This is a genomic window from Clostridium sp. (assembly GCF_050717545.1).
In the GTDB taxonomy this organism is placed as follows: Bacteria; Bacillota; Clostridia; order Clostridiales; family Clostridiaceae; genus Clostridium_AD.
Map to the genome: position 1 here is coordinate 57672 of NZ_JBOITN010000031.1, position 57671 is coordinate 115342.

54 protein-coding genes, 5 tRNA genes and 2 other annotated features (2 of these 61 cut by a window edge) are annotated in these 57671 nt (G+C 30.6%); of the genes, 40 read left to right on the plus strand and 19 right to left on the minus strand.

Annotation, left to right across the window (positions count from 1 at the left end; genetic code table 11):
• From ACREVX_RS08905 to ACREVX_RS08925, 5 genes are all read right to left on the minus strand, one after another.
• Positions 1-1650, minus strand: partial view of a M3 family oligoendopeptidase gene (locus tag ACREVX_RS08905; protein ID WP_431543831.1) — the 5' portion only. The gene continues 120 nt to the left of window position 1, outside the view; 1650 of the gene's 1770 nt are visible here — the first part of the coding sequence; it begins with the start codon at positions 1648-1650; the stop codon falls past the left edge of the window.
• A gap of 129 nt (positions 1651-1779) precedes the next feature.
• Positions 1780-2115, minus strand: coding sequence for a hypothetical protein (locus ACREVX_RS08910; protein WP_431543832.1), 336 nt, complete (start codon positions 2113-2115; stop codon positions 1780-1782).
• Between the two features lie 37 nt (positions 2116-2152).
• Complete coding sequence (locus tag ACREVX_RS08915) at positions 2153-2563, minus strand: YtxH domain-containing protein (protein ID WP_431543833.1); 411 nt, start codon at positions 2561-2563, stop codon at positions 2153-2155.
• A gap of 100 nt (positions 2564-2663) precedes the next feature.
• Positions 2664-4271, minus strand: a complete 1608-nt coding sequence (locus ACREVX_RS08920; RefSeq protein WP_431543834.1) for a Na/Pi cotransporter family protein — start codon at positions 4269-4271, stop codon at positions 2664-2666.
• A 127-nt stretch (positions 4272-4398) separates the two neighbouring features.
• Positions 4399-6012 carry a Na/Pi cotransporter family protein gene (locus tag ACREVX_RS08925; protein WP_431543835.1) on the minus strand — a complete coding sequence of 538 codons (1614 nt, stop codon included), beginning with the start codon at positions 6010-6012 and terminating at the stop codon, positions 4399-4401.
• A gap of 457 nt (positions 6013-6469) precedes the next feature.
• Here ACREVX_RS08925 and hcp point away from each other — a divergent pair, with 457 nt between their 5' ends.
• From hcp to ACREVX_RS08965, 8 genes are all read left to right on the plus strand, one after another.
• Entirely contained in the window at positions 6470-8113 is a 1644-nt protein-coding gene (hcp, locus tag ACREVX_RS08930; RefSeq protein ID WP_431543836.1) for a hydroxylamine reductase, read from the plus strand.
• 276 nt (positions 8114-8389) lie between these two features.
• On the plus strand, positions 8390-9226 hold the full coding sequence (locus tag ACREVX_RS08935; RefSeq protein WP_431543837.1) for a PRD domain-containing protein: 837 nt from the start codon (positions 8390-8392) through the stop codon (positions 9224-9226).
• Between the two features lie 207 nt (positions 9227-9433).
• Positions 9434-9922 carry a PTS sugar transporter subunit IIA gene (locus ACREVX_RS08940; RefSeq protein WP_431543838.1) on the plus strand — a complete coding sequence of 163 codons (489 nt, stop codon included), beginning with the start codon at positions 9434-9436 and terminating at the stop codon, positions 9920-9922.
• A gap of 13 nt (positions 9923-9935) precedes the next feature.
• Positions 9936-10199 (plus strand): HPr family phosphocarrier protein, encoded by a 264-nt coding sequence (locus ACREVX_RS08945; RefSeq protein WP_431543839.1) that lies wholly within the window; start codon positions 9936-9938, stop codon positions 10197-10199.
• Between the two features lie 12 nt (positions 10200-10211).
• Positions 10212-11918 carry a phosphoenolpyruvate--protein phosphotransferase gene (ptsP, locus tag ACREVX_RS08950; protein ID WP_431543840.1) on the plus strand — a complete coding sequence of 569 codons (1707 nt, stop codon included), beginning with the start codon at positions 10212-10214 and terminating at the stop codon, positions 11916-11918.
• Positions 11919-12075: 157 nt separating this feature from the next.
• On the plus strand, positions 12076-13278 hold the full coding sequence (locus tag ACREVX_RS08955) for a DNA polymerase Y family protein (RefSeq protein WP_431543841.1): 1203 nt from the start codon (positions 12076-12078) through the stop codon (positions 13276-13278).
• A 146-nt stretch (positions 13279-13424) separates the two neighbouring features.
• The gene (locus tag ACREVX_RS08960; RefSeq protein WP_431543842.1) at positions 13425-14288 is read left to right on the plus strand and encodes a DUF6414 family protein; all 864 of its coding nucleotides are present in this window, start codon (positions 13425-13427) and stop codon (positions 14286-14288) included.
• Positions 14289-14312: 24 nt separating this feature from the next.
• The gene (locus ACREVX_RS08965) at positions 14313-15680 is read left to right on the plus strand and encodes a CCA tRNA nucleotidyltransferase (protein ID WP_431543843.1); all 1368 of its coding nucleotides are present in this window, start codon (positions 14313-14315) and stop codon (positions 15678-15680) included.
• 176 nt (positions 15681-15856) lie between these two features.
• Here the strand turns inward: ACREVX_RS08965 and ACREVX_RS08970 are convergent, their stop codons facing one another.
• Entirely contained in the window at positions 15857-17014 is a 1158-nt protein-coding gene (locus ACREVX_RS08970) for an RNA-binding domain-containing protein (RefSeq protein ID WP_431543844.1), read from the minus strand.
• Positions 17015-17392: 378 nt separating this feature from the next.
• Here ACREVX_RS08970 and ACREVX_RS08975 point away from each other — a divergent pair, with 378 nt between their 5' ends.
• The 8 genes from ACREVX_RS08975 to ACREVX_RS09010 all read left to right on the plus strand — a co-directional run bounded on the left by ACREVX_RS08975 (position 17393) and on the right by ACREVX_RS09010 (position 22581).
• Complete coding sequence (locus tag ACREVX_RS08975) at positions 17393-17623, plus strand: DUF1292 domain-containing protein (protein ID WP_431543845.1); 231 nt, start codon at positions 17393-17395, stop codon at positions 17621-17623.
• 74 nt (positions 17624-17697) lie between these two features.
• Positions 17698-17877 carry a hypothetical protein gene (locus ACREVX_RS08980; RefSeq protein WP_431543846.1) on the plus strand — a complete coding sequence of 60 codons (180 nt, stop codon included), beginning with the start codon at positions 17698-17700 and terminating at the stop codon, positions 17875-17877.
• A 164-nt stretch (positions 17878-18041) separates the two neighbouring features.
• Positions 18042-18668, plus strand: a complete 627-nt coding sequence (locus ACREVX_RS08985) for an HDIG domain-containing metalloprotein (RefSeq protein ID WP_431543847.1) — start codon at positions 18042-18044, stop codon at positions 18666-18668.
• A 230-nt stretch (positions 18669-18898) separates the two neighbouring features.
• Positions 18899-19768, plus strand: a complete 870-nt coding sequence (locus ACREVX_RS08990; protein WP_431543917.1) for a radical SAM protein — start codon at positions 18899-18901, stop codon at positions 19766-19768.
• Positions 19769-19821: 53 nt separating this feature from the next.
• A complete protein-coding gene (locus tag ACREVX_RS08995; protein WP_431543848.1) occupies positions 19822-20811 on the plus strand; it encodes a biotin--[acetyl-CoA-carboxylase] ligase in 990 nt (329 codons plus the stop codon).
• 104 nt (positions 20812-20915) lie between these two features.
• Positions 20916-21188, plus strand: coding sequence for a DUF1292 domain-containing protein (locus ACREVX_RS09000; protein ID WP_431543849.1), 273 nt, complete (start codon positions 20916-20918; stop codon positions 21186-21188).
• A 115-nt stretch (positions 21189-21303) separates the two neighbouring features.
• Complete coding sequence (locus ACREVX_RS09005; protein WP_431543850.1) at positions 21304-21840, plus strand: UPF0158 family protein; 537 nt, start codon at positions 21304-21306, stop codon at positions 21838-21840.
• A 36-nt stretch (positions 21841-21876) separates the two neighbouring features.
• The gene (locus ACREVX_RS09010) at positions 21877-22581 is read left to right on the plus strand and encodes an MgtC/SapB family protein (protein WP_431543851.1); all 705 of its coding nucleotides are present in this window, start codon (positions 21877-21879) and stop codon (positions 22579-22581) included.
• Positions 22582-22687: 106 nt separating this feature from the next.
• Here the strand turns inward: ACREVX_RS09010 and ACREVX_RS09015 are convergent, their stop codons facing one another.
• Both ACREVX_RS09015 and ACREVX_RS09020 read right to left on the minus strand, forming a co-directional pair.
• Positions 22688-24262: a DEAD/DEAH box helicase gene (locus ACREVX_RS09015; RefSeq protein WP_431543918.1), complete on the minus strand. Its 1575-nt coding sequence runs from the start codon at positions 24260-24262 to the stop codon at positions 22688-22690.
• 118 nt (positions 24263-24380) lie between these two features.
• Positions 24381-24905, minus strand: coding sequence for a QueT transporter family protein (locus ACREVX_RS09020; RefSeq protein WP_431543852.1), 525 nt, complete (start codon positions 24903-24905; stop codon positions 24381-24383).
• 319 nt (positions 24906-25224) lie between these two features.
• Here ACREVX_RS09020 and ACREVX_RS09025 point away from each other — a divergent pair, with 319 nt between their 5' ends.
• The 3 genes from ACREVX_RS09025 to ACREVX_RS09035 are packed head-to-tail and all read left to right on the plus strand — an operon-like array spanning position 25225 to position 28552.
• Positions 25225-26475, plus strand: coding sequence for a M16 family metallopeptidase (locus tag ACREVX_RS09025; RefSeq protein WP_431543919.1), 1251 nt, complete (start codon positions 25225-25227; stop codon positions 26473-26475).
• A gap of 2 nt (positions 26476-26477) precedes the next feature.
• Entirely contained in the window at positions 26478-27383 is a 906-nt protein-coding gene (recX, locus tag ACREVX_RS09030) for a recombination regulator RecX (protein WP_431543853.1), read from the plus strand.
• Positions 27384-27442: 59 nt separating this feature from the next.
• Complete coding sequence (locus ACREVX_RS09035) at positions 27443-28552, plus strand: transglutaminase-like domain-containing protein (protein WP_431543920.1); 1110 nt, start codon at positions 27443-27445, stop codon at positions 28550-28552.
• A gap of 15 nt (positions 28553-28567) precedes the next feature.
• On the opposite strand, the gene ACREVX_RS09040 is transcribed toward ACREVX_RS09035, so the two are convergent.
• From ACREVX_RS09040 to ACREVX_RS09050, 3 genes are all read right to left on the minus strand, one after another.
• Complete coding sequence (locus ACREVX_RS09040; protein ID WP_431543854.1) at positions 28568-28924, minus strand: tetratricopeptide repeat protein; 357 nt, start codon at positions 28922-28924, stop codon at positions 28568-28570.
• 132 nt (positions 28925-29056) lie between these two features.
• Positions 29057-29857, minus strand: a complete 801-nt coding sequence (locus ACREVX_RS09045) for an ABC transporter permease (protein ID WP_431543921.1) — start codon at positions 29855-29857, stop codon at positions 29057-29059.
• A complete protein-coding gene (locus ACREVX_RS09050; protein ID WP_431543923.1) occupies positions 29841-30593 on the minus strand; it encodes an ABC transporter ATP-binding protein in 753 nt (250 codons plus the stop codon). The genes ACREVX_RS09045 and ACREVX_RS09050 overlap by 17 nt, the downstream gene beginning before the upstream one ends.
• Before the next feature lie 453 nt (positions 30594-31046).
• On the opposite strand from ACREVX_RS09050, the gene ACREVX_RS09055 reads away from it, so the two are divergent.
• The gene (locus tag ACREVX_RS09055; protein WP_431543855.1) at positions 31047-35327 is read left to right on the plus strand and encodes an acyl-CoA dehydratase activase-related protein; all 4281 of its coding nucleotides are present in this window, start codon (positions 31047-31049) and stop codon (positions 35325-35327) included.
• A gap of 947 nt (positions 35328-36274) precedes the next feature.
• Here ACREVX_RS09055 and ACREVX_RS09060 read toward each other — a convergent pair.
• A complete protein-coding gene (locus ACREVX_RS09060) occupies positions 36275-36808 on the minus strand; it encodes an ECF transporter S component (protein ID WP_431543856.1) in 534 nt (177 codons plus the stop codon).
• Positions 36809-37060: 252 nt separating this feature from the next.
• Between ACREVX_RS09060 and ACREVX_RS09065 the strand changes: the two genes are divergently transcribed.
• Positions 37061-37177 carry a HepT-like ribonuclease domain-containing protein gene (locus ACREVX_RS09065; protein WP_431543857.1) on the plus strand — a complete coding sequence of 39 codons (117 nt, stop codon included), beginning with the start codon at positions 37061-37063 and terminating at the stop codon, positions 37175-37177.
• 203 nt (positions 37178-37380) lie between these two features.
• On the opposite strand, the gene ACREVX_RS09070 is transcribed toward ACREVX_RS09065, so the two are convergent.
• A complete protein-coding gene (locus ACREVX_RS09070) occupies positions 37381-38403 on the minus strand; it encodes an ABC transporter substrate-binding protein (RefSeq protein WP_431543858.1) in 1023 nt (340 codons plus the stop codon).
• Between the two features lie 273 nt (positions 38404-38676).
• Positions 38677-38903 (plus strand) — a binding site (T-box leader).
• Between the two features lie 95 nt (positions 38904-38998).
• On the opposite strand from ACREVX_RS09070, the gene ACREVX_RS09075 reads away from it, so the two are divergent.
• Together ACREVX_RS09075 and ACREVX_RS09080 are read left to right on the plus strand one after the other, a co-directional pair.
• On the plus strand, positions 38999-41641 hold the full coding sequence (locus ACREVX_RS09075; protein WP_431543859.1) for a valine--tRNA ligase: 2643 nt from the start codon (positions 38999-39001) through the stop codon (positions 41639-41641).
• Positions 41642-41735: 94 nt separating this feature from the next.
• Entirely contained in the window at positions 41736-43088 is a 1353-nt protein-coding gene (locus tag ACREVX_RS09080; RefSeq protein WP_431543860.1) for a bifunctional folylpolyglutamate synthase/dihydrofolate synthase, read from the plus strand.
• Between the two features lie 77 nt (positions 43089-43165).
• On the opposite strand, the gene ACREVX_RS09085 is transcribed toward ACREVX_RS09080, so the two are convergent.
• Positions 43166-43417, minus strand: a complete 252-nt coding sequence (locus tag ACREVX_RS09085; protein ID WP_431543861.1) for a TIGR03905 family TSCPD domain-containing protein — start codon at positions 43415-43417, stop codon at positions 43166-43168.
• 149 nt (positions 43418-43566) lie between these two features.
• Between ACREVX_RS09085 and ACREVX_RS09090 the strand changes: the two genes are divergently transcribed.
• The gene (locus ACREVX_RS09090; protein WP_431543862.1) at positions 43567-44448 is read left to right on the plus strand and encodes a YncE family protein; all 882 of its coding nucleotides are present in this window, start codon (positions 43567-43569) and stop codon (positions 44446-44448) included.
• A 104-nt stretch (positions 44449-44552) separates the two neighbouring features.
• Here ACREVX_RS09090 and ACREVX_RS09095 read toward each other — a convergent pair whose 3' ends face one another.
• The gene (locus tag ACREVX_RS09095) at positions 44553-45080 is read right to left on the minus strand and encodes a DUF4364 family protein (RefSeq protein ID WP_431543863.1); all 528 of its coding nucleotides are present in this window, start codon (positions 45078-45080) and stop codon (positions 44553-44555) included.
• 295 nt (positions 45081-45375) lie between these two features.
• On the opposite strand from ACREVX_RS09095, the gene pdaB reads away from it, so the two are divergent.
• Positions 45376-46125 carry a polysaccharide deacetylase family sporulation protein PdaB gene (gene pdaB, locus ACREVX_RS09100; RefSeq protein WP_431543864.1) on the plus strand — a complete coding sequence of 250 codons (750 nt, stop codon included), beginning with the start codon at positions 45376-45378 and terminating at the stop codon, positions 46123-46125.
• Positions 46126-46324: 199 nt separating this feature from the next.
• Positions 46325-47017, plus strand: a complete 693-nt coding sequence (locus ACREVX_RS09105; protein ID WP_431543924.1) for a single-stranded DNA-binding protein — start codon at positions 46325-46327, stop codon at positions 47015-47017.
• A gap of 289 nt (positions 47018-47306) precedes the next feature.
• Here ACREVX_RS09105 and dapD read toward each other — a convergent pair whose 3' ends face one another.
• On the minus strand, positions 47307-48017 hold the full coding sequence (gene dapD, locus ACREVX_RS09110) for a 2,3,4,5-tetrahydropyridine-2,6-dicarboxylate N-acetyltransferase (RefSeq protein ID WP_431543865.1): 711 nt from the start codon (positions 48015-48017) through the stop codon (positions 47307-47309).
• Positions 48018-48225: 208 nt separating this feature from the next.
• Here dapD and ACREVX_RS09115 point away from each other — a divergent pair, with 208 nt between their 5' ends.
• Positions 48226-49374 (plus strand): pyridoxal phosphate-dependent aminotransferase, encoded by a 1149-nt coding sequence (locus tag ACREVX_RS09115; protein ID WP_431543866.1) that lies wholly within the window; start codon positions 48226-48228, stop codon positions 49372-49374.
• Positions 49375-49529: 155 nt separating this feature from the next.
• On the opposite strand, the gene dapB is transcribed toward ACREVX_RS09115, so the two are convergent.
• Both dapB and dapA read right to left on the minus strand, forming a co-directional pair.
• A complete protein-coding gene (gene dapB, locus ACREVX_RS09120; protein ID WP_431543867.1) occupies positions 49530-50285 on the minus strand; it encodes a 4-hydroxy-tetrahydrodipicolinate reductase in 756 nt (251 codons plus the stop codon).
• Entirely contained in the window at positions 50285-51178 is an 894-nt protein-coding gene (gene dapA, locus ACREVX_RS09125) for a 4-hydroxy-tetrahydrodipicolinate synthase (RefSeq protein WP_431543868.1), read from the minus strand. Before dapA ends, dapB begins: the two co-directional genes overlap by 1 nt.
• A 373-nt stretch (positions 51179-51551) precedes the next feature.
• Here dapA and ACREVX_RS09130 point away from each other — a divergent pair, with 373 nt between their 5' ends.
• The 8 genes from ACREVX_RS09130 (at position 51552) to ACREVX_RS09165 (ending at position 54112) form a co-directional block, all read left to right on the plus strand.
• Positions 51552-51791 carry an alpha/beta-type small acid-soluble spore protein gene (locus tag ACREVX_RS09130; RefSeq protein ID WP_431543869.1) on the plus strand — a complete coding sequence of 80 codons (240 nt, stop codon included), beginning with the start codon at positions 51552-51554 and terminating at the stop codon, positions 51789-51791.
• A 122-nt stretch (positions 51792-51913) separates the two neighbouring features.
• Positions 51914-52654, plus strand: coding sequence for a class I SAM-dependent DNA methyltransferase (locus tag ACREVX_RS09135; RefSeq protein WP_431543870.1), 741 nt, complete (start codon positions 51914-51916; stop codon positions 52652-52654).
• 28 nt (positions 52655-52682) lie between these two features.
• Positions 52683-53573: an Hsp33 family molecular chaperone HslO gene (gene hslO / locus ACREVX_RS09140; protein WP_431543871.1), complete on the plus strand. Its 891-nt coding sequence runs from the start codon at positions 52683-52685 to the stop codon at positions 53571-53573.
• Between the two features lie 87 nt (positions 53574-53660).
• Positions 53661-53736: transfer RNA gene (locus ACREVX_RS09145), tRNA-Val, on the plus strand.
• 5 nt (positions 53737-53741) lie between these two features.
• Positions 53742-53818: transfer RNA gene (locus tag ACREVX_RS09150), tRNA-Asp, on the plus strand.
• A gap of 38 nt (positions 53819-53856) precedes the next feature.
• Positions 53857-53932: transfer RNA gene (locus ACREVX_RS09155), tRNA-Phe, on the plus strand.
• 5 nt (positions 53933-53937) lie between these two features.
• A tRNA-Gly gene (locus ACREVX_RS09160) sits at positions 53938-54012 on the plus strand.
• 25 nt (positions 54013-54037) lie between these two features.
• Positions 54038-54112 (plus strand) — tRNA-Cys (locus ACREVX_RS09165).
• 81 nt (positions 54113-54193) lie between these two features.
• On the opposite strand, the gene ACREVX_RS09170 is transcribed toward ACREVX_RS09165, so the two are convergent.
• Positions 54194-54907, minus strand: a complete 714-nt coding sequence (locus ACREVX_RS09170; RefSeq protein WP_431543872.1) for a DUF6873 family GME fold protein — start codon at positions 54905-54907, stop codon at positions 54194-54196.
• Positions 54908-55111: 204 nt separating this feature from the next.
• Here ACREVX_RS09170 and ytxC point away from each other — a divergent pair, with 204 nt between their 5' ends.
• From ytxC to ACREVX_RS09195, 5 genes are all read left to right on the plus strand, one after another.
• Positions 55112-56017, plus strand: a complete 906-nt coding sequence (ytxC, locus tag ACREVX_RS09175; RefSeq protein WP_431543873.1) for a putative sporulation protein YtxC — start codon at positions 55112-55114, stop codon at positions 56015-56017.
• Positions 56018-56124: 107 nt separating this feature from the next.
• Positions 56125-56236, plus strand: a sequence feature (ribosomal protein L20 leader region).
• Between the two features lie 34 nt (positions 56237-56270).
• Positions 56271-56798, plus strand: a complete 528-nt coding sequence (gene infC, locus ACREVX_RS09180) for a translation initiation factor IF-3 (RefSeq protein WP_431543874.1) — start codon at positions 56271-56273, stop codon at positions 56796-56798.
• Positions 56799-56818: 20 nt separating this feature from the next.
• Positions 56819-57016, plus strand: coding sequence for a 50S ribosomal protein L35 (rpmI, locus tag ACREVX_RS09185; protein ID WP_216306752.1), 198 nt, complete (start codon positions 56819-56821; stop codon positions 57014-57016).
• Positions 57017-57043: 27 nt separating this feature from the next.
• The gene (gene rplT, locus ACREVX_RS09190; RefSeq protein WP_431543875.1) at positions 57044-57403 is read left to right on the plus strand and encodes a 50S ribosomal protein L20; all 360 of its coding nucleotides are present in this window, start codon (positions 57044-57046) and stop codon (positions 57401-57403) included.
• A gap of 151 nt (positions 57404-57554) precedes the next feature.
• A protein-coding gene (locus tag ACREVX_RS09195; protein ID WP_431543925.1) for a TrkH family potassium uptake protein crosses the window boundary here: on the plus strand, positions 57555-57671 show its 5' end (the start). Its footprint extends 1236 nt past the window's final position; the window shows 117 of its 1353 coding nt (coding positions 1-117); its start codon is at positions 57555-57557; the stop codon falls past the right edge of the window.

The following is a 57671-nucleotide window of genomic DNA, read 5'->3' on the forward strand; positions in this document are numbered from 1 at the left end:
TCCAGTAGAGGTTAGCAAGGCATCATAATCTTTAAGGAATGATTCACCGCTTTTTAAGTATCTGGAGTATAATCCTTTGGAGAATAATAAACCAAAAGCATAAGGGAAATTGTAAAAATTACTGGAAGCATCATAATAATGAGGTTTACAGGTCCACATATATGGATGTAAAAAATTATGGTCAAGGCCAGCTCCATAGGCTTTCTTTTGAGAATTTATCATAATTTCTTTTAACTCATTTACGGAAAGAGAATTATCCTCCCTGCGCGCAAAAAGCTCTGTTTCAAATAAATAACGACTCAATATATCTACAATTACTTGAGCATTGCTAGAGATATCATTTTCCAGAATTACAAAGGTTTCTTCTTTTGAAGCTCCTTGAAGTGCTGCATTACTTATTATTGTCTCACAAAAAATTGATGCAGTTTCAGCAATAGGCATAGGATAATCACTATTTAATGCAGATTCATTAGATAAACATAAACCATGATATCCATGACCTAGTTCGTGTGCTAGAGTTGAAACATCGTTAAAACTTCCTGTAAAGTTAGAAAGTATTCGACTTTCTTTAATGCAATGCAGATTAGAGCAAAATGCACCTCCGAGTTTACCTTCTCGTGGCTCTGAGTCAATCCAGTTATGTGAAAAAGCATTATCGGCATAAGATGCAAGCTTATCACTAAAACAAGCAAAATTTTTAACTATAAATTTCCTTGCTTCATCTAAGGTAAAATGCATATTTACATTTCCCATTGGCGCAAATAGTTCATAAAAAGGAAGACCTTCTGAATAACCTAATATTTCAGCTTTTTTTCTAAAATATTTTTCAAAATAAGGAAGGCTTTCCATGATTGCACTTAACATAACATCTAAAGTTTCTTTGTCCATTCTTGAGCTTTCAAGAGCATTTTGAAGAGGGGAATCATATCCCTTAGCATTACAAAGTGTAATAACTTCTCCTTTGATTCCATTAATTGCAGCGGCAGAGGATTCAGCAATTTTATCATAAGATTTAAGTTCTGATAGGTAAGCAGTTTTTCGAACTTCTTTATCTTTATCATAAGCCATATTTCTAATCATAGATAATGGAAGCTTTTTAAGCTCGCTATTTATGTTAATATCAACAAGTAAAGTTGAAGTTACTATATTTTGAAGCCTAGACCATGCATCTGATCCACTATTTTTCATCTTAGCCATAAGCTCTTCCTCAGTACTAGAAAGCAGATATTTGCTATTATTAACTAAGTTCATTAAATAATAACTATGGGATTCTAATAGAGGAGAACTTTCAATTATACGTTCTAAATCTTCCACGCAAGTAAGCCACTTAGAAAATATAGTATTGGGTTTGGCGAGTTCGGATAGTTTAGATGATATTTTTTCTGAAAAGTTATTTGCAACTTGATTTTTTGTATCTACACTTAAAGTGAGTTCTGCATAATTATATAACTTATTTACAACATCACTGAATTTATTCTGAGTATTAATGTGATCTTCAATTTTTTTTTTAAGATTATTAGAAGTATTACAGCTCTCCAGTGTCCATTTTTTTATATGCTCTATGGAATTTTCAAAAAAGACCATGTCTTCTTTAAATTCCTTGCTATCAAAAGATGTATAGAGCTCATTTAGACTCCACTTCATATCCATACTAATTCCTCCATTTACAAAATTTTATATATTGCATATATTGTACCACAATTAATATAATAAAATACTAATTGCGGTACAATATATGAGGTTAAATAATAAGGATAAAAAAAAGTAGGAGGTTTGCCCCTACTTTTTTTTGTAAAATATATTTTTTATAATAGTTAATATATCTGCTACATATACTAAATATCTGTGAAATGACTCCGTGGATTCAAGTGCATTAGCGGTAGTTTTCACTACTACTTCAGTAACATCTTTTACGTTGTCTGTTATCTCAAAACAATTTTTAATAGTTTTTGGTAATACATCTAATATCTCATCAATGTTTTCTTTGTTCCTTTTAAGAATTAAATTTACACTTGTTATTGTTATAATAAGTGTAATTAAACCTATTATAAGTACAACTAAAAGTGTCAAACCAAGAAGAATTAGTAAGCCTTGTCCTAATTTTAAAACGTCCACATACATTTATAACACCACTATCCTAATTTAATTTGAGTTACTTTTTATTTTTTTGTGCGATTTTATCTGATGAATCATCAGTTAGACTATCTTTTGTTTCAACAATTTCTTCCTCTGATAAAGTATCTTTAGAAGGCTTTTTTTCGTTTAGGTATTCAGAAATTTTTACTTTAGCATCAGCTACACTATCTTTAGCTGATGTAACTTTATTATCAATGGTTCCTTTAAGTTCAACAGTTTTTCCTTTGATATTGTTTTTGATATCATTTGATGAGTCAATAATATCTTTTCTATTTTCTTTACCAGATTTAGGTGAAAAGAGTAAACCTCCTATTAAACCACCAAGACTTCCAGCCGCAGTACTAAAAATTACTCTTTTCGCAGTTTTTATTTTAGATTTCCTTTGTAATTCTTTTTTTCTATTTTTAAACCAACTTGAAAATATCATAATTTTCCCTCCTTAAAAGTTAAAAACCTTATGTACATTATATACAAAATGTTGAAAAATGTCAATAGATAAAGAAAAATGTAAAACAGTAATAAGAAGATTAATTAGAATTTACAACCATTTGTGCAATATTATTTGAGTGATCACCAACCCTTTCAAGATTAGTTAAGAGTTCAAGATACACAGAGCTACCGATAGGACTACATTGAAGTCCGTTTAATCTTGTAATGTGTTCTTTTTTTAGCTTTTTCTCTAAGTCATCTATTTTGTTTTCAACGTCCATAGCTTTATGTGCAAATTCTAAGTCAGAATTTTCTAAGGCTGAAATAGCATTATCTACACAGTATTTTACGGTTTCAAACATATATGTAATATCAGATATTGCTTTTTTTGAAAATAATATTTTATTATCCATTTTGGTTTTAGCTAGTTCACCTAGGTTATCAGCGTGGTCCCCAATTCTTTCTATATCATTTACAACATTATATAAAGAAGTAATAATTTCAGATTGGGATTCTGATAACGGAGTGTTTGAAAGTGACACCATATAACTGGTTATTTCTCTTTCTAAATAATTTATTGTTACCTCGTTATCAATAACTAAATTCATCATATTTTCATCAGAATTTAAGAAAGCTTCCATTGAATATGAAAGATTTAATGCAGATAATCTTCCCATTCTAGTAACTTCCTTAATAAGTTGTCCAACTGCTATGGAAGGAGTTTCAAGTAGTCTTTTATCTAAGTATTGTAATGCAAGAACCGATGTTTTTTCATCACCACCAGGTACTAATTTATTAACAATTTTAACTAAAATACTAATAAACCAAATTTGAATAAACACATTAGATATATTAAACAGTGTGTGCGCATTGGCAATTTGCCTTTGAGTACTTCCACCAAACAATGGTACGATTTTTAATACCAGTCCGAAAGCAAACATAAACATTATTGTACCCGTTAAGTTAAAAATCAAATGCAGAAGCGCTGCTCTCTTAGCATTCCTAGTAGTACCTATACTTGCAAGAAGTGCAGTAACGCAAGTTCCTATATTGTCACCATAAAGTATAGGAAGAGCAACTGCTAAGGAAATACCGTTATTTTCAGCAAGTGCCATTAAAATTCCAATTGTAGCGCTACTACTTTGAAGAGTAGCAGTCATGCAAAGGCCGACAATAACTCCCATTAATGGGTGTGCTTCTAAACCTACAATAAGATTTTTAAAGCCTTCGAGTTCTCTTAGAGGTTTCATAGATTCTTCCATCATTGACATACCAACAAATAATATACCAAAACCTAAAACAATCTCGCCAATTTCCTTTGTTTTCTTTTTTTTAGCAAACATAACTAATGCAGCACCTATGGCTAGAATAAGGGGTGCTACATCGGAGAGTTTAAAAGCTATAAGTTGAGCAGTCATTGTAGTTCCGATATTTGCTCCCATAATAACTCCAGCTGCTTGAAATAAATTCATAAGCCCAGCATTTACAAAACCTATAGTCATTACAGTGGTTGCACTACTACTTTGCATAATAGCAGTAACTCCTGCACCGACAATTACTGCAAAAAATCTATTGCTAGTTAAGATCTCTAGTAATCTTTTTAACTTTTCGCCTGCGGCCTTCTGGAGACCGTCTCCCATTAGCTTCATTCCATAGACAAATAAGCCTAACCCGCCTAAAAGTCCAAAAATCATTTTATAATCCATATTGAAAATACTCCTCTTATAAAAAATTTCTTTTGTAGTTTTATTAAAATTATGTAATTGGATGTTAAGATTTTATGTTTCACATTACCTGTAATAATAACAAATAACATGAAACATTATGATAAGGCTAACTTTCTTTAGAATTAACAACCATTTGTGCAATATTATTTGAATGGTCTCCAACTCTTTCAAGATTAGTTAATAGCTCTAAATAAACAGAGCTTCCAGCGGCGGCACATTCAAGCTGACTTAATCTAATTATATGTTCTTTTTTTAGTTGCTTTTCCAGGGCATCAATTTTATTCTCAACATCCATGGCTTTGTGAGCGGATTCTAAGTCGAAAGTTTCTAAAGCTTTTATTGCATTATCAACACAATATTTTACAGTTTCAAACATATATGTGACATCCGTTATGGCTTTTTCTGAAAAATTAATTTTATTATCCAACCTTGATTTTGCAAGCTCACTTAAGTTTTCAGCGTGATCTCCGATTCTCTCTATATCATTTACTACATTATATAGGGAGGTAATAATCTCAGATTGATGTTCTGATAGAGAAGTGTTTGAAAGCGAAACCATATAACTAACTATTTCTCTTTCAAGATAATTTATAGTAACTTCATGCTCGTTAACTGAGTTAATCATTTTTTCATCACGATTTAGGAATGCATTCATTGCATTAGAAAGATTAGTTGATGATAATTTCCCCATTCTAGTAACTTCCTTTATAACTTGTCCAACTGCAATAGATGGAGTTTCAAGGAGCCTTCTATCTAAGTATTCAAGTACTAGTGCAGAGGATTTTTCATCCTGTCCAGGTACTAATTTGTTTACAATATTAACTAAAGCACCTATAAACCAAACTTGTATAAATACATTTGCCACATTAAATAATGTGTGAGCATTTGCGATTTGTCTTTGAACATCTCCACCAAACATTGGAACGATTTTTAAAACTGGCTTGAAAGCTAGCATAAATAACACTGTACCTGTAAAGTTAAAGATCAAGTGGAGAAGAGCCGCCCTCTTAGCATTTCTACTAGTGCCTATACTTGCTAGTAGTGCAGTAACGCAGGTTCCAATATTATCCCCAAAAAGTATAGGAAGCGCAAAAGCAAGTGTGATGTTGCCATTTGAAGCAAGTGCCATTAATATTCCAATAGTAGCACTACTACTTTGAACTGTAGCAGTCATGCAAAGACCAACAATAACCCCCATGAATGGGTGCTTTCCTAAAACTAAAATAAGATTTTTAAATGCATCTAGTTCACTTAAAGGTCTCATAGATGTTTCCATCATTGACATACCAACAAATAATATACCGAAACCTAGGACAATCTCGCCAATATCTTTATTTTTTTTCTTCTTACTAAACAAGACTAAAACAGCACCTATTGAGAGAATTAGTGGAGCAATATCTGTAAGTTTAAAGGCTATAAGCTGAGCCGTCATAGTAGTACCAATATTTGCTCCCATGATAATCCCAGCGGCTTGAAATAAATTCATAAGACCTGCATTTACAAAACCTATAGTCATTACTGTAGTTGCGCTACTACTTTGTATAATTGCAGTGACGCCTGCACCAACGAGAACAGCAAAAAATCTGTTGCTAGTTAGAATTTCTAGCATTTTTTTTAACTTTTCACCTGCAACCTTCTGAAGACCATCGCCCATTAGCTTCATTCCGTATACAAATAACCCTAAACCACCTAAAAGTTGGAAAATCATTTTGTAATCCATATTAATAACACTCCTCTAAAAAGAATATTCAAATGAAATCTTATCACAATAATGTTAAGTTGGTGTTAAGTTTTTATAGTTTATGTTAATTATTTTATAAAGTAGTACATTATTTCAACAGATATCGCAATATGTTAAGAGTAGGTTAACTTTATTTAACATTTCTATGTTTTATGGTATCACTAATACCTATTTTTTACATGCTTATTATACTATATTATAGAATGAATTTTAATATTATCAAGTAACTAATAATCTACCATAAATTGAAGATATTAAAAGAATATATAAAAGGTATATTATTGTAACATTTGTTACCGACAACTAATGAATGTCAAAGTATAATAAAGGTAGTTCAACGATACATGTTAAATTATTTATAGTTATATAGATCATAAAAAATTAATATGGAAGATAAATATTTGTCTATCCAGAAAAACAATAGGAGGAATTTATAATGGGTATGTTTTGTTATCAATGTCAAGAAGCGTCAAAGGGTACAGGCTGTACTATAAGAGGGGTGTGTGGTAAAACAGATGATGTAGCTAATATGCAGGATTTGTTAATCTACATGTTAAAAGGAATGTCAATTTATAGCACAAAAGCAAGAGAATTAGGAATAGAAAACAAAGAAGTAAACAGATTTGTAGTAAATGGTTTGTTTATGACTATAACAAATGCTAATTTTAATAAGGCGAGATTTGTAGAAAATATAACTAAGGCTTTAGAACTTCGCGCGGTTATTAAAGCTGAACTTGTAAATGCTGGTGGCGTATTAGATGCAAATTTACCTGAGTGTGCAACATGGACAGGAACACCTGCGGAATTTGAAAGTAAATCTATAAGTGTAGGGGTTCTTCAAACAGAAAATGAAGATATAAGGTCTTTAAGAGAACTTGTAACTTATGGCATTAAAGGAATAGCAGCTTATGCTGACCACGCATTTAACCTAGGATATGAAAATAGTGACATTTATTCATATATGCAAAAAGGACTTGCTCAAATCACAGATGATACTTTAACAGTTGAACAGTTAGTTGCATTAGTACTTGAGTGTGGTAAATATGGAGTAGATGCTATGGCACTACTTGATGGAGCAAATACTTCTACTTACGGAAATCCTGAAATTACAAAGGTAAATATAGGAGTAAGAAATAATCCAGGAATACTAATTAGTGGACATGATTTAAAGGATATGGAAGAATTATTAAAACAAACACAAGGTACTGGAGTAGATGTATATACTCATAGTGAAATGTTACCAGCAAACTATTATCCAGCATTCAAAAAATATGATAATCTTGTAGGAAATTACGGAAATGCTTGGTGGAAACAAAATTCAGAGTTTGAAAGCTTTAACGGACCAATACTAATGACAACAAACTGTATTACTCCTCCAAAAGATTCTTATAAAGAGAGAGTTTATACTACTGGAGCAACTGGATTTGACGGACTAATCCATATAGCAGATGGAGTGGATGGAGCAGCAAAAGATTTCTCTGCTATAATTGAGCATGCAAAGAAATGCAAGACACCAACTGAAATTGAAAGAGGAGAAATAGTAGGGGGATTTGCTCATAATCAAGTAATAGCATTGGCTGATAAAGTTGTAGATGCTGTTAAAACAGGAGCAATCAAAAGATTCTTTGTAATGGCTGGTTGTGATGGAAGAATGAAAAGTCGCGAATATTATACTGATTTTGCAAAAGAATTACCAACAGATACAGTTATTTTAACTGCAGGCTGTGCAAAATATAGATACAATAAATTAGAACTTGGAGATATTGGTGGAATACCTAGGGTTTTAGATGCAGGACAATGTAATGATTCTTATTCATTAGTAGTTATTGCAATGAAATTACAAGAAGTGTTTGGACTTGCTGATATTAATGAACTCCCAATAACATATAATATTGCATGGTATGAACAGAAAGCTGTAATAGTATTATTGGCATTACTTCACCTTGGCGTTAAAAATATTCACTTAGGACCAACATTACCAGCATTTTTATCTCCAAATGTTGTTAATGTATTGGTAGAAAACTTTGGAATAGCAGGAATTTCCACCTCAGAGGACGATATAAAAATGTTTATGGCTTAAGATTTTGAGTGAGCACCCTAAAATACTTAGGGTGCTCGTTTCTATTTAACGAAATTTCAGCTCCGCAGGAGATAATCTAAGGGTGAAATAATTTTGTTAAAACTTACACTAATTGAACTGATAATGTTATAATCTAATTAAGGAAATGAAAGGTTTTTTTTAGTGATGGAAATATTACAAATTATGTGTTAATATTTAAATTTTCTAAGAATTATTTTAAAAAGCTCTTGAATAATATGAAAATCTATTTTAGAATATAGAAGAGGTAATGTTAACATGAATATTGATTATAAGGTTTTAAAATCACTTAGTAGCAATGTTGTTGTTTCTGAAAAAAATAATAATGTATATGTTCTTTTTGGTAAGGGAATAGGTTTTGGTAAAAAACCTGGACAGCTTATATCTAAAGACAGTAATATTGAACAGAAATTTATTAAAATTGATGATAGTGAAAAAGATAGTTATGTAGAGATTGTTAAAAACATAGAAGGTGAAATATTAGCAGTAGCAGAAGAAATTATTTCTCTTGCTGAAGACACTTTTGGTGAAAGTTTAAATTCACATATACATGTTGGGCTAGGTGATCATATTAGTTTCGCAATGAAAAGGATGGAACTTGGAATTGATATAGTTAATCCATTTCTAAACGAGATACAAACTTTATACCCTGATGAATATAACATAGCTCAAAAAGGAACAAAATTTATTAAAGAAAAATTAAATGTGGTCTTGCCAGAAAGTGAAATCGGTTTTATTACACTACATATACGTTCTGCAAGAGTCAACGACGAAGTATCTAAAAGCCTGGAATATACTAGAATAGTTAAAGAAGTAATGGAATATATTCAAGAGCTTCTTGGAATAAAAACTAATAAAAAATCCATGGAATATGCTAGGTTAGTATCTCATTTAAGGTATGCTTTAGATAGAATAGTAAATGATAAGGTTTTAAAAAATATAATGTTAGAATCGGTTAAAGCGCAGATGAGCGAAGCCTTTTTACTTTCAAAAAAAGTATGTGAGCTTATATCAGAAAAACTTTTAAAAGAAGTTTGTGAAGATGAAGTTTCATACATTGCTATGCATATACATCGATTACAACAATCAAATTAAAAAAGTACATAATATTAGGTGTGTTACTGATTAGATCAGGCATGAACCATATAATATGCTAATATGGCATCTTATTAGTTTGTGTCTTTTGTTTTAATGGATTTTAAACACATGATAATGCACAAACTAATTTTATATAATTAATTTAAAATTAAAGTAAATATTAATAAGGATTAATCTACTTTAAAGAAGGAGAGGATGATACCAATGTTTGGTTTATTTAAAAAAAGTAAAGAAAAGAATATGATTTTAAAATCTCCAGTTGTAGGAAGATGTTTTGATATATCAGAAATACCTGATGAAGTTTTTTCATCTAAAATGCTTGGAAATGGAATAGGATTTGAATCTACAGAAGGAGTATTGTATGCACCAGTTGATGGTGAAGTACTTCAATTATTCCCTACAAAACATGCCTTGATTTTAAAGACAAAAGAGGGAATAGAAATATTACTTCATATAGGTATTGATACTGTAGAGATGAAGGGCGAAGGATTTGAAGCTTTTGCTAAGAAGGGACAACAAGTTAAGGCTGGAGACAAATTATTGACTTTTGATAACGAATTAATAAAAGCTAAAGTTAAATCTAATTTGAGTGTTCTAATTCTTACAGAAAATGAAATAATGGAATCAGTAGAGTTTAAATTTGGAGCAGTAGATAAAAATAATGAAGTAATAACAATAAAATTAAAAAAATAGGGGTGTGTTTATTATGATGGAAAAAAAAGCAATAGTTAAAAGTGAAAGTGGAATACATGCAAGACCAGCATTATCAGTAGTTAAAGAGGCTTCTAAATTTAAATCAGAGGTACTTATAGTAAAAGATGGCAACGAATATAATGCAAAAAGCATTGTAGCTATAATGTGTATGGCAGCTATTAAAAATGATGAATTAATAATAAGAACTAGTGGTGCAGATGAAGCAGCAGCTGTAGTAGCTATGGTTAAAGTTATCGAAGAAGGACTAGTTAAATAAGGGGGAGAAAAAATGTTAAAAGCGATAGGTGTATCATATGGAATAGCGATAGGTAAAGCATTAGTTATTAAAGAAGAAGTACCAGAGGTAAAGGAAAATAAGGTATTAGATTCAGAAAAAGAGATAACAAGGTTTGATAACGCATTAAAACAAGCAATTACTGAGCTTCAAAAAGTAATTGAAGGTGTTATAGAAAAGTTAGGAAATGAAAAGGCTGAAATATTTGAAGCACATTTATGTATGCTTGAAGATCCAGAATTTATAGGGTCTATCCAAAAGAAAATTAGTGATGAAAAATTTAATGCTGAATTTGCGTTACAAACAGTTGCGATGCAAACTGCAACTATTTTTGAAAATATGGATAATGAGTATATGAATGAAAGGGCAGCCGATATTAGAGATGTAACCAAAAGAGTGCTTAACATATTAATGGGAATAAAAGTAGTATCAATTGCTGAAATCGAAGATGAGTGTATATTAGTAGCAAAGGATCTTACTCCATCAGATACAGCGCAGATAGATAAAGATAAAATATTGGCGTTTGTAACAGAAGTAGGAGGAAGGACTGCTCATACTTCAATTATTGCAAGATCTTTAGAATTACCAGCAGTAGTAGGCGCAGGAACTGGAATTCGTGTAATTAAAGATGATGATATACTTATTGTAGATGGCGAAGAAGGTTTAATTATTATTAATCCTGATGAAAAAACTTTAGCTGATTATAAAAAACGTCAACAAGAATTTATTGAATTTAAAAATCAGTTAGAAAAATATGCAACAATGGCATCTACTACAATTGATGGTAAAACAGTAGAGCTTGCTGCAAATATTGGTTCTTCAGCGGATATAGAATCTGTTATAAAAAATGGCGCAGAAGCAATTGGTTTATTTAGAACAGAATTTTTATATATGTCAAAAGATGCTCTTCCAACAGAAGAAGAACAATTTGGTGAATATAAAGCCGTTCTTGAGGCAATGAATGGAAAACCTGTTATCATAAGAACCTTAGATATCGGTGGAGATAAGAAATTAACTTACTTACCTATGGATGATGAAATGAATCCATTTTTGGGCTACAGAGCAATTAGACTTTGTCTTGATAGAACAGATATATTTGTAACCCAATTAAGAGCTTTAGTACGAGCATCTGCATACGGGAAACTTAAAATCATGTTCCCTATGATATGTAATCTTCAAGAACTTAGAATGGCTAAAAAAATACTTGAGAAGTGTAAAACTGAACTTAAGTCAGAAGGCGTAGCATTTGATGAAAATATCGAAGTAGGTATTATGATAGAAATACCATCTGCTGCAGTAATGTCAGATATATTAGCTAAAGAGGTAGACTTCTTTAGTATTGGTACTAATGATTTAATTCAATATACTTTAGCCGTTGATAGGATGAATGAGAAAATATCTTATTTATATGATTTCTATCATCCAGCAGTTTTAAGACTTATAAAAACTGTAATAGATAATGGTCATAATGCTGGAATAAAAGTAAATATGTGTGGTGAAATGGCAGGAGATACAAATCTTATCCCAGTATTACTTGGATTTGGACTAGATGAATTCAGTATGAGCGCTTCTTCAATTTTAAGAGCACGTAAAACTATTACAAGTTCTAAGTATGAAGAATGTAAAAAGCTATCTGGACCTATATTATCATTTGGAGATTCAGATGAGATAAAGGAATATATAAAAGCAAACGTTAAGTAGTAAAGTAATATCTTCATTAAAGCAGTTTATTCTTATTTAAGGATAGATTGCTTTTTTTCACTTTAACTGTATATAATATAGTTAATTATATACAGTTAATTATATTTATGGGCAAAATATTGCAGTAGCGAAGGTGATGATTTAAGGATGAGGTTAGATGATTAAATTTAAGGATAAACTTATATTTCATATAGATGTTAATTCAGCATTCCTTTCTTGGAGTGCTGCAGATAAACTAAAGAAAGGTGAAGATATTGACCTAAGGGAAGTAGCCTCTGTAATAGGAGGGGATGCCGAGTCTCAAAGAGGGGTAGTTTTAGCAAAATCTATGATAGCTAAAAAAAGTATGATAATAACAGGAGAAAGTTTATATACTGCGAGAAAGAAATGTCCAAACCTTGTAGTGGTTCCCCCTGACTTTAGACTGTATGAGAGGTGTAGTATTAGCATGAGGGAAGTCTTTGGGGATTATACTCCTTTTGTTGAGAAGTTCTCTATAGATGAGTGTTATTTAGATGTAACAAGTTATAATACCTCAACAGAGGCGGCACTTAAGCTCGCTTGTGATATTAAGGAGAGGATAAAGTTAGAACTTGGATTTACAGTGAATATTGGTATGTCAGATGTTAAACTTTTAGCTAAGATGGCATCTGATTTTGAAAAGCCTGATAGAGTACATTCACTTTTTAAAAATCAAATACAAAAAAAAATGTGGCACCTGCCAGTTGGTGAACTTTTTATGGTTGGAAAGAGAACTGTTCCAAGGCTTAACAATTTAAATATATTTACTATAGGAGATTTAGCAAGGTATGATGTAGAGTTTTTGAAGTACCACTTTAAAAGTAGTGGTAACCTTATGTGGAAATATGCAAATGGTATAGATGACAGAGAGGTTAAATCAGATAAACGTGAGGTAAAAGGAATAAGTAATTCAACAACGCTTGCTGATGATATACGTAGTAAAAGTGAAGCCTACGTAGTATTACTAGAACTGGTTGAGCATACATCGACTAGGTTAAGATATATGAAAAAAAGCTGTTACTGTATTAGTGTAACTATAAGGAATAATGAGTTTATTGATTACTCTCGTAGTAGAACTTTAAAAAGTTCTACAGATTTAACCCAAGAGATATTAAAAACGGTAAAAAGCATTTTTGATGAGTTATGGAAAGGAGAACCTATAAGACTCCTGGGAGTTTCTCTTAATAATTTAGCTCGCGATAGTTTTAAACAAACATCAATTTTCGATATTGATAGTGATGGTGATAAAAAAGAAAGAGCTATTGATAAAACTATAGATAGTTTGCGGCAAAGATATGGTGAAACTATAGTTACTAAATCGGTATTTTTAAAAAAATAACTAGACATTAAACTAGTTATTTTTTTATTATAAAATCTACGTTTATGAGGTTATTTTGTAGAAAATTATTTAAATATTATGCTATTGTTCTAAAATATAGGAATTAATATAAACTAGTAAGAAGTAATTTATGGAGGCATGTTTATTTGGATAATAGAGCACTTATCCCCTTATATTTTAATGAAGGTATGATAAATAACTTGTATACCATTGTAATTGAAGAGTTTGCAGAAATTAAAAGTGAAAGTAGTAGAAAGCTTCTAACTATTAGTACTAATACACCATTATATGAACTTACTTGTGGTAAAATAAGGCAAGGAGACTTAAATGTTCAACTTTTAAATGAATTTACATCACAGAAAATAGAAGAAAGGGTATCGATAGTAATAACAATATTGTCCAGATTAAAAAACATATTAAATCAGCAGACTATGTTAAAAATTATAAACGATGACACGGATATAAAAACCATAAAGGAATTCGATTTTGTTCAGTTTACGGGGCAATTATATAAAAATCCAGTCCTGGAATATATAGAAGATATAATTAGAGTTATGGAAATGCAATTAGCATTCTCACCTGAACCCGCAGAAAGTGTTGATGAAAGTCAGGAATATAAAGTTAAAAGGCAAGTTTTAAAAATTTTAAAAGAAGATATGTTGCTTTGCAAAGCTGAAAAATGTATAAAATATATTAGCGGTACTATAGGTAATAGCAATACAAAAGTTATAGTACCTTTAGATATAAAACATATGGCTGATAATTTGGATTATATTGAAGGTGCAAGAATAACTGTTCTTGGAAAGGTAGTTAAAATTCCAAAGGAAAATGAAATTAATAACAATAGTTTGCTAAGCGGCACATATTTTGATTATTTAGATGAGGAGTATTTTATGGAATTTAAAAATAGATTTCTAAAAGATACAAATTTAATTAGTGATTATGATTCAAAGCAATTAGAAGTTAATGAACCTATAATTGAGATTATACCTATAGCAATGTATATTTAGAATCACAAATAAAGGGTGATTATAATGACTAAAGATAATAATAGTTTAAAAGACTTTATTTTTATACCAAGTAATGTAAGAATAATTTTAGAAACACTTGGAAATAATGGATATGAAGCTTATATTGTGGGTGGAAGTGTACGTGATTTTGTAATTGGGACATCTTTGCCTAATGATTATGATATAACTACTAATGCCCTGCCAGAAGAAGTTATTAAAATGTTCAATAAAACTATCCCCACAGGTATAAAACATGGAACTGTTACTGTTATGATAAATGGTGATGGTTATGAAATTACAACTTACAGAATAGATGGTCAATATTTAGACAATAGAAGGCCTGAAGTTGTTACTTTTGTTTCAAGTTTAAAAGAGGACTTAGCTAGAAGGGATTTTACCATAAATGCTTTAGCTTTTAACGAGGGAAATGGACTTGTAGATTATTTCGGTGGTGAAATAGATATAAAAGAAAGAATAATTAGGGCTGTTGGTGAGCCTAATAAAAGGTTTAAGGAAGATGCGCTAAGAATGCTTAGGGCTATTCGTTTTGCGTCTTCCCTAGATTTTGATATAGAAGAAAAAACTATGATTGCTATAAAAGTAAATTATAAGCTTATAGTAAACGTAAGTAATGAAAGAATTAGAGATGAACTTTGTAAAATGTTGGTGTCTAATAATGTGGCAAAAGCTTTACTGTTACTTGAAGAGACTAAGTTATTAGAGGTTATATTACCAGAACTTCAATTACAAGTAGGGTTTGATCAACGTAACCCTCATCATGATAAAGATATATTTAATCATACTTTATCTGTTGTGGAGAAATGCCCACCAAAACTTAATTTGAGACTAGCGGCATTATTACATGACATATCTAAACCAGAGTGTTTTACTATGGACAAAGAGGGCATAGGACATTTTTATGGTCATGATAAAAGAGGTTTTAAATTATCTGGGAAAATACTTAGACGTCTTAGATTTGATAACCAAAGTATAAGTGAAATTAGTGTTTTGGTAAAGGAACATATGAACGTACTAATAAAGCCAACAGATGCCAGCATAAAACGGCTTATTAATAGAACTGGCATGGATTTAATAGAAGATCTTTTTAACTTACAAAGAGCAGATGCTTTAAGCTCGTGCCTGCCAGAAATAAGAATACAGCAGATTGCTAAAGTAGAAGAAGAAACTATGGCGTTTTTACAATCTAATGTTCCACTATGTATAAAGGAACTTGATGTAGACGGCAAAGATTTAATAAAAGAATTTTCACTAAGGCAAGGAAAAGAAATAGGTGATATGCTTAAATTTCTTTTAGATAAAGTATTAGAAAATCCGGCAATTAACACTAAAAAGCAACTTATAGCTATAATTCATAAAGAATATATTAAATAAAAGTTGGAAAAGCATATATTACGATTAATACATTCACTTGGTTAAGAAGTTCTAAAGCTCGATTCAATCCATTATACGTAATATATGCTTTGAATTTAATATTCATAAAATACTAACTCTCAACTATAAAAAAAGTTATCTACCTTGTTTTGAAAGTTGGGTCCTATAGATAGTTATTATTTGAAAATAGTAAGAATAAATTCTTCACCTATTTCTTCAAGTAAAGGTTCTTTATTTCCCTTATTTTTCATTGTTTTTAAAATCATAGGGATTCCTCTTCCAAGCTGGTCAATGTATCTCATATTCTCCATATACTTAACCAAAAATGGATTTCGAGCATAAGATACACCTATTTTCATTTTCTCTATTGTTACCGTATTAGGGAGCCTTCCTGGGCTACGAAATTCTATTCTATCATCAAACATAAAAAACCTGATTTTGGATCCGTAAATACTATAATTTCTATGCACTAGTGAATTAATTATAGATTCCCTTAATACTAAAATAGGATATTCTTCTTCTTCAACTCTTAGTAAACCACTGATTTTTGAAGGGGTCATCATATTATTCTTTAAAACAACTAAAAGCTGTTCTGCTATATCCTGAATTCTACCTATTATTACCTTCTTATCTATCAATTCATCTGTAATATCATTACCTTTAAAATGGGCAAAACTAACCCCGTTTTGTGGTAAATATTTTTCAGGATTTTTACCAAATACCAAAAGTCCACCAACAGAACATACTACTTTAGCATCTTTTTCTTTAAGTATATCAGCATTTATAAGAATTCGTTCAATTGTTTCCTTTTCTTCTTCATAAAGGTCAAAAGTATTGTACATTATAAAATAATCTCTGATTATATCTATATTTAAATCCTTTATAGAAGTTTCTTCAATAGGTGAAATATCAAAATGTAATGCACCATTTGCTTCAAAAAGTCTTAGTAGTTCTTCCCTGGATGCTATTCTTTTTGTTGTTCCAACTCTAACATAATATTTATGGTCAACTGTATAATATGGTTTATTTAATCCTTTAGGTATATTAATTATAGAAATTCTTTTATCAGATAATATAATTTCATTATATATAGGAATTATATTAGGTATGCAATTATTTCTGCATATATTCATAATTTTTTCTTCAATATTATTATCTCTAACTCCTATTATATTACAATTATCATCTATACCAATAAGTATTATTCCACCTTCAGAATTTGCAAATGCAACTATTTCTTCTGCTAAGTCTTTTACCTTAATGTTCTCTTCTTTAAATTCAATATATGAATTTTCTCCATTATTGATAATTTCAATTAATTCATTTTTAGTCATTTTTACACCAACTTTCATATTCTATTTAAATTATACTCCTATTTTACCATACAATTTAAAATTATTTAATACAGTTTCTAATAACGTATGAAAGATATTGAGATAATATCTTTGAATAACTTTTATATTTGATCCAAGAAAAATTAATTTTAAGATTAGGTTCACCTATTAGAAAGAAAATTAAGATATTTCAACAATAAAAAGTGATATGAAAATGAATATAAAGTAAATATATAAAAAAAATTTTACGATTACTTATTATAAAAACTTGGTATAAAACATCAACTTAGGCACAAAATAATAAGGCACATTAAAACAAATAACATAATAGCCTTTTATTTATTTGAATGTGACTATTACATGAAAGAAGGTGCGTCTATGAAAACTAATGAGATAATTACCGTACTAGATGAAAATGGTGAAAAAGTAGATTTAGAATTAATTGATGCTATTAAGGTGGACGGAACTGATTATGTTATAGTTGGTCCTAAGGATTCAGATGAGGCATATGCCTATAAGTCAGTTCAAGTTAATGGCGAAATAGAGTACACCTCAATAGGACAAGGAGCGGAGTTTAAAAAGGTATTACAAAAGTTTAGCGAGAAATAATACATGATGGTCGAAGATGATAATTCAAATAAATTATAAGCAATGTGATAATAAGAAATCAGGAGGTTTTTAATATGATGGATAAAAAGCAAGCTAAAAAGAAAAATTTACGTAATTATATTAAGAAGGACACAAAGTCTCAAAACCAAACTTCTGCTCCAAATCAAATTATTCAATCTATTGAAGAAAGTGCATATAATGATAGTGTTTTTACAACTAATAAAAGTGAGTATTACGGTAATAAATCAGAATAATTTAAATGAAAAAAATTAGTAAAAAGAGCAAGTACTTGTTATATAAGCTATGATAATATATAGTTTATATAAGGTTACTTGCTCTTTTATTATAATTAAAAAGTATAGAAAAAATAGAAATAGTGAAAAATATAAATAAAAATAATAAACGAAAGGAATTATATATGGAAAAAACATTTCAAGAATTTGAAAGACATCTAATGGAAGATGAGACACCATCTACATATTTCAATAAAGTTATAAATGATAAAAGCATATATCAACAGTATCCATATACACTAATAAGGAACTTAGTGGATACGCCTCAATCACCATTACATCATCCAGAAGGTAATGTATGGAAACATACGTTACTAGTTATAGATAATGCAGCAAAAGTAAAACACCTTAGTGAAAATACTAGGGCATTTATGTGGGCAGCATTACTTCACGATTTAGGTAAAGCACCTACTACAAAAGTGAAAAAAGGGAAAATAACATCTTATGGCCATGATAAGGTAGGAGCGGAGATTGTCAAAATATTTTTGGAGGCACTTACTGAGGACTCACTGTTAATTAAACAAGTTATAGCATTAGTTAGATGGCATATGCAAACTCTTTTTGTAACTAAAGATTTGCCTTTTGCAGATGTAAATAAAATGACTAAAGATATATCCATTAAAGAAATCGCATTGTTATCAGAGTGTGATAGGCTAGGTAGAGGTGAAATGAATGAAGATAAAATCAAGGATGAGAAGGGAAATATTGAAGCTTTCATTAGAATATGTGAAGAAAAGATGTCTTTAAAATAATCAATATAAATAAAAGGATATATCTTATATATAATTTAAGAAAAGTCTCATACAAAGCTAAAGAAGGTTATTAAAGAAAAGACGTATAGAAAAATACTCTAAGATGTCTTATTTTATTAGAAATTTGTATGTTATACTTAGAGGGTATTAATCAAGGATATTTGTTTAATGCAAAAGAACCCACGACTTTTAGCGTGGTCGAGGGCAGGACTCGGTAGGAGATGAGTATAGTGATGTATGAAGGGATAGTATATAGACCACCTAGTGAGGCAAATAGTCTTATTGTGCAGGTAACGATTGGGTGCTCGCATAATGGATGTACTTTTTGCGCTATGTATAAGGATAAGAAGTTTAGAATACGTGATATAGAAGATATTATGGCAGATCTTGCGCAGGCTAAATTAGATTATGGGAATGTTAAGAAGATATTTTTGGCTGATGGAGATGCTTTGGTTCTAGAAACTAGTAAATTAAAATTAATTTTATTAAAAATAAAAGAATTATTTCCCGGGTGCGAAAGAGTAGGAATTTATGCTACAACTAATGATATTATAGCAAAATCATTAGAGGAGCTTCGAGAACTTAAGGATCTGGGTGTTGGAATCTTGTATCTTGGAGTTGAGTCTGGTAGTGATGAAATATTAAAGAGTATAAATAAGGATGTAACAGCAGCAAGGATGGTTATGGCAGGTAAAAAAGTAAAAGAAAGTGGAATAAAGTTATCCGTAACCCTTATCTCAGGTATAGGAGGCAGGTCGAAAATTAGTGAAAATGCTATAGAATCTTCAAAACTTATAAGTGCTATAGATCCAGATTATGTGGGTTTTTTAACTTTAATGTTAGAGCCAGGTACTCCTATATATGAAGATATACAAAATGGTAAATTTGATGTGTTAACTCCAGAAGAAATTATGAGGGAACTAAGAGAGTTTTTGCAAAATATAGAAGTTTCAAATTGCATTTTTAGGAGCAATCATGCATCAAATTATGTGGCGCTTTCTGGAACTTTGCCTTGGAATAAGAATCAATTAATAGAGAATATTGACCTTGCACTTAAAGGAAAAGATAGGTATAAACCAGAGGAATACAGAAGATTATAATATTATGAATAATATTCCTCGTAATTTTATAAAACAAAAAGGTGTGAATAGTTATGAAGGAAAAAATTCTTAAGCTACTTAAAGAGAGCTCAAATGAATTTGTATCTGGTCAGAAAATTAGTGAGGAGTTAGGAGTTAGTCGCGCGGCTATCTGGAAACATATAAATGTAATTAAAGAGGAAGGTTATGAAATTCAAGCGATTTCAAGAAAGGGCTACAAGGTAATATCATCGCCGGATATACTTACATTTGAGGAGATTAGGAATTTTATAAATACGAAATATATAGGTCAAAATATTTTACACTATGATTCCATAGGGTCAACAAATTCTAAAGCAAAAGAGCTTGCAGAGGCTGGGTGTGCTCATGGCACTGTTGTAATAAGTGAGGAGCAAACATCAGGTCGTGGAAGGCTCGGGCGAAATTGGGTGTCTCCAAAATATAAGGGTATATGGATGTCCATAATACTTAGGCCAAACATAACTACGCAAAACGCTTCTCAAATAACTTTAATTGGTGCTGCCGCTGCTCAAAAGGCTATCATGAAAATGGGAGTTAAAACTAGTATTAAGTGGCCTAATGATATTGTTATTAATGGTAAAAAGGTATGTGGCATATTAACAGAAATGAGTGGAGAAATAGATCATATTAATTATTTAGTTATGGGAATTGGAATTAATGTAAATCTTGACGCAGAGGATATACCAACGGAGCTAAAAGATGTGGCAACATCACTTAAGCTTGAGAGTGGAAAATTCATGGACAGGAAGTTACTCGTAGCTAATATATTAAATATATTTGAAGAACTATACTATGATTTTGTAGAAAATGGAAATATAAAAGAAACTATAGATGTTTGTAGAAAAAACTCTATGCTTTTAGGCAAGGAAATACAATTAGTTAGTAGAGGAGAAATCAGAATAGCTAAAGCAATAAGTATAAGTGACGCAGGAGAATTACTTGTTGAAAACGAGCAAGGAATCATAGAATATATCGTCTCAGGAGAGGTTTCTATTAGAGGGATGTATGGTTATAGCAAATAAAATAATATTTAGGTTATTAAGGTATAATATGGTGTTCAATAAGTAAATAATATAGTATAAATCTATATTTTATATAGACAGTTTAGCTATATTAACGTTATAATATGGGTACTAAGGTTGAAAGGGGAATCATCATGGAAGAAAATAAGATTATAACAATGTTAGATGAAGATGGAGAAAAAATTGATTTTGAATTAATTGAAATCATTGAATTAGATGAGAATAAATATGCTTTATTAGCTCCTATTGGAGAAGAAGATGATGCTTTTGTTTATAAAATTGAATTGGTAGACGGTAAAGAACAATATATTGCAGTAGAAGATGAAGAAGAATTTGAAAGCGTACTTGAAGAATACAATTCAACTTTTGAAGAATAAAAACCAAACCAATAAACCTTTGAGGTTTATTGGTTTTTCGTTATTAGCATAAAAAATAAAAAGATTAAATGGCTTAGGATATGTAGCTGTTTTAATAAATCTAGGAGGTATAAATTTGAATCTAGTACAAATTGATATGGAAGCACTTATAGAAACAATAGCTCATGTTGATGACAATTTGGGAAAAAGTTTTTTAGATGTTGTTACTGGTGAGGTTATATATATTCCTACAGAAGTAAGTTTAGCATTAGAAAGTGGAACTTTAAAAGAAGATTACTTTGATAGTTGGTTAAAAGAATTTGTAAGCAAGGCAATACTTATTAACGAAGATGAGATTAATAGATATTTGAGTACTCCTCTCATAGATGAGAGTTTTTATATAAAAGCCATGAATGAGTATGTTGATAAAATAGATAGTGAACCTGATTTAAAACTAGAATTACAAAATGCATTAGAAAGCGCGGAACCAATAAAAAAATTCAAACATATACTAATGGATAAACAAGATGAAGAGCATGAAGGAAAAGCTAGTGGAGATGAAAATAATTCATCTGAAACAGATAAGTGGTATAAATATGAAGATAGCTGTATAGAGAAATTTGTTAGAGCATGGCTCACGTTTAATGATATAGAATTAAAGTATTTAAATTAAATTATAAAAGGGCAAGCAATTTATGGAGGTATGTACATGTTAGTATATGAAGTAATAATAAGGCTTGCGCTTGCAGTTGTAGTTGGTGGTTTAATTGGATATGAGAGAGAATTTAAAAACAGGCCAGCTGGTTTTAGGACACATATTTTAGTGTGTTTAGGGGCGGCAATTACCTCAATGATACAATTATATTCAATTCAAGAAACAACAAATATGATAATTCAACATCCAGAACTTCAAACAGCAATGAAAGTAGATATTGGTCGGCTCGGATCGCAAGTTATAACAGGAGTTGGATTTCTAGGTGCTGGGACTATTATACATGATAAGGGATCTATAAAAGGTCTTACCACGGCAGCAAGCATATGGACTGTGGCATGTATTGGGCTTGCGGTAGGACTCGGGTACTACACTCTGAGTATACTCTCAACTATATTTATTTTTATAGTATTGGTATTTCTTAAGTCTTTTGAAGATAGGTTCTTTAAAAATACTAATATACTTAAATTGGAAATTCAATATATTAATAAGAAAGACATGGTAGAGAAATTGGAACAGTATTTTGAAGGTATGAGTATAAAGGTTAAGAATATAGAATTTTTAATTGATGATGAGGAAGATGAGAATCTAGAGTACAGTACTACAATGTATACAATTTTGGCACCAAGGCATATTAAGAGCAGTGTAATTGTGCAAAAATTATGCGCTTTTGAAGAAATAATTAAAGCTACGTTATTATAATCAGTAATATTGCATGTATATAAGACAGATTTCTATTATCAAGATAAAAGTTTACGTAAAAAAAAGATCACTTACGAATAAGTGATCTTTTTTTTATGCGCTAAATTTATCTTCTAGATTTAGCAACTTCAATATTTACTCTTCTACTGTTTAACTTCTTACCTGAACTATTGTTTAAAATAGAATCAACTAAGTTTGAAGGAACATCTAAGAATGAGAATTTATCTAAAATATCGATACGGCCAAGCTCATTTTTATTAAGGTTAGCAGTTTCACATAAGAAAGATATAATATCTTTAGTCATAACTTCGTCCATTCGTCCTATAGATAAGAATAATCTAACTGTATTAGTTATTGGTGTAGTTGAAGAATCATCTGCATAGTTATAGTTAACTTCTTTATCAAAAATAATTTTAATTAAAGAAGCAGCTACATCTTCAGCACCGAATTCTTTTATAAGATTATGCCCAAGTGGAAGGAAGTTCTCATATAAGTTTTCTTCTAGAACTAATTTTATAGAATCCATAATAGTTTCAGATTTTGCTGCAAAAATATCTGTTATAGTAGGTACAGTTTTTTTAGCGATAACACTTTTAGTGTCACGTTCAATTTGTCTTATTGAAGATGCTTCACGTCTTGTTATAAGACTATAAGCAGTACCCTCTTTACCAGCTCTACCAGTTCTTCCAATTCTATGTATATAAGATTCGCTATCTTGTGGTAAATCATAATTTATTACATGAGTTACATCATCAACGTCAATTCCTCTTGCAGCTACATCAGTTGCAATTAAGTAGTTTAAGTTACCATCTTTAAATTTCTTTAAAGTGTTCATTCTTTGACTTTGTTTCATATCTCCATGCATACCTTCTACTGTATAACCTCTAGGTTGTAATGCATCAACTAATTCATCTACACCTTTTTTAGTTTTACAAAATAGTATGCAAGTTTTAGGAGCATCAACGTCAAGAATTCTGCATAATGATTCAAACTTGTTTTTTGAATTTACTTCATAATAATATTGCTTAGTTTTAGAAACAGTTAAAGATTTCTTTTCTATTGCAATAATTTTTGTTTCAGGATGCATATACTTTTTTGACAATATTTTAATAGCTCTTGGCATAGTAGCTGAAAAAAGTAATGTCTGTCTATCTTCACTTAAATTGCTTATAATGCTTTCAATATCTTCAATAAAACCCATGTTAAGCATTTCGTCAGCTTCATCTAAAACAAGAAATTTAGCATTTGCGAGCTTTAAAGTACCTTTTCTAATATGGTCTAGTAATCGTCCTGGAGTTCCAACAACGATATCTACGCCTCTTTTTAAAGCAGAGATTTGTCTATCAATAGATTGACCACCATATATTGGTAATATCTTAATTCTTTCATGCTTTGCAATACGGGAAAGTTCTTCTGAAACTTGAACAGCAAGTTCTCTTGTAGGAGACATTATTATTGCTTGGACTTTACCATTCGATTTTTCCATTAAGCTTAAAATAGGTGCACCAAAGGCTAATGTTTTACCAGTTCCTGTTTGAGCCTGACCTATAATATCAAAGCCTTCAAGTACAACTGGAATAGCTTTTGTTTGAATATCAGATGGATATTCAAATTTTAGATCTTGTATAGCGTGTAGTACGGATTCATTCAGTCCTAGTTCATCAAATTTAAGTTTTTCAATTGTTTTGGTCATTAAAATTCCTCTTTCTTCTCATAAAATATCAAATACATCTATTATTACAAATTATATACAAAATAAATATTAAACTTAAAAAGCAATTTAAATTGCTTTTTAAAAATTATCTAAAAAAGTTCCTCAAAATTGAGTTCTTCTCAATAATATAAATAAGCGGTAATCCAATTCCATAACAGCAAACTAATTCTCCCCACGCAACTTGCAGCATGCAAGCTAAAAGGGGCATGTTCTTAACATATAAAAGCTTTAATAGTATGCCAATAACAAGGGCATTAACTACTACAGCCGGTAACGGAGCAAGTATTCTTTTAAATCTTAGTTTGCTTTTACCAATATAGTAAGTTAAAATCGCGGCTATAAGTGTTGCAAGGGAACCGAAAATCATATCCATAATACCTAATGGACTTATGATATTAGATACTATACAACCAATTAGCAGCCCAGGTATAGAAAAGGATGCAAAGAAAGGTAAAATAGTAAGTCCTTCAGCAACACGATATTGAACAACTCCAAAGCTGAAAAACGATAAGCTTAGAGTTAAAGCTACATAAATTGCAGCTACCATTGCTGCAAAAACAATATTTCTTGTTTTTGCAGACATAGTTCCTTCATTTAATTTAATATTCATTTTTGCGCCTCCATAGTTTTGTTTTAAGACAGGATGGTCACGAACTGTCTATGAGTATTTGACTCGAATCTTAATTTTACTCTATATTTAGCAAATAGTCAATAGAATTTTTGTATTTTCTTAAAAATTTGTAGGAAATTGCCGAAGGATAAACTCTAATTTAACTCTGGTTTTAAATCAATTAATAATATAGTCTAAAATAGTTAAAAGTGTGATATAGTTAAAATATATATGCTTTTTGTTTTCTTATATATAGGAACTCATTTTTAAAAGCTATAAATTTTGATAACAAAGTTTTTGGTTAAAGGAGAATATTATGATGAGTAAAGAAATTTTTGATACAAAACAAACTAAGCTCAGTAATGGAATCAAACTTATTACTATTAAAAAGGATAGTCAAATTGCAGCAGTTCATGCTGGAATCAATATAGGTTCACTTTTTGAAGAAAAAAATGAAAAGGGAATAGCACACTTTATAGAACATATGCTTTTTAAGGGTACAAATGATAGATCAAATGAAAAGCTAAATAGTGATCTAGAGAATTTGGGTGGGGAATATAATGCATATACTGATTTTAACTGCACCGTATACAGCGCTACGATTTTAAATGAAGAGTTAGAAAACGCATTAGAACTCTTAGGTGACATGCTTTTAAATTCAATATTTCCAGTTGATGAGATTGAAAAGGAAAGGGGGGTAATTCTCGCAGAAATAAGAACAATCAATGATGACATTGAAGACTTAAGTTTTAAAAGAGTTAATGAAGTTGCATTTAAAGATAGTCCACTTAGGGATGATACTATTGGTAGTGAAAGTATAATAAAAAAGGTTACAAAAAAACAGCTTGTTAATTTTTACAATAAATATTATGTTCCTAACAATGCTTTTATATCGATTGTATCCCCATTTGAACATAAAGAAATAATAAATATTATTAATAAGTATTTTGGAGATTGGGAGCAGAAGGAATTTGAAAAGAAAAAAATAGTTGTTGAGCAGCATCAATTTATAAAGAAAGTATCATATAAAAAAGAAATTGAGCAAAGTACTATACTTTACTTATATACATTTAATGGATTATCTAAAGATGAGGAATTAGCGCTCAGAATTTTAAATTATAAATTTGGAGAAAGTGCTAATTCAATATTATTTAGAGAACTTCGTGAAGAAAGAGGATTATCATACGATGTCTATACTCATTTAGATACTTCTAATAATGTTAAGACATTATATATTTACACATCAGTTGCGCAGAAAGATGTAGATGAGGCAATTAAGGTAATTGATACTGCTATAAATGATATTGCAAGTGAGAAAATAGTTTTTGATGATAATACAATAGCTTTAATGAAAAAGATAATGAAAACTGCAATAGCTTCAACCCTAGAGGACTCTACAGATCTTGCAAGTTATGTAATTCATCAGGCTATGGATGGTGAAGATATATACCAATTTACTGATGATATGAAGAATATGGGAAATGTTAAAAGTGAAGATTTATATAATGTGTCAAGAAAAGTGTTACAAAAGCCAACGATCCATATATTTTTACCAGAAAAGAGTGTGTAATATTGAACAAGTTAATATTAAATAGTGTTATAACAAAAATTGAATTCCAAAAGAAAAACAAAAGTAGAGTTAACATCTATATGGATGATGAATATGCTTTTGCTTGTGACGCTGAGCTTGTGTATATTCATAATATAACTAAAGGTAGAGTCATGGACAAAGAGAGTTTAGAGAATATAGCTAATGAAGATAATTATATTAAAGGAAAAACAGTTGCGCTTCATTTTTTAGAAAGAAGTTACAAATCCTCTAAACAAGTAATTGATAAATTAGCTATGAAGGAATTTGACGAAAAAACTATAGATAGAGTAGTAAAGTTTTTAAATGAGTATGATTTCATTAACGATAAGAAGTTTGTTGAAATGTATATAAAAGAAAAAGTTAATTCTGCTGGAAAAAACAAAATTAAGTTTGCTCTATTAAAAAAATCACTTCCAAAAGAGCTAATTATCCAAGGTTTAAGTACAATAACTAATGAGGAGCAACTACAAGTAGCTATAAAACTGGGTCGAAAAAAGTTTGTTACTTTATCTAAAAGTGAAAAAGATTATAGAAAACTTTATAAAAAGTTATCAGATTATTTACAACGTAGTGGATATGATTTTGATATAATTAAGCAGGTACTAAATGAAATCACGGACAATGATAATGATGAGAAAATGAGTCAGGTAAGTTCTCTTGTTGATACATCAGAGGAGGATTATCAAAGAATGTACGCGCTTGCTAGCAGACGATATAACATATTAATTAAGTCGGAGAAACAGAAGGTAAAGATGTATAAAAAGTTAGGAGACTACCTTTTAAGAAGAGGGTTTAAATGGGATCAAATTAAAAAAGCATTAAGAGAGCTAGTTAATGGTGAAGAAGACAGTTATGATGGAGATGTGACTAATGAAAGTAGGTGGTAGGTTTGTTTAAGCAACCTGTAAGTTTAATTTTATTATTATTGTTTGTATATCCAATAATAATGGGGTTTATATATAAATTCTCATCTGAACATTTAAAAGGAGCTATTGAAGGGATTTTTCAAAGTATTTCTTTTTTAATTTCATTGTGTTTAGGTATTTTTTACACTAAAAAGGTGTTTATAACCCATGATGAAGGTATGTATGAAAAAATATATAGCAGTATTCCAATAGATATTATGGGATTTATTAATAGCAAACCATTAGTTATTTATGTACTGCTTATGCCACTTGTTATACTAATAATTTACAGCATAATAAATTCTGTTGTGAGGTTTATTAGTCGCATTACGTTTTATCCTTTGCTTGATGGGATAGAGACTAGTTTAAGGAATAAAAGCGTTATTTTTAAAAGGATTATGGGCGCAGTATTTCAAGTTCCTAAGTCAATATGTTATGTAATTGTTATTACTTTTGTATTGAATTTTTTGTCGCTTTTAAATGTAACAGCTACATACAATAAGTATTTGGAAGAATCACAAGTATATAGCTTTATATCCAAAGAAGTAGTGATTCCACTTACTAATTCAACTCTAGCAAAACAGCTTCCTAATGTTGTTAATAACTCCTTTAAAATTGTAGTAAAGGATGCATCAACTTTGCAACCAAATTCTTTAAACAATCAAAAAGGCATAGTTTATTACAATGGGGTTACACTTGAAGAGGCGGTTAAATCCAATGATGAAATAGACAAATTTGCAGTTGACCTTGCAAAAAATAAAAGCAAAACAGTAGATAAGGCAAGAACTATTTATAACTGGGTAGGTAGTGAGGTAGCGTATAGTGATGAAAAAGCAAATAGAGTATTAAATAATGATTTAGAGGTAAAATCAGGGGCAATACCCACTTTTAACTCGAGAACTGGAATATGTTTTGATTATGCATCTCTTTATGTTGCAATGTGTAAAGCTAATAATATAAAGGTAAGAATTATAACAGGACAAGGATTTAACGGAAGTAGTTGGGTTAGTCATGCTTGGAATCAAGTATATATCGAAAGCAACAATACGTGGATTAATGTAGATCCTACATTTTTAATTGGGGGGGATTATTTTAATACGCAAAGATTTGATATAGACCATAAGCAAGAAAGTATAGCTGGAGAATGGTAAAAGAGCTCCCTAGGTTTAGGGAACTCTTTTATAACTTTTCAATAATAAATTAATGGCTTTTTCACAATCTTCATCATCATTATTTAGTGTCCAAGCGGTATTAAAATAATATAATGCTTTGCGTTTGTTAACGCACATAGCATAACAATAGGCTAAATTGAAGTAGTATTTGCTTTCAGGGCGAATTATTATAGCGGAATGAAATATTGGTATAGCCTTTTCGTATTCTTTTAAGTGAATAAAACATACTGCGGTATTATAAAGTGAACTAGCCTCATTGTCCTTCATTTCTGCAGCTTTTTTATATAGAGCTATTGCCCTGCTATAATCTTTGGTATTATATATATCGTTAGCTTTTTGAAAGTATTCCATTATTATCCTCCTTATAATTTAAAGAAAAATTATAAATTTGTTATTTTAAATACTGTCCAACGAGTTTAAATTATATTCAATTATTAAATTTTATTTTGATTTTAGCGACATTTCAGCTCCGCAGGAGATGATTTAGTTATCTTTATTTACCACTTTACGTTCAAGTAGCGCAACCATTTCATACATAAGGTAAGCCAGCACGGAAAGTATTATTATACTCATCATTACCATATCCAATTGAGAAACTTGGCCACCATAAATTATTAAAAAACCTAAACCTTCTTTAGCAACTAAAAACTCACCCATTATTACGCCAACCCATGAAAGTCCTACGTTTATTTTTAATGCAGAAATAAGGGCACCTACAGATGCAGGAATAATTAAATTAGTTAGTATTTGAAGTTTAGAAGCCCCGAAGGTTTTTAAAAGTTTTATTTTATCTTCATCAACTTCTCTAAAACCACTTAATATACTTATTATAGTTACAACTATTGATATTAAAAGAGCAATTACTATTATTGCTGTTATTCCGTTGCCAACCCAAAATATAATAATAGGTGCAAGGGCTACTTTAGGTAAGGCATTTAATACTATTAAGTATGGATCTAAGACCTTTGAAATAAAATCGGACCACCATAATAGAATTGCAATAAGTGCGCCTAAAATTGTTCCAAGCAAGAAACCCGTTATTGTTTCAAAACATGTCACTCCGATATGAGTAAGAAGAGTACCTTCAGAATATATTTGCATAAAGGATGCAAACATTTTTGACGGAGTACTTGTTAAGAAGGTGTCAATCCATTTAAGTCTGCCTGCAATTTCCCAAAAGCTAAAGAAAACAATTAATATTATTATTCTTGTGAAAATTATAATGTATTTTTTCCTTTTTACATTTTTAATATAATTCTTATGCTCTTCACTTTGAATCAACATTACCATTCAACTCCTTCCATATTTCATTGAAGTAAACTCTAAAATTAGGAGCTTCTCTACGTTTTAGAGGACAAGAGAAATCTTTCCCAAATTCAATATTCATATGTGTATTGATTACGGCGGGACGATTAGATAAGATAATAATCTCATTGGACATAGCAATGGCCTCAGATATATCATGAGTAACCATTATAGTAGTCTTTTTTTCTTTTTTTATGATTTCATAAACCTCATCACTGATATTTAATCTGGTCTGATAATCTAGTGCTGAGAAGGGCTCGTCTAAGAGAAGCACTTCAGGGCTTAAAGCTAGAGTTCTAATTAAAGCAACTCTTTGGCGCATGCCTCCGGATAATTCTCTAGGATGATGATTTCTAAAATCCCAAAGGTTGTAATTTATTAAAAGATTTTTAACTATTTCCTTATTAGAATCTGTAATGCAATGGTTAACTTTAAGACCTAAAAGTACGTTGTCCCATATGGTTAACCAATCAAACAACTGATCCTTTTGAAACATATATCCAATTTTTAAAATACCATCGCTATTATCGCTATTATCGCTCTTATTAATTACTATTTTTCCATTTGATGGAGTTATCAAACCCGCTATTATATTTAGTAACGTAGATTTGCCACAACCGGAAGGGCCTACAATGCTTAAAAACTGGCCTTCTTGTACAACAAATGAAATATCCGCTAATGCAGGGGTTTCTGCAGTTAGAGAGTGGTAATTCATACTTATATTATTAATTTCTACCTTAATCACTTTATCATCCCCTTGAAAGTTATACTTTAGTATATGAGGTTAGATAATGTATTGTTAACTACATTTTATATATATGTTATCATTTACACGTGAAATAATAGAAGAAATAGGTTGAAAACATTATATTCGTTGAGTTATAATATTATATGATTATTTGTTAATTATTTATAAATTTACTATATAAATAATTAATAGAATACAATTAAAATGAAAAATGAAAATAATATCAAGCGAGTTAACATTGTAGAGAATAAATTTAATTATTGAAGAATAAACATATATATGTATAATTGGACATTTAAGGTAATATAAATTAATTTAAAAATGTTGCGTATAAAATCTATATTTATAAACATATAAAATAAAGTTTAGTGGCTTAGTTTTACAAATAAATCGAAACTTGCGAGGAAAGAGAAGATAATTATGAAAAATATATTACATGTTGGGTTAGATGTAGGGTCTACTACTGTTAAAATTGTAGTGTTAAATGGACAAGATGGAACGATTTATAGTAAGTATCAGAGGCATTTTTCTGATATAAAAAGTACAATAGCTGAGCTATTATATGAAGCTTATGATAATTTTAGGGAGTCATATATTACTATAGTTGTAACAGGATCAGGTGGACTAGCCCTTTCTAAATGGATGAACATTCCGTTTATTCAAGAAGTTATTGCTAGCACATATGCAATAGAAAACATTATTCCAAGGACTAATGTAGCTATTGAACTGGGTGGAGAAGATGCAAAAATTATTTATTTTGATGGAGGAATAGACCAGAGAATGAATGGTACTTGTGCTGGAGGTACTGGGGCGTTTATTGATCAAATGGCTTCTCTTCTTCAAACTGATGCAACTGGACTGAATGAACTTGCAAAAAATTATAAGACCATATATCCAATTGCTGCTAGATGTGGAGTTTTTGCAAAAACTGATATTCAACCATTATTAAATGAAGGTGCTGCAAAAGAAGACATTGCTGTGTCAGTTTTTCAAGCTGTAGTTAACCAAACTATCAGTGGACTTGCATGTGGTAGGCCAATTAGAGGTAATGTTGCATTTTTAGGTGGCCCATTATTTTTCTTGTCAGAACTAAGGCAAAGGTTTATTGAGACTTTAAAACTTACGGAAGATCAAGTCATTTTTCCACATGATTCGCAACTATTTGTAGCTGTAGGGGCTGCCATGTTATCAAAAGATAATAGTGTTATGTCGTTTGAAGAGTTAAGGGATCAGCTTCCAAAACTAAAGCAAGTGTCTAGTAATGATATTCGTAGATTTAGACCTTTATTTGAAGATGATAAGGAGCTAATAGCCTTTAATGAAAGGCAAAGCAAATATAAAGCAAAAACAAGAGAATTATCTAGCTACGTAGGAAATTGCTATTTGGGTATAGATGCTGGTTCTACAACTACTAAAGTTACACTTATAGATGAGGAAGGTGCGCTTTTATTCTCGCGTTATGGAAGTAATGAAGGTAATCCATTAACTTTAGTTAGAAAGGTATTAAAACATATATACTCTATTTTGCCTAAAGGCGTAACTATACTAAATTCAGCAGTAACAGGTTATGGTGAAAAATTAATAATGGCAGCGTTAAAAGTTGACATTGGTGAAATTGAGACTATAGCTCATTATAAGGCAGCAGAATTTTTTATGCCTGGAGTGGATTTTATATTAGATATTGGTGGACAAGATATGAAATGTCTAAAGATAAAAGATGGAGTAATAGATAGCATAATGTTAAATGAAGCTTGTTCATCTGGTTGCGGTTCTTTTATAGAGACATTTGCCAACTCTTTAAATATGGAAGTATCAGAGTTTGCGAAGGTAGCCTTAAATGCTAAAAGCCCAGTTGACTTAGGTTCAAGGTGTACTGTGTTTATGAATTCTAGGGTTAAACAGGCCCAAAAGGAAGGGGCCTCTGTAGGGGATATATCAGCGGGACTTTCTTACTCTGTTATAAAAAATGCACTTCTTAAAGTTATTAAAATAAGAGACCCAAAAGACATGGGGAAAAAGATAATAGTTCAAGGTGGGACTTTTTATAATAGCGCCGTACTTAGGGCATTTGAAATAGTATCAGGAAGAGAGGCAGTTAGACCAGATATTGCAGGTCTAATGGGTGCATTTGGTGCATCGCTTATTGCCAAAGAAAGATATGAAAGTGGAGAAATTTCTACATTATTATCATCAGAAAAGCTAGATAACTTAGTTATAGAAACTTTGATGGGAAGATGCAAACAATGCGCTAATCAATGTGTTCTTACAATTAATAAATTTGATAATGATCGACAATTCATATCTGGTAATCGCTGCGAAAAAGCATTAGGACTTAGTAGCAAAAAGGAAGAAATTCCTAACGTATATGATTATAAATATAAAAGAATATTTGATTATATTCCACTTAAAAAAGATGAGGCTCCCAGGGGAGTAATAGGTATTCCAAGAGTTCTTAATATATATGAAAATTACCCATTTTGGTTTACTTTTTTTACAGGTTTAGGGTTTAGAGTAGAATTATCTCAAAGATCATCTAAAAAAGTGTATGAAATGGGAATAGAAACAATTCCATCAGAATCTGCTTGTTACCCTGCTAAAATAGCACATGGACATATAATGAGTCTTATTAATAAGGGGATAGATTTAATATTCTATCCTTGTATTCCTTATGAAAAAAAGGAGCAAAAGGGTGCCGATGATCATTATAACTGCCCAATAGTGGCTTCATACCCAGAGGTAATTAAAAACAATATGGATATTTTAAAAGAGCGAGATGTTAAGTTTCTTAATCCTTTTATCTCTCTAGACAATGAGAAAGAATTGATAAACAGATTAACTGATGAGTTAGTTAGTTTTGGCGTTAATAAAAAGGAAGTAGCGTGCGCTTGTCAAAAGGCATGGGACGAAACTGAAAAGGTAAAATTAGATATTCAAAAAAAAGGTGAAGAAGTAGTAGAATACATTAGGCGTACTGGGAAAAAAGGTATAGTTTTAGCTGGTAGACCTTATCATATTGATCCTGAGATTAATCATGGAATACCAAGTGTAATTACTGATTTTGATATGCCTGTGCTTACGGAAGATTCTGTGGCTCATCTAGGTGTTGTGCAGAGACCTCTAAGAGCGGTAGATCAGTGGGTATATCATTCTAGATTATATGCAGCAGCTAGCTTTGTATCAAGCCAGCCAAATATTGAACTTATTCAGCTTAACTCTTTTGGTTGTGGACTTGATGCAGTAACCTCTGATCAAGTAGCTCAAATACTTGAAAATAATGGAAAGATATATACAACTTTAAAAATTGATGAAGGCAATAATTTGGGAGCAGCGAGAATTAGGATTAGATCTTTAAAAGCTGCAATTAATGAGCGGGACAAGAATGGAATTTTGCCCAGGAAAGTTCATGCAAGCGAGCAAAAAGTTATATTTACAAAAGAAATGAGAAAAAAGCATACAATTTTATGTCCACAATTGTCACCTGTGCATTTCCAATTTGTACAAGAAGCATTTAGTGCATCAGGATATAATCTACAAGTATTACCATCAGTTGATACTCATGCTGTAGATGAAGGCCTTAAATATGTAAATAACGATGCTTGTTATCCTACAATTATTGTGGTTGGTCAACTTATTGCTGCTCTAAAGTCAGGTGATTATGACATTGATAACACTTCTGTTATAATGTCTCAAACTTGTGGTGGATGTAGGGCTACAAACTACATTGGATTTCTAAGGAAAGCACTTAAGGATGCAGGATTTCCTCATGTTCCAGTTATATCTTTAAATGCTGCTGGTCTTGAGAAAAATCCAGGGTTTAAATACACATATCCAATGATTAAAAAATCGATTATGGCCTTAGTATATGGAGATTTACTTATGCGCGTACTTTACAGGGTTAGACCTTATGAAGTAATAGAAGGTTCAGCTAATTTACTTTATGATAAATGGGTAAAGATATGTAAAGAGGCTGTAGTAGTAGGAAAAAGTAAAGAGTATAAAAAGAATATTTCGCAAATTATATCTGATTTTGATTCTTTAGAAATCAAAGACAGTATTAAACCTAAGATAGGTCTTGTTGGAGAAATTTTAGTTAAGTTTCATCCAACAGCTAACAATAACATAATAGATGTTATTGAAAAAGAGGGTGGGGAGGCAGTTATGCCAGATCTAACTGACTTTTTCTTATATTGTGCTTATGATGCTGACTTTAAATATAAGTATTTAGGAAAAAGCAGAACTGAGCAAATAGTAGATAATATAGCTATTAAATATATAGAGACTTATAGGAAACATATGAAATCAGTTCTTGAAAAAAGCATTAGATTTGGTGCACCTAAAACTATACAAGAATTAGCAGCAGGGGCATCACCTATAATATCATTAGGTAATCAAGCAGGTGAGGGATGGTTCCTTACTGCTGAAATGGTTGAACTTATTGAAGGTGGGACAAAAAATATAGTTTGTATGCAACCTTTTGCTTGTCTTCCTAACCATGTAACGGGTAAAGGAATGATTAAGGAATTAAAAAGAAGATATCCAGGTGCGAATATAACTGCTATAGATTACGACCCAGGTGCTAGTGAAGTAAATCAAATTAATAGGATTAAGCTTATGATGTCTATTGCTTTCAAAAACCTTAGAGGTGAGCAGGAAATGAAACTTGCATATGAAGAGGCAGCTAGTGACAAAAAGGAAGATTAATCGCTATGTTAGGTTTTGTAATTATGATGATATTGGATGTAGCGTTGGGTTAATGTTAAAAACGCCTGTAAACTGAAGGGGGGTTATCACTACATTAATTTTTATATTTAGTACAATTTCTTCAAGCATGTCTTTAATTTGAAAATCTGTTGTAATGTTTAAGATTTTCAGTAACGTCAAAAATAGATCTAAATTCCTAAGGAGATGCAAATAGATTTAAATTTAATGGAACATATTAAGTGTATTACGAGTATGATATTGTATAACCTTTTGACAATGAATACCATTAAATATAAGTTATCCTCCCAAAGGTAGAGCCTAGCGCAATTGCTAGGCTTTTTTATTTTTAAAAGAATTAATGAGAGTAACACAATAGTAATTTTCTGGCATGTAAATGCCAGTTTTTGCAGTGGTAGAATATATTTAGTACAATCCATATTAAATAGTTCAAAACAAGTTGATACAGCATATGAATGTGTTAAATTATATCCTGTTGCAATATATAATAAAGACGTTAGCATGATTTACAATAACGTTATTCTGCTCTATTGTTTTGTTTAATGCTTTTGCATCGCCTATACAATCAGTAGCTTAAATATTGGTATTAATAAGTAACATTCATTTTGAAATTTTTATAAATTCTAAATTAATAGTTATGGGTAAGGTTATAGTTTAATACCATCAATATAGTACATTTCTCCATTATCAATTACTTTAGTTATTTTAAAATACTTAGACATGTATTTAGCTGTAATTTCAATTGGAGCGAGAACATCATCTTTAACAGATTCTAAGTGTGAATGTATTTTATTAATTTTTTCTTTACATTCAGAATGAGCAATAATTATTTTCCCGTTTTTCTTTAATAAGCCTGAAATATGTTTAAAATGTGGGTATACTGAATAGTTTCATCCCAATGTACAGCCAGTTTATTAAAAAAATCTCTATTATCCATTGAAAGTAACTCCGTTTCGGGTTTGAATTTTATCTAATGATTTAACAATAGTAGGAATAAAAATCAGCTGCAATATTATACCCAAAATTGGAGTAACAAAGGATGCTGTAATAAACATTTTAAATGCATAAGGTTTCCCAGTCATTGAAAGTAAAAGGAAATTTGCTGTTCCAGATACAAATCTTCCGAGTAACATTGCAATTAATAAGGATAAAATAATATTAACATTTTTACTTTTGTAGAAGTAACCTGAAATAAAACCATATGTGGCAAGTTCTAAAGCCATTGATAATGCTGTAGGGTAAATAGGCGGCATACCTGTTAACATAGAATTTAAAAGAGGGGTCATAAAGCCAATTATAGCACCATATTTTTTCCCAAGTATACATCCGCATAATAAAACGGGAATATGCATAGGAAGAAATATCTGACCTCCCATATTAAGATGATGAAACATAATTGGAATTACGAGTCCTAATGCGATAAAAAAACTTGCCTTAATCATCTCGTTTGTTTTGAATTTCATTATAATACCTCCCTTATATAAAATAAAAAGGTAGAGCAAAATCAGCTCTACCTTCGTGGTCTACAATTGACTAGTTATTTTATTTTTAATTTACAAGTTAAAAGTATATTTTCGTAATATACGACTATATTATATAATGTAGTTGTCACTTTGTAAACCCTTTCACTATTTTTTTCTTCAACGATTTGATTGAATAAAAAATATTCAGTATTTATCCCAGTTTAGTTGTATCTATGCACCAAACACGAACTTATGAGAAATAGATTGGTTCATGAATATGACAAGATACAAGACAGAATTGTTTTTGACAGTATAAAAAGAGTAATAGAAATGGTTAATATGTATATTGATTATATTAATAAACATTAACAACGTGAATAACTTTTTTATAGATGAGATTTATTATTTTCTTATACGGAATCTATACTAGATACATATTAGTGTAGATATTATATAGTATGAATTCCTCTAGGCGTGGCACCAAATAAGAAGATTAGAATTTCTTAATGGAATTTAACGTTTCAAATTCTTATTTGGAGTCACACAGAAGGAATTAATAAGGATGCACTTTTTTATTTTATATCTGCTACTGCTTTCTCACTAAAGGTAGTATTGACAATCTTATCAAAGGCTGGTCTTTCTGGGATTAGTGAAGCTTTGTAAGATTGTATTATATCCATAAGTTTTGTTAAATTTTCTGAAGTTAATGTTGGGTCTGTTGAGTAAGCATTTATATCTCTGTAGCTTTTAACTGATGATTCAAGTATTGCCTCATCTGTACCAGGGAAGTATGATTTTATAGAAGTTACCAATTCTTTATCAGTATGAGTATTAACCCAATTTTGACCTTTATATATTGCATTAGTGAATTTTTGTATTATTGTTGGATTCTTTTCTATATAAGATTTTGTAGCAAAAAAACATGTATAAGGTATTGTTCCAGCAGATGCTCCGACTGATGCTACGTTATATCCGGAGTTATCTTTTTTAAGTGTACTAGCAGTTGGCTCAAAGAGAGCTGCATAATCACCTGTGCCACCTTTGAAAGCACCTGAAGTTGCTGTGAAGGCGAGGTTGGTAATAAGATTTACGTCAACACCTGGTGTAAGACCATGATTTCTTAAAACATATTCAAGAGCCATTTCAGGTACTCCACCAGGTCTTCCACCTATTACAGTTTTACCTTTTAGGGACTCCCATTTAAAATCTGTTTCAGCTTTTCTAGATACTAAGAAAGCACCATCCTTTTGGGTTAATTGTGCAAACAGAACAGGATAGTCTTCTCTTTTTTGATTGTAAATATAAATAACTTGTTCTGGACCTGCAAAACCAATATCGGAAGCTTTGCTTAAAACTTGTTGCATAGTTTTGTCTGCGCCCTGACCGGTGGACAGGTCAATGTCGATACCTTCTTCTTTAAAGAATCCTTGAGAAATAGCTGCGTACATTGGGGCGTAGAAAATAGAGCGAACTACTTCATTTAATTTCACTTTTATTAAAGCATCGTTAGTATTTTTTTTGCAACCAGAAAATAATGTAGCTACTAGGGCGAGAGAGAGAAGAAGTGAAAAAACAGATATTTTTTTAATTCTCATACAAACCTCCATATTATATAGTTGTTATCATTATATAATATGAAAAATTGGTCAGATGGTACATTATAAATGAAATTGTAAGTTGAAAAAAAAATTGCAAGTTAAAAAAAGAAATGCCTTGACTTATGTAAATTAAGAGGTATAATAAAATAAATTATAATTAAACAATAATAAGGTAAGATAACAAATGACAAATAAATAATAACATGGTAAAATAATAAGTAAATAATAATATTATAAGCTACTAAAATATTAATAATATTATAAAATATTCAAAAAGCTTAGATGAAGAGGAGTAAGGGAAACTTAATATTAAGAGAGGAAGATTCGCAGGCTGTAAGATCTTCTATATGAAAAACCTTGAAGGTTGCTTCGGAGCTTCTTTGCCTAGTTCATGTAATTATGAACTTTGTGAAGACGGTTTTCTTAATCGTTAAATTACAAAGAGCCTGCAAATTTTGCAGGAAAAAAGGTGGTACCGCGAACTTTTCGTCCTTTTATAGACGAAGGGTCTTTTTTTATTGTTTTTTAAAATTTTATGATTAAAGCAATTAAAACAATTTATAGAATAAATATTACTTAGGAGGAGTTAGGTATGGAAGAAAATAATAATATAGATAAGAATTATGATCCTAAAGAGTTTGAGGAAAGACTTTACGCTTGGTGGGAAGAAAAAGGATTTTTCACTCCAACAATTGATAAAGATAAAAAACCATTTACAATAGTAATGCCACCACCAAACATTACAGGAAAATTGCATTTAGGTCATGCGCTTGATAATACTCTTCAAGATATTTTAATAAGAACTAAAAGAATGCAAGGATATAATACATTGTGGCTTCCAGGGGAAGACCATGCTAGTATTGCGACAGAAGTAAAAGTAGAAAATGAGCTTTTAAAGCAAGGACTTAAGAAAAAAGAAATGGGAAGAGAAGCTTTCCTTGAAAAAGTTTGGGATTGGACTAATGAATATAGAGAAAAAATAAGAGGACAAATAAGGAAAATGGGATGTTCTGTTGATTTCACTCGTGAAAGCTTTACCATGGATGAAAACTTAGATCATGCAGTAAAAGAGGTTTTCGTTAAGTTATATAATGAGGGACTAATATACCAAGGTAACAGGATAACAAATTGGTGTCCAAAATGCATGACAGCAATTTCAGATGCTGAAATTGAGTTTGAAGAACAAGCGGGATACTTCTGGCATATAAAATATCCAATAGTAGGCACGGATGAGTTTTTAGAAATAGCTACTACAAGGCCAGAAACTATGCTTGGTGATACGGCAGTTGCTGTAAATCCTAAAGATCCACGGTATGCACATTTAGTAGGAAAGAAAATAATGCTGCCTCTAGTAAATAGAGAAATACCAATAGTTGCTGATGATTATGTAGATATAGAGTTTGGAACAGGGGCAGTTAAAATTACTCCAGCACATGATCCCAATGATTATCAAATAGGAAAGAGACACAATCTTCCTGAGATAGTAGTTTTGAATGAAAATGCAGCTATATGTGAAGGGTATGGAAAATATTCAGGTCTTGACAGATATGAAGCAAGAAATGTCATGATAGAAGATCTAGATAAGGGAGGACTACTTGTTAAGATAAAGGATCATGCTCACAATGTAGGTACTCATGATAGATGTAAAACAACTGTAGAACCAATGCTATCAAAACAATGGTATGTAAAAATGAAATCTCTTGCAAAACCAGCTATAGATGCTGTAAGAGACAAGAAAACTAAATTTGTTCCAGAGAGGTTTGATAAGACATACTTTAATTGGATGGAAAATATTCAAGATTGGTGTATATCAAGGCAATTATGGTGGGGACATAGAATTCCAGTATGGTACTGCGCTGATTGCGGCGAAATGATAGTTAAGGTTACTGATCCAACAAATTGCACTAAATGTAATAGTACAAATATTACTCAAGATAAAGATGTACTTGATACTTGGTTTAGCTCAGCACTATGGCCTTTCTCAACGCTTGGTTGGCCTAGTAATACAGAGGATTTAAAACAGTTTTATCCAACGAGTGTTTTAGTAACTGGATATGATATTATATTCTTCTGGGTTGCAAGAATGATTTTTTCAGGGCTTTATAATTTAGGGGAAGTACCATTTGAAACAGTAGTTATGCACGGAATGGTTAGAGATGAACAAGGTAGAAAAATGTCTAAGTCACTAGGAAATGGCATTGATCCATTAGATGTAATAGATCAATATGGCGCAGATGCATTAAGATTTTCACTAGCAACAGGAAATTCTCCAGGAAGTGATATAAGGTTCTATGAGTCAAGGGTTGAAGCTGCTAGAAACTTTGCCAATAAAATTTGGAATGCTTCTAGGTTTGTTATGATGAACTACAATGAAGAATTAATGGCCAAATATAAAGATAGCAAAAACTACACTGCTGCTGACAAGTGGATATTATCAAGAATGAATACTGTAGTGCAGGAAGTTACTGAAAATATTGAAAAATATGAAATAGGAATAGCGCTTCAAAAGACTCATGACTTTATGTGGACAGAATTCTGTGATTGGTATATTGAACTTGTTAAACCAGTATTGTACGCAGAAGATGGTGAAGCTAAAGGTGTTGCATTAAATGTATTAAATAAGGTATTAAAAACTGGACTTAAATTACTTCATCCTGTTATGCCATTTATAACAGAAGAAATTTATATGCATTTGGATAATGAGTATGAATCTATAACCATTGCTAAATGGCCAGAATATGACGATTCACTTAAAGATGAAAAAGCACAGGAAAATATGAACTATATTATAGAAGCGATAAAAGACGTAAGAAATGCAAGAGCCGATATGAATGTAGCACCTTCTAGAAAAGCTAAAGTATTTATATATGCAACAAAAGCAAAAGAAGCATTTGAAGAAGGTATGGTTTACTTCCAAAAGCTTGCATTTGCTAGTGAGGTTAAATTTTTAGCATCTAAAGATGAAGCGCCAGAAAATGTAGTCACAGTAGTTACTATTGGCGCTGAGGTTTATATGCCACTTCTTGAACTGGTAGATCTAGAAGTAGAACTTGAGAGATTAAATAGAGAAAAATGTAAATTGAAAAAAGAAATAGAGCGAGTAGAAAAGAAACTTTGCAATGAAAAATTTACAGCTAAAGCTCCAGTAGAAGTGGTTGAAGAAGAAAAAGCTAAAGGCACTAAATATAAAGAAATGTATAATTCAGTAATTCAAAGTATAGAAAATTTGAAATAGGGGATGCATAATAAATAGAATTAGTGAGTCACCTATGTTTAAAAAGACATAGGTGACTCACTTGTTTATTTTGATTTTGAAAGGAAGTATAACCATGAATTATGATGAGGCTATAGCATATATAAAAGATACAGCAAAGTTTGGTAGCAAACTTGGACTTAAGAGAACCGAGATGATATTAGAACTTTTAGGAAATCCACATAAAAAATTAAAATCTATACATATTGCAGGGACTAATGGTAAAGGGTCGACTACATCTATGATTACTACAATTTTGGTAGAGGGTGGATATAAAGTAGGTGCGTATACATCTCCATTTATAGAGGTGTTTGAAGAGAGGATGCAAATTGATAATAAGAATATTTCTAAAGATGATTTAAGTGATATTATAACCCGAGTTTCCAAAGTAGTAGAAAAGGTAGTGGAACTAGGGTACGGAAATCCAACAGAATTTGAAATAATAACTTGCGCGGGATTTTTATATTTTTATAAAAATAATGTAGACTTTGCTGTGGTTGAAGTAGGAATTGGGGGAAGGCTTGACTCAACCAATGTAATAACGCCTATTTTAAGTGTTATTACATCTATAAGCCTAGACCACACAATAATACTAGGGGATACTATAGATAAAATAGCTTATGAAAAGGCAGGCATTATTAAAACTGGAGTTCCAGTAGTTATGTTTCCACAAAGGAATGAAAGTGAAGAAGTAATAGAAAAAATATGTACAGAAAAAAAATGCAAACTAATAAAAGTATCTCGTGATTCAGCTGTATATTTAGGTAAAGAAAATATATGTAATATTGAAAGCGATTCGATAAAAGCACAGACATATTCTTGTGATAAATTCATAACTCAAAAAATGAATGTTAAAACTTTAAATAATGAATATATTATTGATTTGTCGCTTTTAGGTAGTCATCAATTATTAAATTGTTCTGTAGCATTGCATGCTGTAGAGGAACTTATATCGCAAGGAGTGACAGTTAGCAAAGAAGACATAATAGTTGCACTTAAGAGGGTAAAGTGGCCAGCAAGACTTGAGGTGATGAATAAAAGGCCTTTGGTTGTTATAGATGGAGCTCACAACATAGACGGGATAGAAAAACTTACGTTGAGTATTGATATGTATTTTACTTATAATAAAATAATATTGATTTTAGGAATCCTTGCTGATAAACAAGTAGAGGAAATGATAAAAACTATAGTTCCAAAAGCTAGCAGAGTAATTACAGTTACTCCGCATAGCGAGCGTGCAGAGCTTTGCCAGCAGTTAAAAGTCCAAGTGGAAAAGTATACTACCAGTTGCGAGGCAATTGAGGATTATGAACTAGCTTATAAAAAAGCTTTGAGTTATTGTGAAGAGGGCGACTTATTATTAGTGTCTGGATCTTTATATATGGTGGGAGATATGAGAAAAATAATACGTAAGGTACATTGTAATTAGTAATAATGAATTTCCAAGCTACGCAGAAGAAAGTACAAACGGGATGCACCTATTATGGCTGCATCCCGTTTGTTTTTTTATTTAGCATTAACAACTAATTTTTCAAGCGCCAATGCAAATTGATCAGGGCAAGAAGTACTTTTATTACCGCAGGTAATACCTTTAAGCTTTTTTATTGCAGCATTAACTTCCATTCCTTTAAGCAAAGTTGAAACTCCTAATGCATTTCCAGGACATCCACCTATAAAAATAACTTCAGTTATTATATTGTCAACAATTTCAAAATTTATTTTATTTGCACATACACCTTTTGGTTCATAACTATACATAATTTATTCCTCCATCCTTATGTAATTAAATAATTACAATAGATATTATATACTATTAAGTATATATTGTTCAAGGAATTAATTTTTATAAAAACATTGTGAGCATATTATTACTATCTTCATATTATGGTTATGAGGAGGTGAGGAATTTGAGAAAGTTATATGTATGTAGTACATCATCAGATTGCATATCAAAGGTTAATTTGGATTTGTTTGTAGAAGAAGAAAAAATATATTTGGATAAAAAAAATCTCAAAAGAATTGGTCCTCATGGAATATATGGTTATAAAAATAAGATATTGACAGCTAATAGTTATGGTAATAGTATTTCCATAATTGATATTAATAATTATGAATCTCAAAGTTACTTTACAGGTATGCACTGTAATGATTTATCGATTTATAATAACAAGGTCTATGTTATTTGTGGAGATTCTGATGACATAATAGTTTTTGATTTAGAAAAAAAAGATATTATAGAAGCAATTCCCTGTGGTAATTTACCACATAGTATTTATATTTGCAAAAAAAAGAATCTTATTGTAGTAGCGAATATGAATAGTGATAGTATAACAATAATAGATTCTGAGCTAGGTGGTAATATTAAAAATATTAAAGTAGGAGCATATCCTACTAAGGCAGTAATTACACCAGATGGAAATTATATTATAGTTTGTGAGTCGAATATAGGCATGGATAGCAGAGGAAGTATTAGCATTATTTCATTAAAAAACTATAACGTAATACAGAAAATATCTGTTGGAAATTCACCTGTGGATATGTATTGTAATGAAAAATACTGTTATGTATCAAATTTTGGAGATGGTACAGTGAGTATGGTAGATATTAACAATTATAAGGAGATAAAAAAAATAGAGGTTGGAGGTATGCCTAGAGGAATACTTGAGGATGAAAAATATTTGTACGTAGGTGATAATTATAACAATATGCTACTAAGAATTGATAAAATAAACGAAACTAAAAAAGCCATATCTATTGGCTCGGAGCCAACGGGAATGACTTTTCTATAGGAAGATTAATAGCTTCCTATAGAAAAGTAATAGCTTCCATAGGAAGACTAAGCTTCCATAGGAAGACTAAGCTTCCATAGGAAGATTAAGCTTCCATAGGAAGATTAGTCATCTATAAGAAAATTTATTATCTTAGCATAAAGCTCTGAAGGTTTATTTCTCCACTTTGCACATAAATTTCGTGCTTGTTTGTTTGAAGTTACACTAAGTTTAATGTCAATAAGAGTGAAACTGTCCTCAGAAGCGGTTAGGTTAACTAGATAATTGTTATTGTTTTCTATTGTGTAATCAGCACTAACCGTTAGCTCTTTTTTTATATTTTCAATATGGGTTTTTAAATAATCATCAATAAGTTGTAACTTGCTATCAGAAATTCTAGCTTTAAATAATGATAGTACATTGTCACCCTTTTGAGTAATGACTAATCTATGTTTACCTTTTTGCTCAGTACGCTTAAGCAAGTTTGAGTTAATGAGCTCTGTAATATATTGTTGCAAAGTAAAATAATTTATAAAATTATTTTCTAATATTATTTGTGTTATTTGGATATTAGATATTGGAAGTTTTATTTTATAAAATATATAAAGTAAAAGAAGCTTGTTTTCAGCTAAGTCTAAAGCATCTTCAAACATATAGTATCCTCCTCGTGGGGAACTTAGTTCAAAACGATAATGAACTGGTCCGTTTAATGTAAAATTAACTATACACATTATAACATAAAAAGCATTGAATTTAATTGGTGCTTTTAATTTTAACCACATTTCAGCTCCGTAGGAGATGATTTAATATGATTTAAGGATTAATTTATTAGAATAGTTTACATAAATTATACTAATAAATTACTTTTATAAATTTAATATATACATATATAGTTGTTTTTAGAATATAAATTTAAAGTATAAATGTATAAGGAGGACCTAATAAGGAATGAGTTACATAAAAAAGAATTTGATAATGTTTTGTGTTGCTTTTATTGGAATTTCAACGATAATAGGTGTTTATAATTGGAAGACTAAGGGGACTTTTACAGGGAATCAACGTAAATTACCAATTTACTCAGTTGATACTAAAGAGAAGAAAATCGCAATTTCATTTGATGCAAGCTGGGGTGATGATAGAACACAGGAAATATTAAATACATTAGATAAATATAATGCTAAAGCAACATTTTTTGTAGTGGGAGCATGGATAGACCAATACCCAGATATGCTAAAAAAGATAAGTGAAAAAGGTCATGAAATAGGAAATCATTCAAATAAACACCCGATAATGACTACAATATCCCCAGGGAAAATGCTTGAAGAAATATCAGCTACAGATGCTAAGATAATGTCCATAACGGGAAAGGGAACAACACTTTTTAGATGTCCTTCTGGAGAATATAATAATTCGGTAATTGAAACAGTGGAATCTACGAATCATTATTGTATTCAATGGGATGCAGATAGTATTGATTGGAAAGAAGAAGGTGCAGATATTGAATATAATAGAATAATTAAAAAGACGAGACCTGGGTCTATCCTTTTATTTCATAATGATGCAAAATATACTCCTGAAAATTTGGTTAAAATATTAGAGAATTTTAAAGCTCAGGGTTACAAATTTCTAACAGTATCAGACCTTATATACAAAAATAACTATTATATAGATGAATCAGGAAAACAAATACAAAAATAAAAATAAAATGTATTGAAATTTAATAGCCATATGTATTATAATGGGAATAGAAAAGGAACAATTTTGGAAAAATAGGAAAATTAGTACAATGATTACAAATAAAAAAATCTCTTAATATTAGGAATATTACATCAGAAAAATGAATACTTATAATCTAAGGAAAGTTTATTAAAAAAACTAAGGGGAAAGAGGGATTATGATGGATAATGTTATGTTGAATAACAAGATTTATTTAGAAGGAAAAGTAGCATCTGAACTGAAATTTAGTCATGAAATGTATGGGGAAGGGTTTTATGTATTTGATTTTGAAGTGTGGAGACTTAGCGAAACCACAGATATTTTAACTATAACAATTTCTGAGAGACTAATTGCAGGCATGGATATTAAAACAGGAAATGAATTTATAGTTGAAGGACAACTTAGATCTTATAATAAATTTGTTGAGGGATCTAATAGATTAATATTAACAGTATTCGCTAGAGATATTAAAATTTGTGAAGAACGCAGCAAAAATCCAAACCAAATATTTTTAGATGGCTATATTTGCAAAAGCCCAGTATATAGAACAACTCCATTTGGAAGAGAGATTGCGGACATGCTTTTAGCCGTTAACAGATTGTATAACAAATCTGATTATATACCTACAATTGCTTGGGGGCGAAATTCTAGATTTTGTAAAAGTCTCGAAGTAGGAGATAATATAAGGATTTGGGGAAGACTCCAGAGCAGAGAATATCAAAAGAAATTATCAGAAGATGAAGTTATAAAAAAAGTGGCATACGAAGTGTCTATATCTAAAATGGAAAGAGTAACAAAAGATGGTGAAAACATAGTAGACCCAGAAACAACCCCAGATGAAGATCAAGACTTTCAAGCACTAGACGTTATATAGCATATATTACGTGAAATACGTTTAAGCCAGCTTTAGCTGAAACAAAACGGCATACATCACCGTAAATTTTTTTAAAAAGATTAGTTGGTTGAAAAGAGCATATATTACGTAAAATACATTCAAACAAGCTTTAGTAATTCAAAATAATTTTATTGAAGAATGCGTTAAGAAAAGTACATGTTTGAGCGTTAGCGAGTTTGTACTTTTTAGCATTTTTAATTAAAATTATTTTAGAATTACTTAGCGAAGTGAGATGAATTTGTAGTAATATAGGCTCTTTTCTCTTAAACTATTTTCTTAAATCATCAAGCAATTTAGTTTTTTCTTTAGTGTTATCATCTACATTTTTTATTATTTTTGCTGGTGCTCCTGCAACTACAACATTTTCAGGAACGTCATTTACAACAACAGATCCAGCTGCAACTACTGAGTTTTTACCGATTTTTACTCCTTCTAAAATTACAGCGTTTGCTCCAATTAGAACATTATCTCCAATTTCACAAGGACTTTTGCTTGGTGGCTCAAGTACGCCAGCTACTACGGCGCCTGCTCCTAAATGAACTCTTTTACCTAGCTTACCTCTTGCTCCTACAACAGCATTCATATCTACCATAGTTTCATCACCAATTTCAGCACCTATATTTATTACAGCACCCATCATTATAACGGCATTTTTACCTATGGTAACCTTATCGCGTATAATTGCACCTGGTTCAATTCTTGCATCAATATTTTTCATATCAATTAGAGGGATAGCAGAATTTCTTCTGTCAAGTTCAAGTCTAAATTTCTTAATTTTGCCTTTGTATTTTTCTAAGAAATCTGATACCTCATCACTTTCTCCAAAAAGCATACAGAAATTACCTTCACCAAAATGGTCTATATTACCAAACTGGCATTGTGATAAATCTCCATCAATATAAAGTTTAATTGGTGTAGCTTTTTTTGATTCTTTTATGTACCTTGCAATTTCATAAGCGTCTGTTAAATCGTAGTTCATAATTCGTCTCCTCTCGTATTATAAGTATTAATCCAAATTCTTGTTTTTATGCATTTATTTTCAAGTAAACTATAAATAATTTTCTTCAAACAAAAACATTATCATTATTAAAAAAAATAAATAAAATTACTGATTTTTATTATATTATATAGTAAAATACTTATAATGCAAAGACTTGAAAAGTAAAAACACTTGAAAGGATGATTTTATGAACAATTTATTTTCTAACAATGTGTCTAAAGTTGAAATTTCTGGAATAAGGAAGTTTTTTAATAAGGTTTCAAAAGTTGAAGGTGCAATTTCACTTACTCTTGGGCAACCTGATTTTCCGGTTCCTAAGAATATTAAAAATGCCATGATTCAAGCTATACATAAAAATAAAACTGAGTATACTGCTAATGCAGGTATTATTGAACTTCGAAATGAGATTTCTAATTTTTTATCTAGTATGGATATTAACTACTTAGCTGATGAAATAACGGTGACTGTTGGTGGAAGTGAGGCACTACTGTGCATTTTTGGAGCGTTTTTAAATGCTGGGGACAAGGTCCTTGTGCCAACTCCTGCTTACCCCGCTTATGAGAGCTGCGTTAAAATTTTTGGAGCAGAAGTAGTTAACTATAATCTTAATAAAGATTTTACTATTAATTTTGATAACATAAGTAAGCTTATTGAAGATGAAAATCCTAAGCTTTTGGTTATGTCACATCCGTCTAACCCGACTGGGTCAATACTATCAAAGACTGAGAGAGATAAGCTTTTCAAAATTCTAAAGGAAAAAGATATATACATAATAAGTGATGAGATGTATAGTTCGTTATGTTATGAAGAATACTATTCTTTAGCTCAAATTGATGACTTAAGAAGTAGAGTAATTTTAGTGGGTGGATTTTCTAAAATGTTTTCCATGACGGGACTTAGAGTAGGTTATGTTTGTGCTAGCAAATATATAACGGATAATATCATGAAAATGCATCAGTATAATGTTTCTTGTGCCACTTCAATATCTCAATGGGGAGCATATGAGGGATTAATTTCTTGTAAGGGTGATGTAAATACTATGAAAGTTGAATTTGAAAAGCGTAAAGAATATGTATATAAAAGATTAAAGCAAATGGGAATTGACACAACACTTCCAAGGGGGGCGTTTTATATATTTCCATCCATAGAAAAATTCTCCATGAGTAGCGAAGAATTTTGTACTAGGTTACTGCACGAAGGTTTGGTTGCTGTTGTGCCTGGATCAGCATTTGGAATAGGTGGAGAAGGATACATAAGAATTTCATATTCGTATAGCTTAGAGATGCTAAAAGAAGGTTTAGACAGAATGGAAAAATGGATTAAAACTCTAATATAACTCAATTATTTATGGATTGAATGAATTGAATGAATTAAAAAAATGTAACTAAAAAAGCAACATTGAAGTATTACAATACTTTAATGTTGCTTTTTTACATATAAATTTTGCTAATTCATATTTTTTATAGTTGCGTACTTTTTAAAATTTAAAGTCTAAAGTGACATATTAACTACATCATCCATGTTATACATACCTTTATCTTTTCCGTATATAAATTCACAAGCTTTAAGTGAACCTATTGCAAAAACATCTCTTGATATTGCAGTGTGCTTAATTTCAATACATTCGCCTTTTCCTGCGAATATGACTTCATGATCGCCTATAATATTTCCACCACGGATAGCATGAATGCCTATTTCATTGGGCTCTCTTTTACTTATTCCATCGCGGCCCTTTATAAATACAGTTTCGTCTTCTATTGAATTCTTAATTGTATTTGCAAGAAGAAGTGCGGTACCACTAGGTGCATCAATCTTTTGATTATGATGTTTTTCAATTATCTCAATATCAAAATCTTTATAAAGCATATTGCTAATATTCTTAAGGATATTATTAACAATATTTACACCTATAGACATATTTGCAGAGTGGAATACTGGAATTTCACTGCTTAGGGCATTAATTTCAGATAATTGCTCAGGTGAGTAACCAGTAGTGCAGAATATAATAGGAATATTCTTTTCTTTAGAATATTTACATAAGTCATCTAAAGCATCAGGTCTTGAAAAATCTAAGATTACATCTACATCAATATCACAATCCAGTACGCTTTCATAACATGGATAACTTAAATTAGATGAATTCCTATCAACTCCAGCAACAATTGAAATTGTTGTAGAGTCTTTAGCCATTTCAGAAATAACTTTACCCATTTTTCCATTGCAACCATTTAGAAGCATTCTAATCATTATATTTCCTCCTTTAAAGGGATATTGTAAGCTTTTAATTCTTTTTTTAGAAGCTCTAAATTATTTTCATCCATTTCACATAAAGGGAGTCTTAAATGACCGACATCCATGCCCATAAGATTTAGAGCAGTTTTTACAGGTATAGGGTTTGTTTCTATAAATATAGAGTTGTTAAGAGGAAGGTACCCAAGTTGAATCTTTAATGCCTTGGCATGATCACCACTTAAATATAATTCACACATGTTATGAATATCTGTAGGAATTATATTTGCAATAACGGATATAACACCTATGCCACCTAAGGAAAGTATAGGTATAACTTGATCATCGTTTCCAGAATAAACATCTAAATTATCACCACATAACGCTTTAATTTGTGCTATTTGACTTATATTGCCACTTGCCTCTTTAACTGCAACGATGTTTGGTATTAAGCATAATTTTTGAAGCGTTTTTGGAAGAATATTTAGAGCCGTTCTTGAAGGAACGTTATATATTATTATTGGTGAGGTTACACCACTTGCAATTGCTTTAAAATGTTCAACCAGACCCTTCTGGGTAGTTTTGTTGTAGTAAGGCGTAATTATAAGCAAAGCATCTGCTCCTATATTTTGTGCCCATATGCTCAGGCTAATTGCAGCTGCAGTGTTGTTACTTCCTGTACCTGCTATTACTGGAATTCTTTTATTAACTACATCAACTACAAATTTTATAGTTTCCTTTTTTTCTTGTTCTGTCATAGTGGAAGCTTCACCCGTAGTGCCACATACTATAATAGCATCTGTTTTACTTTTAATATGCCATTCTATTAATTCCTCAAGTTTTTTGAAATCTACTCCTCTTTCATTAAATGGAGTGACTATTGCAACACCAGAACCTTTAAAAATACTCAAAAAATTACCTCCTCGTAGTTTTATGAAAGTTAATAATTGTTAATTACTATCCGTCATATAACTATTTTATTTTTATACTATATATGTATTAATTTAGATTACTTTTAGTGAAGTATTTATTTTTGTAATAGATTCTTCATACTAATTCATAATGAATTTAAAGAAGAAGTGAATAGTCACTAAAAAAAATACTCTATTATATTATATAACCCATATGTGAAAATATATATACTTTTTTGAAAATAAATAAAAACAGCTATGTAGTAAAGTTACAAATTATTTTTTAAAGAGGATATTATTTTAATTATTATGAATAAAAAAGCTCTACATTGTAAAATATATAACATAATATAAAATATCTGGGAGGTATATCATGGGGAAAACACCATTGAAAAAAATTATAAAGGCTAAATTAAAAACAAATAAAGAGTTAACAACAAATGAGACGTTAAGAGAAACTTTAAAATATGAAATAGCAGATGAATTGGGACTTACGGATAAGATAGATGAGTGTGGATGGAGTGGACTAACGGCAGAAGAAACAGGTAGGATTGGAGGATTAATGACAAAAAGAAAGAAAAGCATAAATCTTCCTAAAAACAAAGATTTTTAAGTAGTTAAAGTAAATAACTTGGACAATGTTTGGTGTATAGGTTAGAATATTATATACCATTACAGTTTTAAAGGGGAGCCTTGCAAAAAAGGAGAACTCTTGATTAAAGGAGAAATGAAAGTATGGATTGTTATAATGAGTTTGCTAATATATATGATGAATTAATCAATTCGGATATTGATTATAAAACATGGGCGTCTAATATTTTATATATTTGCAAAGATCAGCAGCACTTAAGTATGGAGAACTATTTAGATTTAGCCTGTGGTACAGGGAATCTTACTATAGAAATTGCTAATGAATTTAAGCATGTATGGGCAGTTGATTTATCCTGTAATATGTTAAGCCAAGCGGAGAAAAAAATGAGAGATGTGGATATAAAAGCTAAATTTATATGTCAGGATATTTCTAAACTTAATTTAAATAATACTTTTAATCTCATAACCTGTTGCTTAGATTCTAGTAATTATATATTAGAAGAAGAAAATTTTAGAAAGTATTTATTAGGAGCATATGATTTATTAGAAAATGACGGGTTATTTGTTTTTGATATTAATTCTTATTATAAACTTACAAATGTGCTTGGTAATAATACTTATAATTATGATTTTGGTGATGTAGTCTATATTTGGGAAAATTATTTAGAAAATGATGTAGTGGAGATGAGTTTAACCTTTTTTGTAAAAGAAGGACAAGTATATAGACGGTTTGATGAACAACATTCAGAAAGAGCATATAAAGAAGAATATATAGAAAATGTTATAAAAGATATTGGATTTAAAATAATTAAAAAAATGGATAATTATGAAGATAAAGTAGTAAGTGATAAAACAGAACGAATATGTTATGTACTCAAGAAGTAAAAATAGAATATTATGAGGAGGTTATTATATGGATAAATTAGTTAGAGCTACTGCAAAAGAAGGGCAGGTTAGAATAGTTGCAGCAATAACTACGGATTTAGTAAATGAAGGATCAGCTATGCATTCATGTTTGCCTACGGCGGCGGCGGCTTTTGGTAGGATGTTGACAGCTGGTACTCTTATGGGAACAATGCTCAAGGCAAGTCAAGATAGTTTAACACTTCAAATTGATGGTGGAGGAAAAGCGGGTGGCATAGTAGTAACTGCTCATGCTGATTCCAGTGTAAAAGGATATATAGGAAATCCTAATGTGGATTTGCCAGCTAATGAACATGGTAAACTTGATGTTGGTGGTGCAGTTGGCACAGATGGTTATTTAAGAATTATAAGAGATATGGGGCTAAAGGAACCATACGTAGGTCAAGTACCAATTCGTACTGGTGAAATTGGAGATGATTTAGCTTACTATTATACTGTTTCAGAGCAGACGCCATCAGCTGTGGGACTTGGAGTTCTAGTTGATACCGATATGAGTATTAAAGCTTCAGGAGGATTTATAATCCAAATGATGCCTGGTGCAGATGAATTTTTAGCAGATATGATAACATATAGACTTGAGGAAATTCCATCAATAACAGAATTTATAGAAAAAGGAATGAATATCGAAGAAATTTTAGAATTTATTTTTGAAGATATGGAACTTAAAATACATGAAGAGATAAAGCCAATGTATAAATGTGATTGCTCTAGAGAAAGAGTTGAGAAAGCATTAATAAGTATAGGTAAAAAGGATTTAGAAGAAATATATAATGATGATAAAACTGAAGAACTTAAATGTCACTTTTGTAATAAAAATTATGAATTTAATCATGAAGATATTGGCTTATTGCTCAAAGAAGCTAGTTCAAAGATAAAGTAGTTAGATTAATTGAAAATAATTATTTTATAAAGTTGTTGACAAGTTTTATGAAATGAGGTAATATATAATAGTTGCATAAATACATGTGGGAGCATAGCTCAGCTGGGAGAGCATCTGCCTTACAAGCAGAGGGTCACAGGTTCGAACCCTGTTGTTCCCACCACATACGGCCCAGTAGCTCAGTTGGTTAGAGTGCTGCCCTGTCACGGCAGAGGTCGAGGGTCCGAGTCCCTTCTGGGTCGCCATTTAAATTCAAAAAAATGGCGATTTTTAAAATTAATGTGGCTGGATAGCTCAGTCGGTAGAGCAGAGGACTGAAAATCCTCGTGTCCCTGGTTCGATTCCTGGTCTAGCCACCAGTGGTGCGGAAGTGGCTCAGTGGTAGAGCGTCACCTTGCCAAGGTGAACGTCGCGAGTTCGAATCTCGTCTTCCGCTCCAATAACTTTAAATAATTTAAAGAAATGGCGCTATAGCCAAGCGGTAAGGTCAAGGTCTGCAAAACCTTTATTCCCCGGTTCAAATCCGGGTGGCGCCTCCAAAGCAGAAGAAAAGTAGTCTAAATACTGATATTTCAGTAGGTAGACTACTTTTTTCGTTATAGCATAATATAAGAAACTCTCTAGTGCAAACGTAAAATGCTACCTCTATCAATTAGTTTTCCATTTCTTAAAAATACAGGTTCTACCTTATGCTTTTTAAGAAATTCTAATACTTCTTTTCCATACAAATAATGATCTAAATGGCCGTAAAAAGCTAAGACGTTATTTTCAAGAAGGCCTGTTGCACCACCTATAAATCCATAGTTAAGTCCTGGAAGGAGAATATCACCAGGAGGGAGTAATAAAACATCTATTTTCATGGGAGTTAAAGCTTTGGAAATAGAGACATCCGCAGTAATTATTGCGTGGTCATTTACTATGCATGTAGAACATTTTGTATAACCTTGTTTCACATTTATTAATTTTTTATGTTTAAAAAAAGATAAAAGAGCTGGATCAGTAGAATTAATTGAGTGAACAAGCAGATTTCCTATACTAAGCGCATTAAGAGACACATCATATGGGTATTCTATTTTTAGAGATAAATTTGATTTATGAACCTTATAATTTAGTAGAACTAAATCTTGTATAAATTCACTATCCATATCTTTATGTACCACAATATTATTATCACAGATGTGCATAAGCATATCGGGATGACCACATACAGCATCATATAGCAGGCTACTTGGAGGACAAATAAGCAAATTATAGCCTAAAGATACTAAATGTTCTTTTTCTTCTTTATCAGTTCTAAAATCAATAATTAAATTATTGTTTATAACATTTTTCATTATAATACTCCTTCGTATATGTATACATATATTTTATTATATAGGAAACATCTCGCAAAAAAACAATGTGGATAACTTCTTTTATTGTGTTTATTTTATAACATAAAATTATTAAAAGTACAATATGTCGATAATTGTTTAAGCTCTGGTGCATATACATTAATATTACACGCATACTATCAAAATGAGAAAGGAGCGTGACAAATGCTTTTATTAACTATTGCATATAATAGGAGTATGGAATATATTGTTGAAGAAATTGAAGATATGAAAAAATGTTTTGAAGATAAAAAAAATAAACTAGGCGTATTTGATTGTATAATAGAAGATAGTCACTTGGTAAAGTTTTTTTGCAGTGATGATAATTTAAGTGATAGTAATGTCAAAACATTCAATTTGAATGTTGCTAATATGTTATATAAAATAGTTACAATAGAATTTTGCAAAAAAGAAATGAATGAGTTTTTAGCTGAAACCTATTTTTTTCTTCAATATGATGAAATAAAACAAATCAAACCGAAAATACTAGAAGCTTTGATATGCGAGGGTGCCATATTAGGCCCTAATATGGTGTATTGTATAAATAGGAAAAATAAAATCATAGATAAAATAACTAGGTGTATAGAAGAAAATAATGAAATTAATATAAGTGGATTTTTAACATTCAGGACAAAAGAGATAAATGCAGATTTAGAATGTATAGTAGATAAGGTTGTAGAAGAATATATGGTTGATAAAGAATATAATGAGTTTATAAAACTCCTTAAATACTTTGTTGAAGTTCAGGAAAGTAAGGTAAACGAGGTTAATATTTTAATTGAAAAAAATGGAAATTATCATTTGAGAGATGAACAAGGAAATGATTTAGTAGGAAATATGATAACGGAGTTACCAGATGTTAAGTTTGATTCAAAAGAAAATCAAGAAGAACTTATAATTAGTGCACTTATAACTAGTGCTCCTAAAAAAATAATTATACATTGCGTTGAGAATTGTAAAAATAAAGAATTTATTGGAACTATAACTAAGGTATTTGTGGATAAAGTTTTTTATTGTGATAGTTGTTACGAATGTGAGAAGATAAAAAAAGAAATGGAAGTTTGGAATTAAGCCATAAAATATATGAATGAAATAAAAAATATTGACAAACAATTGGTAAGGAAGTATAATATTAATTGTTGTGAATGAAAATATGAAAATAATTTTATATAAATATGTTTAACAAGAAGAAACAGCCGTTTCTCACCTTACAGCAATGCTAGTTAGGTTGATTAGTAATTTAAATTTGTTACTATTAGGGACGGCATTTTGCCGTCCTTTTAATTGTTTAAATATAATAAGGTTATCTAAATACACCTAGGAGGTGAAAACTATTAGTAAAAACAAAAATTTCATGATGAATGAGGAAATAAGACATTCAGAGATAAGAGTTATTGGAGCTGCAGGTGATGCATTAGGTATTTTAAATACTAAAGATGCTTTAAAACTTGCAGAAGAGGCAGATATGGATTTAGTTATGATGTCGCCTACTGCTAAACCTCCAGTGTGTAGAATAATGGATTTTGGTAAATTTATTTACGAAAATCAGAAAAAAGAAAAAGAAGCTAAAAAGAAGCAAAAGGTTGTTAATCTTAAAGAAATACGATTAAGTGCAACAATAGAAGATCATGATATTGCAATTAAGGCTAGCAATGCTAAAAAATTCTTGCTAGACGAGGATAAGGTAAAGATAACTGTAAGATTTAGAGGAAGAGAAATTGAAAACTCTAAAGTAGGACATAAGATTTTAAAATCTTTTGTAGACAAGATCGGTGATGTTTATATTGTCGAAAAACCAGCAAGGCAAGAGGGAAGAAATATGATAATGATTTTAGCTCCCAAAAAAGCATAACCGAGAGGAGGAATTTTATTATGCCTAAAATGAAAACACATAGAGGCGCAGCAAAAAGATTTAAGAAAACAGGAACAGGCAAGCTTAAGAGAGCGAAAGCTTTTACAAGCCATATATTAACAAAGAAAAGTGCCAAAAGAAAAAGAAATCTTAGAAAAACAGGATATGTTTCAACTACTCAAATAAAAGCGATGAAGAAATTGTTACCATACTTATAATTGAATGGTGATTAGGAGGTATATAAAATGGCAAGAATTAAGCGAGCAGTAAATTCTCGTAAAAACCATAAGAAAGTATTAAAACTTGCAAAAGGCTACTACGGTGGAAGAAGTAAGTTATTTAAAACAGCTAATGAATCAGTAATGAGAGCACTTAGAAATGCATATATCGGAAGAAAATTAAAGAAAAGAGATTTTAGAACACTTTGGATAGCTAGAATAAATGCGGCTACAAGGTTAAGCGATCTTTCATATTCAAGATTTATGAATGGAATGAAACTTTCAGGAATAGATATTAATAGAAAGATGCTTTCTGAAATTGCAATAAATGATCCAAAAGCTTTTGCTGAATTAGTAGAAGTTGCAAAAAAACAACTACAAGCATAAAATTATTTATTTAAAAATGTAGCCATTTGGCTACATTTTTTATTGCATTTTTGACAAAAATATCTTAAGTGATATAATTAATGAAATGTAATTAGTGAAATGTAATTGATGAAAAATTATAGGTGTAGAGGTGACTAAGTTGGAATTGAATATTAAAGTTCTTAAAAAGAAAAGTATATATACTCCTGTTCGGATACTTGCCTTAGGTTTTGCTATAGTTATAGTTATAGGAGCGATGCTTCTAAGTTTGCCGGTAGCTTCGCAAAGT

What these genes read in the sequence shown, in the direction of transcription:
- ACREVX_RS08915 (WP_431543833.1), bottom strand. Translation starts at nt 2,563, where the DNA reads ATGATATTTTCAAGTTGGTTTAAAAATAGAAAAAAAGAATTACAAAGG.
- ACREVX_RS08920 (WP_431543834.1), bottom strand. Translation starts at nt 4,271, where the DNA reads ATGGATTATAAAATGATTTTTGGACTTTTAGGCGGGTTAGGCTTATTT.
- ACREVX_RS08925 (WP_431543835.1), bottom strand. Translation starts at nt 6,012, where the DNA reads ATGGATTACAAAATGATTTTCCAACTTTTAGGTGGTTTAGGGTTATTT.
- hcp (WP_431543836.1), top strand. Translation starts at nt 6,470, where the DNA reads ATGGGTATGTTTTGTTATCAATGTCAAGAAGCGTCAAAGGGTACAGGC.
- ACREVX_RS08935 (WP_431543837.1), top strand. Translation starts at nt 8,390, where the DNA reads ATGAATATTGATTATAAGGTTTTAAAATCACTTAGTAGCAATGTTGTT.
- ACREVX_RS08940 (WP_431543838.1), top strand. Translation starts at nt 9,434, where the DNA reads ATGTTTGGTTTATTTAAAAAAAGTAAAGAAAAGAATATGATTTTAAAA.
- ACREVX_RS08945 (WP_431543839.1), top strand. Translation starts at nt 9,936, where the DNA reads ATGATGGAAAAAAAAGCAATAGTTAAAAGTGAAAGTGGAATACATGCA.
- ptsP (WP_431543840.1), top strand. Translation starts at nt 10,212, where the DNA reads ATGTTAAAAGCGATAGGTGTATCATATGGAATAGCGATAGGTAAAGCA.
- ACREVX_RS08955 (WP_431543841.1), top strand. Translation starts at nt 12,076, where the DNA reads ATGATTAAATTTAAGGATAAACTTATATTTCATATAGATGTTAATTCA.
- ACREVX_RS08965 (WP_431543843.1), top strand. Translation starts at nt 14,313, where the DNA reads ATGACTAAAGATAATAATAGTTTAAAAGACTTTATTTTTATACCAAGT.
- ACREVX_RS08970 (WP_431543844.1), bottom strand. Translation starts at nt 17,014, where the DNA reads ATGACTAAAAATGAATTAATTGAAATTATCAATAATGGAGAAAATTCA.
- ACREVX_RS08975 (WP_431543845.1), top strand. Translation starts at nt 17,393, where the DNA reads ATGAAAACTAATGAGATAATTACCGTACTAGATGAAAATGGTGAAAAA.
- ACREVX_RS08980 (WP_431543846.1), top strand. Translation starts at nt 17,698, where the DNA reads ATGATGGATAAAAAGCAAGCTAAAAAGAAAAATTTACGTAATTATATT.
- ACREVX_RS08985 (WP_431543847.1), top strand. Translation starts at nt 18,042, where the DNA reads ATGGAAAAAACATTTCAAGAATTTGAAAGACATCTAATGGAAGATGAG.
- ACREVX_RS08995 (WP_431543848.1), top strand. Translation starts at nt 19,822, where the DNA reads ATGAAGGAAAAAATTCTTAAGCTACTTAAAGAGAGCTCAAATGAATTT.
- ACREVX_RS09000 (WP_431543849.1), top strand. Translation starts at nt 20,916, where the DNA reads ATGGGTACTAAGGTTGAAAGGGGAATCATCATGGAAGAAAATAAGATT.
- ACREVX_RS09010 (WP_431543851.1), top strand. Translation starts at nt 21,877, where the DNA reads ATGTTAGTATATGAAGTAATAATAAGGCTTGCGCTTGCAGTTGTAGTT.
- ACREVX_RS09020 (WP_431543852.1), bottom strand. Translation starts at nt 24,905, where the DNA reads ATGAATATTAAATTAAATGAAGGAACTATGTCTGCAAAAACAAGAAAT.
- ACREVX_RS09025 (WP_431543919.1), top strand. Translation starts at nt 25,225, where the DNA reads ATGAGTAAAGAAATTTTTGATACAAAACAAACTAAGCTCAGTAATGGA.
- ACREVX_RS09035 (WP_431543920.1), top strand. Translation starts at nt 27,443, where the DNA reads ATGGGGTTTATATATAAATTCTCATCTGAACATTTAAAAGGAGCTATT.
- ACREVX_RS09040 (WP_431543854.1), bottom strand. Translation starts at nt 28,924, where the DNA reads ATGGAATACTTTCAAAAAGCTAACGATATATATAATACCAAAGATTAT.
- ACREVX_RS09045 (WP_431543921.1), bottom strand. Translation starts at nt 29,857, where the DNA reads ATGTTGATTCAAAGTGAAGAGCATAAGAATTATATTAAAAATGTAAAA.
- ACREVX_RS09050 (WP_431543923.1), bottom strand. Translation starts at nt 30,593, where the DNA reads ATGAATTACCACTCTCTAACTGCAGAAACCCCTGCATTAGCGGATATT.
- ACREVX_RS09055 (WP_431543855.1), top strand. Translation starts at nt 31,047, where the DNA reads ATGAAAAATATATTACATGTTGGGTTAGATGTAGGGTCTACTACTGTT.
- ACREVX_RS09060 (WP_431543856.1), bottom strand. Translation starts at nt 36,808, where the DNA reads ATGAAATTCAAAACAAACGAGATGATTAAGGCAAGTTTTTTTATCGCA.
- ACREVX_RS09065 (WP_431543857.1), top strand. Translation starts at nt 37,061, where the DNA reads ATGAGAAATAGATTGGTTCATGAATATGACAAGATACAAGACAGAATT.
- ACREVX_RS09070 (WP_431543858.1), bottom strand. Translation starts at nt 38,403, where the DNA reads ATGAGAATTAAAAAAATATCTGTTTTTTCACTTCTTCTCTCTCTCGCC.
- ACREVX_RS09075 (WP_431543859.1), top strand. Translation starts at nt 38,999, where the DNA reads ATGGAAGAAAATAATAATATAGATAAGAATTATGATCCTAAAGAGTTT.
- ACREVX_RS09080 (WP_431543860.1), top strand. Translation starts at nt 41,736, where the DNA reads ATGAATTATGATGAGGCTATAGCATATATAAAAGATACAGCAAAGTTT.
- ACREVX_RS09085 (WP_431543861.1), bottom strand. Translation starts at nt 43,417, where the DNA reads ATGTATAGTTATGAACCAAAAGGTGTATGTGCAAATAAAATAAATTTT.
- ACREVX_RS09095 (WP_431543863.1), bottom strand. Translation starts at nt 45,080, where the DNA reads ATGTTTGAAGATGCTTTAGACTTAGCTGAAAACAAGCTTCTTTTACTT.
- pdaB (WP_431543864.1), top strand. Translation starts at nt 45,376, where the DNA reads ATGAGTTACATAAAAAAGAATTTGATAATGTTTTGTGTTGCTTTTATT.
- ACREVX_RS09105 (WP_431543924.1), top strand. Translation starts at nt 46,325, where the DNA reads ATGGATAATGTTATGTTGAATAACAAGATTTATTTAGAAGGAAAAGTA.
- dapD (WP_431543865.1), bottom strand. Translation starts at nt 48,017, where the DNA reads ATGAACTACGATTTAACAGACGCTTATGAAATTGCAAGGTACATAAAA.
- ACREVX_RS09115 (WP_431543866.1), top strand. Translation starts at nt 48,226, where the DNA reads ATGAACAATTTATTTTCTAACAATGTGTCTAAAGTTGAAATTTCTGGA.
- dapB (WP_431543867.1), bottom strand. Translation starts at nt 50,285, where the DNA reads ATGATTAGAATGCTTCTAAATGGTTGCAATGGAAAAATGGGTAAAGTT.
- ACREVX_RS09130 (WP_431543869.1), top strand. Translation starts at nt 51,552, where the DNA reads ATGGGGAAAACACCATTGAAAAAAATTATAAAGGCTAAATTAAAAACA.
- ACREVX_RS09135 (WP_431543870.1), top strand. Translation starts at nt 51,914, where the DNA reads ATGGATTGTTATAATGAGTTTGCTAATATATATGATGAATTAATCAAT.
- hslO (WP_431543871.1), top strand. Translation starts at nt 52,683, where the DNA reads ATGGATAAATTAGTTAGAGCTACTGCAAAAGAAGGGCAGGTTAGAATA.
- ACREVX_RS09170 (WP_431543872.1), bottom strand. Translation starts at nt 54,907, where the DNA reads ATGAAAAATGTTATAAACAATAATTTAATTATTGATTTTAGAACTGAT.
- ytxC (WP_431543873.1), top strand. Translation starts at nt 55,112, where the DNA reads ATGCTTTTATTAACTATTGCATATAATAGGAGTATGGAATATATTGTT.
- rpmI (WP_216306752.1), top strand. Translation starts at nt 56,819, where the DNA reads ATGCCTAAAATGAAAACACATAGAGGCGCAGCAAAAAGATTTAAGAAA.
- rplT (WP_431543875.1), top strand. Translation starts at nt 57,044, where the DNA reads ATGGCAAGAATTAAGCGAGCAGTAAATTCTCGTAAAAACCATAAGAAA.